Origin of the sequence: Paraburkholderia dinghuensis (assembly GCF_003837865.1) — a bacterium.
Taxonomy (GTDB): Bacteria; Pseudomonadota; Gammaproteobacteria; order Burkholderiales; family Burkholderiaceae; genus Paraburkholderia; species Paraburkholderia dinghuensis.
The window spans coordinates 1-56134 of record NZ_RQIS01000016.1 but is presented as its reverse complement, the minus strand read 5'-3'; the positions used below and the strand labels follow the sequence as shown (position 1 = coordinate 56134).

Genomic DNA, 56134 nt, shown 5'->3' with positions numbered 1-56134 from the left:
CTCGCGGAATTTCTGATTGGCGGCGTTGTCGCCGAAGATATTCCGGATACCGATCAAAGCAGGATCCTCAAGGAGTTCCGCCGCTACCTGGGCTACTCGAGTTTCGTGCTCGCCCCGCTGCCCAATACGGTCTTCACGCGCGACACGACCTGCTGGATTTACAAGGGCGTATCGCTCAATCCGATGTACTGGCCGGCACGCCGCCAGGAGACGCTGCTCACCACCGCCATCTACCGGTATCACCCGCAATTCGCGGGCCAAGACTTCGAGGTCTGGTACGGCGACCCGGACGAGGATCATGGCGCGGCGACACTCGAAGGCGGCGACGTCATGCCGATCGGCAATGGCGTCGTGCTCATCGGCATGGGTGAGCGCTCGAGCCGCCAGGCCATCGGGCGGCTGGCACAGAACATCTTCGCAAAAGGCGGCGCCAAGCGCATCGTCGTGGCGGGCCTGCCCAAGTCGCGCGCCGCCATGCACCTCGACACGGTGTTCAGCTTCTGCGACCGCGACCTCGTGACGATCTTCCCCGAAGTGGTCGGCGAGATCGTGCCGTTCTCGATTCGCCCCGACGACAAGAGCCCATCGAAGCTCGATCTGCGTCGCGAAGAAAAGCCCTTCGTGGAAGTCGTGGCCGAAGCGATGGGCCTCAAGGAACTGCGCATCGTCGAAACCGGCGGCAACGCGTTCGCGGCCGAGCGTGAGCAGTGGGACGACGGCAACAACGTGGTGTGCCTCGAGCCCGGTGTGGTGGTCGGCTACGACCGCAACACGTATACGAATACCCTGCTGCGCAAGGCGGGCGTGGAAGTCATCACGATCACGGCGAGCGAGCTGGGCCGCGGGCGCGGCGGCGGTCACTGCATGACATGCCCGATCTCGCGCGACGCCGTGGATTTGTGAACGTTGTGCCCCGGCCGAACGTGACGGCCTGATTACCCGCATTCCAACTGCATTCGCAATGGAGAACCGAAATGGCTTTCAACCTGCGCAACCGCAGCCTGCTCAGCCTGGTGCACCACAGCACCCGCGAGTTGAGATATCTGCTCGATCTCTCGCGCGATCTCAAGCGCGCAAAGTACACGGGAACCGAGCAGCAGCACCTCAAGGGGGTGAACGTTGCACTGATCTTCGAAAAGACGTCCACGCGCACGCGCTGCGCGTTCGAAGTCGCCGCCTATGACCAGGGCGCGAACGTCACCTATATCGACCCGAACTCCTCGCAGATCGGCCACAAGGAGAGCATGAAGGACACGGCGCGCGTGCTCGGGCGCATGTACGACGCAATCGAATATCGCGGCTTCAAGCAAGAGATCGTCGAGGAACTGGCGAAATTCGCCGGTGTGCCGGTGTTCAATGGCCTGACCGATGAATATCACCCGACGCAGATGCTCGCCGACGTACTCACCATGCGTGAGCATTCCGACAAACCGCTCACGTCGATCAGCTACGCGTACCTCGGCGACGCGCGCAACAACATGGGGAACTCGCTGCTGCTCATTGGCGCAAAGCTCGGCATGGACGTTCGCATCGCGGCACCGAAATCGCTCTGGCCACACGAGGAACTCGTGACGCAATGCAAGCAGTTCGCTGAAGAAAGCGGCGCGCGCATACTGCTGACCGAAGACCCCAAGGCTGCCGTCAAGGGCGTGGACTTCATCCATACCGATGTCTGGGTATCGATGGGCGAGCCGGTAGAAGCGTGGGGCGAGCGCATCAAGGTGCTTCTGCCGTACCAGGTGAACATGGCGCTAATGAAGGCGAGCGGCAATCCGCAAACGCGTTTCATGCACTGCCTGCCCGCCTTCCACAACAGCGAGACCGTGATCGGCAAGCAGATCGCCGACAAGTATCCGGAACTGGCGGGCGGTATCGAGGTCACGGAGGAGGTGTTCGAATCGCCGCTCAACCTCGCTTTCGAGCAGGCGGAAAACCGCATGCACACGATCAAGGCAATCCTCGTCTCGACGCTTGCCGACCTGTGAACCGCACGGCTTGACGAGGCGAGCGCCGGCCACCGGGTGCCTTATCCGGCAGGCCGGCTCGCCCGCCTCGCTCTTACGACATTCACAACCTGGGAGTGCAACATGCGAATCGTGATTGCGCTTGGCGGCAACGCGCTGCTGCGTCGCGGCGAGCCGATGACTGCGGAAAACCAGCGCGAAAACGTGCGCCTCGCGGCCACGCAGATCGCCCAGATCGCGGACGGCAACGAACTCGTGATCGCGCACGGTAACGGACCACAAGTCGGTCTCCTCGCACTGCAGGGCGAGGCCTACAAGGAAGTGCCGGGCTACCCGCTCGACGTGCTCGGCGCGCAGACCGAGGGCATGATCGGCTACATGATCGAGCAGGAACTCGGCAACCTGCTGCCTTATGAAGTGCCCTTCGCGACCATCCTCACGCAGGTCGAAGTCGATGGCAACGATCCGGCCTTTCAGCATCCGAGCAAGCCGATCGGCCCCGTCTATACGAAGGAACAAGCCGAGAAACTAGCCGCCGAACGCGGCTGGAGCATTGCCCCCGACGGCGACAAGTTCCGCCGCGTAGTGGCGAGTCCGCGGCCGAAGCACATCTTCGAAATCCGCCCGGTGAAGTGGCTGCTGGAACGTGGCACGATCGTGATCTGCGCGGGCGGCGGCGGCATTCCCACGCTATATGGCGAGGGCCACAAGCTGGCCGGCGTGGAGGCGGTGATCGACAAGGATCTGTGCTCGGCGCTGCTCGCGCAGGAACTCGACAGCGACCTGCTCATCATCGCAACCGACGTGAACGCAGCCTATGTCGACTGGGGCAAGCCGACGCAAAAGGCGATAGCAAGCGCGCATCCCGACGAACTGGAGAGGCTGGGATTTGCGGCCGGGTCGATGGGGCCGAAAGTGATGGCGGCTGCGGAGTTCGCGCGCAGCACGGGCAGAGATTCGGTGATCGGCGCGCTGGCCGATATCGTGGCGATTACCCAGGGCAAGGCGGGCACACGCGTGAGCACCGCGAAGCCCGGGCTGGTTTTCTATTGAGGCACGTTCTAGCGACCCGCAAATTGAGGGCGCGCACCGCGCGATACTTTCCGGAGCACGTCGGCATCGAGCTGCGGAATACAGGCGGCCAGGAAATCGGCTGTGGCGATCAAGGTTTCGCAGAGGCGCCGAGCCGCGCCTGTGCAACCGACGCATTCGCGCGCGCCTGCGCCGCCGTTTCCTCGCTGATCTGCGGCAATGCAGCGAGGCGCTGCCAGTAGTCGATCGCCGCCGTGTAGTCACGCCGGTCGAACGCGGCCGAGCCGGCCAGCGCCAGCGCCTTCGGATTGCCCGGATCGGCCGTGAGCGCCGCCTCGATGTGCGCGCGTGCCGCACCGTTCAGATCGCCGCCGGCGGCGGTCGCTTCGATATCGGCGAGATCGGCCAGCCATTGCGCCTGATCCGGCACCAGCGCCAGTGCGCGGCGATACGCGGCGATGGCATCGTCATAGCGCGCCAGCACCGCGTACGAACGTCCGAGCAGCACCCAGCCGTCCGCGTTGCCGGGCTCGCGCTCGAGACGCACGGCGAGCCGCGTGACCATGATTTCGGGCGTGCTTTCGAACATCGCGTGATCGTCCGCGAGACCGATTCCGTCGCCCGCGAGCAGCGGAATCGCGACCGGATTACCGAGCTGCAAATACAGACCCAGCGCAGCGGCAGGCAGGACGGCCAGCATAAGCGCGGCGATGCCCGCGCGCCAGAATGCGCCTCGCCCACCGCTCTCGGGGACGGCTGCAGCAGGTTGCAGCCGCGTATCGTCGACCAGTTGCCGTTCGAGTTCCAGCCTCGCGTCGGCGCGATGCTCCTTCGCGAGCAGGCCAGCAGATACATCCCGTTCGACTTCCGCGAGATTCGCGCGAAAAACCGCCACCGCCAACGTGCGTGCGGTGCCGGACGCGCGTGTCGTCGGCGTGCGGCGCAGCAGCGGCGCGAGCACGCAGAGCACGGCGGCGATCGTCATCGCAGCGGCGATGGTGAAGAACGCGATCATCGGGTGGGACCCTCGTCGGTGTCGGCGAGCAGCGCGTGCATCTGCGCGCGCTCCTGCGCATCGAGCGCGCACGCGCGGACGTGCCGACGACGCCGGATGCCCGCGAACAGCGCGAGCGCGGCAGCCACGAGCGCGATGAACGGACCAAACCACAACAGCCAGGTCACCGGTTTCAGCGGCGGCTGATACAGCACGAAATCGCCGTAGCGACGCACCATGTACGCGCGAATGTCGTCGTCGGTTGCACCGGCGCGAACCTGCTCGCGGATCCGTTCGCGCAGGTCGGCCGCAAGATCGGCGTTCGAATCCGCCAGGGTCTGGTTCTGGCAAACGAGGCAGCGCAAGGTGCTCGCGATTGCGCGGACGCGCGCGTCGTCGTTGGCGCCGCTCGCGAACTGCGCGTGCGCGACCGGACAGACCGCACAGGCGAGCAGCAGCATCAACACGGCGGCGAATCGCTTCGGCATCCTCATCATGACGGATCCTGTTGCAGCGTTTGAACGAGCGGCAGAATCGTGCTGTCGACCAGCGCATTCGTCAGTGGTCCGGCGTGCCGATAGCGGATCACGCCCGCTCGATCGACCACGAATGTCTCCGGCACACCGTACACGCCGAAGTCGATGCCGGTCTGTCCGTCGCGGTCGACAAGCGACGCAGTGTACGGATTACCCGCGTCGGCGAGCCATTGGCGCGCGTTGGCGGGATCGTCCTTGTAGTCGAGGCCGTAGACCGGCACGACGTGGCGTCCCGCGAGTTGCTCCAGCGTCCGATGTTCGTCGCGACACGATTCGCACCATGACGCCCATACGTTCAGTATCCACACCTGTCCGCGCAGCGCGTCTGCAGACAGCCGCTCGCCTGGCGCGCCAGGCTCGGCGAGGCGCGGCAGGTCGAAGTTCGGCGCGCGCTGCCCGATCAGCGCGGACGGCAGTTGTCGCGGATCGTGTCGCAACCCGGCCGCCAGCAACACGACCAGCACGCCGAAGCCAACGAGCACGAGCAGATAGCGCACGGGACCAGACTTCATTGGCTGGCCTCGCTCGCGGAAGTGGAGGGCGGCACGGCGAGGGTGTGCGGCGAAGCAGCGGAAGCGGCAGGGTCGACAGGGGCAACAGAAGCGCCAACCGCATTCGACGGATCGAGCGCACCTGCCGCCTCACGCCGCCAGCGCGACGGCACCAGCCGGTAGCGCCGGTCGCTCGCGGCCAGCACGCCGCCGAGCGCCATCAACACACAGCCGGCCCAGATCCATCGCACGAACGGCTTGATCTGGATGCGCAGGGTCCATCCTCCATCGGGCGTCGGCTGATCCAGCGCCACATAGAGATCGCGCAGCACGCCGTGATCGATTGCCGCTTCGGTCATCGGCGTGTCCTGCACGTTGAACAGACGCTTCTCCGGATGCAGCGTCGCCACCGGCGCGTCGTCTTTCGTCACAGTGAGGGTTGCGCGCGTGCCCTGCCAGTTCGGTCCGCTCACCTTGTCCGTGCCGTCGAAGCGAAAGCGGTACGCGCCGAGCGAGACGCTGTCGCCGCGATGCATGAGCAGATCGCGCTCCGCTTCGAATCCCTTCACGAGCGTGACGCCGACGATGAACACGCCCACGCCGACATGCGCGAGCCACATCCCATACGTGGCGCGCGGAATGCGAGCACAGCGCGCGCGCAGCGGGCCCGACTGTCCGCCAACGCGTTCGTACACACCGACCGCGACGGTCGCGACGCTCCAGGCGGCGAGCAGGATGCCGAGTCCGATCAATGGGCGCCAGTTGCCGAGCACGAGCGGCAACACCACCGCGGTCGCGCAACTGACCAGCGCGGCCCAGCGCAAGCGCACGGCCAGATCGGGAATGCGCGCGCTTTTCCAGCGCGCGAGCGGACCGATGCCCATCAGGAAAACGGCGGGCGCCATCAGCGGGACGAACACGCTGTCGAAGTAAGGCGGCCCGACCGAAACACGATCGAGGCCCAGCACTTCGAGCGCCATCGGATACAGCGTGCCGAGCAGCACCGAGCCGGCGGCCACGACGAGCAGCACGTTGTTCGATAGAAGCAGCGCCTCGCGGGACACGGGCTCGAACCCGGGCCCTGGCGGAATGTGCGGCGCGCGCCACGCGTACAGCAGCAGCACGCCGCCGACGAGCAGCGCAAGGAAGCCGAGAATGAACACGCCGCGCGCCGGATCGGCGGCGAACGCGTGAACGGACGTCACGACGCCCGAGCGCACGAGGAACGTGCCGAGCAGACAGAGCGCGAACGTGCAGATCGCGAGCAGCACGGTCCAGCGCCTGAAGCCGCCGCGCTTTTCCGTGACGGCGAGCGAATGGATCAGCGCCGTCCCGGCAAGCCACGGCATGAACGACGCGTTCTCGACCGGGTCCCAGAACCACCATCCGCCCCAGCCGAGTTCGTAGTACGCCCAGCCGCTGCCGAGCATGATGCCGAGCGTCAGAAACACCCAGGCCGCCACCGTCCACGGACGCGACCAGCGCGCCCACGCCGCGTCGAGCCGCCCCGACAGCAGCGCGGCAATTGCGAACGAAAACGCCACCGAGAAACCGACGTAGCCCATGTACAGAATCGGCGGATGCGAGACCATGCCGGGGTCCTGCAGCAGCGGATTGAGCCCGCGTCCGTCGAGCATCGGCGGCAGGAGCCGCACGAACGGGTTCGACGTGAACAGCATGAACAGCAGGAAGCCCGACGCGATCCAGCTCATCACCGCCAGCACGCGCGCGACGATCTCGACCGGGAGTTGCCGCCCGAAGCAGGTCACTGCGACCATCCACAGCGTGAGCCAGAGCATCCATAGCAACAGCGATCCTTCGTGACCGCCCCATACTGCCGTGAAGCGATAGATCGCGGGCAGCGTCGAACGCGAATTTTCGGCGACGTACAGCACCGAAAAATCGTTATGCACGAACGCCCACGCGAGGCAGCCGAACGCAAGCGCGACGAAGCCGAACTGCGCACGCGCGACGGGCCAGGCGAGCCGCGTCCACGCATCGATGCCGTAGTGCGCGCCGACGAGCGGCACGACGCTGCTGACGAGCGCGAGCAGCAACGCGAGTATCAGCGCGAAGTGGCCGATCTCGGGGATCACGATCCGCCCCCCGTGGCGGCGCGCGGCGCGGCGGCCAGGCCGTGCGAGTTCAGGTTGCGCAGATCGGGGGGCGTGTATTTCTCATCGTGTTTCGCGAGTACCTGGTCCGCGTGGAACTGGCCATCCGCGCCGAGCGTGCCTTGCGCGACCACACCGCTCCCCTCGCGGAACAGGTCCGGCAGCAGCCCGCGATAGACGACGCCGATCTGTCTCACGTTGTCCGTGACCACGAAATGGACGGTCAGGCCATCCGCGTCACGGCGCAACGAGCCGCGCTCGACCATGCCGCCGAGCCGGAACGCGCGCGTCGTATCGCTCATCCGCGCGTCGATCTGGCTGGGGCTCACGAAGAAGACGACGTTCGCGCGAAAGGCGTTCAACACGAACGCACACGCGAGCGCGATGGCCACGAGCCCGCCCCCGATCCAGCCCGCTCGGCGCCAGCGTGCGTTCATGAGCGTGGCTCGTCGGCGTGGGTGCGGGTGTCCGCGCGGGGGTTCGCGTGGTCATCGCGTCCGGCGGCCCACGCGTCGAGCGCCAGCACCACGAACGTGAACGCGAGCGCCGCGCTTAGATAAGGCGTATGCGCGAGCATCTGCACGACATCGGCGAGTCGGCTCATGCGGCCTGTTCCTCCAGTCTGGTCTGCCACGGCGCCGCGCGTTCGCGCGCGCGAATGATCGCGCGCACGCGCATGAGCGTCGACGCAATCGCGTACGCCCAGAAGCCGAACGTCGTCACGACGATGCCCGCGAGCATCGACGCGGTCATCGCGACGCCGCTGCCGAAACCGAGCGACGGCCCCTGATGCAGCGTGTACCACCACTGCACGGAGAAGTAGATGATCGGGATGTTGACCACGCCGACCAGCGCGAGCACGGCGCACGCGCGATCGGCACGGCGCGCATCGTCGATGGCCGCGTGCAGCGCGATGAAGCCGAGATACAGGAACAGCAGGATCAGCTCCGAGGTTAGTCGGGCGTCCCAGACCCACCACGCGCCCCACGCCGGCTTGCCCCACAGCGCGCCGGTGACGAGCGCGATCAGCGTGAACACGGCGCCGCACGGCGCGAGCGCCTGCGCCATCATCGCGGACAGGCGCGTGTTGAAGATGAGCCCGAGCGCGCAATAACCGGCCATCACGACGTAGAGAAACATCGACATCCACGCAGCCGGCACATGGACGAACATGATCCGGTAGACGTCGCCCTGCAGCGCATCGGTCGGCGCGATCGCGAGGCCGATCGCGAGCCCGCTGGCGATGAGGATCAGCGCGGCGACGCCGAACGCGGGCGCGAGCCGCGCGGCGAGCGGCGCGAACGTGTGCGGCGAGGCAAAACGGAACCAGTGGGGACGGGTCATCGCGTTCATTCCATCGCAATGCGCAGCGCGGCGGCGCTGGCCCATGGGCACAGCCACACGCCGAGGCACAGCGCGGCGGCGAGCAGCGAAAAGTTCGCGCTCGCCCACGCGGGATCGGCAGCGGCGTTGGCCGCGCCGGCGCCGAAGATCAGCACCGGCACGTCGAGCGGCAGCACGAGCAGTCCGAGCATCACGCCGCCGCCGCGCACGCCGAGCGTCAGCGCCGCGCCGATCGCACCGAGCAGACTCAGCAAAGGCGTGCCGAGCAGCAGCGAACCCATCAGCGGCAGCACGGCGGTGAAGTCGAGGTCGTATTGCAGCGCGACGACGGGCACGAGCAGCGTCAACGCGAAGCCACTCGTCAGCCAGTGCGCGAGCACCTTGCCGAGCACGATCAGCGCAAGCGGCTGCGGCGACAGCAGCATCTGCTCGAGCGCGCCGCTCGAATAATCGTGGCCGAATAGCTGGCCAGTCGACAGCATCGCGGCGAAAAGCGCCGTCACCCAGACGACGCCGGGCGCCACCGCGTGCAGCAGTTTCGGATCGGGGCCGAGCGCGAGCGCGAAGAGACTCGACGCGATCACGAAAAACATCAATCCGCCGATAGCGACGGCCCGCCGCCGCCAGCTCAGCATCAATTCCCGGCCGACGATCGCGAGTGTCAGTCGGATCATGCGCGGCCCTGATCGAGATCCAGATGGTGCGTGACGCCCGCCATATCGAGCGGCCGATGCGTGGTCGACACGACGATGCCACCATCGCGCAGATGCGAGGCGATACAGGTTTCGAGCCAGGCGGCGGCAGCAGCGTCGAGCGCATCGACGGGCTCGTCGAGCAGCCAGAGCCGCTTGGCGGAAGCGATGAGCCGCGCGAGCGCCACGCGCCTGCGCTGCCCCTGCGACAGCGTGCCGACGCGCCTCGCGCGCAACGCATAGAGGTCCGCGCGTTCGAGCACGTCGCGCTCGTTGTCCGCGTTGTGAGTGGCGTGCGAGCGGCACTCGTCGAGTCGCGCCGCGAAGCGGATGTTTTCGGCGACGGTCAGGTCATCGCTAACGCCGTTCGCGTGGCCAACGTAGGCGAGATCGCGCCGGAACGGCGCGGGATTCGCGTGCACGTCGAGACCGCGCCAACGCACGCGGCCCGCCACCGGCCGCCGCAGCCCGGCAAGCACACCGATCAGCGTGGTCTTGCCGCTGCCGTTCGCGCCGTGAATCTGCAGCGCGCCGCCCGGCTCCACCTGCATGTCGATACCCGACGCGAGCAGCTTGCCGCCACGCGCCAGAGCCAGTTGCTCGATCGAAAGCATGATCCGATGCCGCCCCCTTGTCGTCCCCGCTATGCGGTCATTGCTTCTGCTGCTTCTCCCACTCGTCCATGTCTTCCTGCGCCTGCTGCATATTCGGCAAATGATGCGCAATACCCTTGTGACAGTCGATGCAGGTCTTCTCGCCGGTCCCCAGAAATCTCTGGTGCGCAGCCTGCGCACGCGGACTCTGGCGCGTGAAATCCATATGTTCGAACGAGTGGCAGTTGCGGCATTCGAGCGAGTCGTTCGTCTTCATGCGCTTCCATTCGTTCTCGGCCAGTTCGAGCCGGCGATCCAGGAACTTCTCGCGCGTGTTGATGGTGCCGAATATCTTCCCCCAGACTTCCTTCGACGCCTGCATCTTGCGCGCGATCTTGCTGGTCCACGCGTGCGGCACGTGGCAATCAGAGCAGGCCGCGTGCACGCCGGTCCGGTTCGAATAGTGAATCGTCGTCTGCAGTTCTGCGTAGGTGTTGTCGCGCATCTCGTGGCAGCCGATGCAGAAGCGCTCGGTATTCGTGAGCTCCAACGCCGTGTTGAACGCACCCCAGAACACGACCCCGGCAATGAAGCCACCCAGCGTCAGAAACCCGAGGCTGAAATACACCGACGGTCGGGTGACGATCTGCCAGTAGCGCCGGATGAAATTGCGCATATCGGGCCTTCCTGATCAGGGGTGCTTCGCGCGCGCGCCGCTCGGCATCTTCACGTCGTTGAGTTCCATGAAGGTGTTGCCGACGAGAGGCTGCAAATCGGCCTGCGGTACGTGGCACGCGGTGCAGAAATAACGGCGCGGCGCCAGATGGCCGAGCGTTTCACCCGCGCGATCCGAGTAGTGCGAAATGCCGATCGGCGTCGCGCCGCTCTGCGCGGCGCGGCTGCGCGCGTGACACGTGAGACAGGCGTTCGCGTTGCGGTCGAGTTGATAACCGTCGATCTTGTGCGGAATCGTCGGCGGCTGCTGCGCAAAGGCGCGCCCACGGATCACGTCCTTGTTCTCGGTCGGCGCGATGAGCGGCGGCGTTGTCGCCTGGTCGAGCGCCGTCGGGCCGCGCATCGGATCGGCGAACCGAGTCGGCGGTACGGCGGGCGGCGCAGCGTGGGCCACCGGGATGAACAACACTGCAATGCTGACAATGACGCCCCAGATCCGCATGGTCGTCCCCTAGACTTTGGCGATCTTCACCGCACACTTCTTGAAATCGGTCTGCAGCGAGATCGGACAGGTCGCATCGAGCGTGACCTTGTTGATCAACTGGCTCGCATCGAACCACGGCACGTACACCAGTCCGCGCGGAGGTTTGACGCGTCCGCGCGTTTCCACGCGCGTCACGATGTAGCCGCGCCGGGACGTCACCGAGATCGCGTCGCCGCGTCTCAGCCCCTGGGCTTTCGCATCGTCGGGATGCATGAAGCACACCGCGTTCGGAAACGCACGATAGAGTTCGGGCACGCGCCGCGTCATCGATCCGGAATGCCAGTGTTCGAGCACGCGTCCAGTCGATAGCCAGTACGGATATTCCTTGTCCGGCGATTCAGCTGGAGGCTCGTAAGGCAGCCCGAAAATTACGGCACGGCCGTCCGGGTTGCCGTAGAACTGCCAACCGGTGCCCGCCTTCACGTACGGATCGGAGCCCTCCCGGTAGCGCCAGCGGGTTTCCTTGCCATCGACGACCGGCCAGCGCAGGCCGCGCGCCTTGTGGTAGGCGTCGAACGGCGCGAGGTCGTGGCCATGCCCGCGCCCGAAACCCGCGTACTCCTCGAACAGGCCCTTCTGCACGTAAAAGCCGAACGCCTTGGCTTCGTCGTTGCGATATTTCGGATCGGTCTGCGACAGCGGGAATTTGTCCACCTGCCCGTTGCGGTAGAGCACGTCGAACAGCGTCTTGCCCCGGTACTCAGGCATCTTCGCGATCAGATCCTCGGGCCAGACTTCCTCAATCTTGAAACGCTTCGAAAATTCGATCAGTTGCCACAGGTCCGAGCGCGCTTCGCCCGGTGCGGACACGAGCTGATGCCAGAACTGCGTGCGCCGTTCGGCATTGCCGTAGGCGCCTTCCTTCTCGACCCACATTGCCGTCGGCAGAATCAGGTCGGCAGCAACGCATGTGACAGTCGGATACACGTCGGACACCACGATGAAGTTGTCCGCGTTGCGATAGCCGGGCAGGCCTTCCTGCATCATGTTCGGCGCCGCCTGCATGTTGTTGTTCACCTGCACCCAGTACGCATTCAGCTTGCCGTCTTTCAGCATGCGGTTTTGCAGCACGGCGTGATAGCCCGGCTTATCGGGGATCGTTCCCGGGGGCAGCTTCCAGATGCGCTCGGCCTCCGCGCGATGCTTAGGATTCGCCACGACCATATCGGCCGGCAGGCGGTGGGAGAACGTGCCGACTTCGCGCGCGGTGCCGCACGCGGATGGCTGGCCGGTCAGCGAGAACGGGCTGTTTCCCGGCGTCGAGATCTTGCCGGTCAGCAGGTGCAGGTTGTAGACGAGGTTGTTGGCCCATGTGCCACGCGTATGCTGGTTGAAGCCCATGGTCCAGAGCGACATCACCTTGATATTCGGATCGGCGTAAAGCTGTGCGAGCTGGTCGAGCTTCTTCTTCGACACGCCGGACAGCTTCGTCACATATGCCGCGTCGTAGGTCGACACGAACTTCGCATATTCGTCGTACGTCATCGGCTTTGCGCCGCCGGCATCCGCCGCGTTCTTCGCGGCCTTCTGCAGCGGGTTCTCGGGACGCAGCCCGTAGCCGATGTCGGTGTTGCCGCGTTTGAAGACCGTGTGTTTGTCGACGAAATCGCGGTTAACCTTGCCGTTCTTGATGATGTAGTTCGCGATGTAGTTGAGGATCGCGAGGTCACTCTGCGGCGTGAAGACGATCGTTTCGTCGGCGAGGTCGAACGTGCGCTGCTCGAACGTGGAGAGCGACACCACCTTGACGTTCGGCGACGACAGGCGCCGGTCGGTCACACGCGTCCACAGCACCGGGTGCATCTCGGCCATGTTCGCGCCCCACAGCACGAAAGCGTCGGCCTGCTCGAAGTCGTCGTAGCAGCCCATCGGCTCGTCCATGCCAAAGGTCCGCATGAAGCCGGCCACCGCGGACGCCATGCAATGCCGCGCATTCGGGTCGATGTTGTTGGTGCGAAAGCCCGCCTTCATGAGCTTCAACGCCGCGTAGCCTTCGAAGATCGTCCACTGGCCCGAGCCGAACATGCCGACCGCCGACGGGCCTTTCGCCTTCAGCGCACGCTTGAACTGGTCGGCCATCACGTCGAACGCCTGGTCCCAGCTAACCGGCGCGAACTCGCCGTTCTTGTCGTACTTGCCGTCTTTCATGCGCAAGAGCGGTGTCGTCAGACGGTCCTCACCGTACATGATCTTCGACAGGAAGTAGCCCTTCACGCAGTTCAGGCCGCGGTTGACCTCGGCGTGCGGATCGCCGACGGTTGCGACGACCTTCCCGTCCTTGACGCCTACGCTGACACCGCAGCCGGTGCCGCAGAACCGGCACGGCGCTTTCGACCACGTGAGCGCGTTATCCGCGCTATCGGCGGCCAGCGCCAGAGGGGCGCTGAGCGTGACGCCCGCTGCAGATGCCGCAGTCGCTGCTGCGGTCTGCTTAATAAATGCCCGGCGGGTCAGCTTCATCGACAAGCTCCTCGTTCAACGACTCGGCGTCTTCGTGGTGCTGGTATACGAGCGCGGCTGAATAGACCCCGGGCAGCCCATGGATCGCCTGGAGCGTATTGGCAACCTCATCGCTTCCATTGCCTTCGATGGTGACGACGAGTTTGCCTAGTTCCGAGACGGCGTGAATTTCCGCTCCGGCCATGCGGGAGATTGTGCCAGCGACATTTTTGAGATGCGCTGGACTTGCATACACGACGAGGCCGGCGATATGGATCTCCCCGGAGCACGGGGCCTGCGCCTCGACCGGCGCTGAGTCTCCTGATACGGAGGCGCCGGCGCGTGTGCGTTCGCGCGTGCGTTCTTTACGGGACCGCATGATCTGCTCTCCTGTCCGCGCGGATGGCGCGGCGCGTGTCCACTACCGTGTTGCCCCAGGGAATTCAGTGGTGCGGAGGGCCGCCGATCAGCATCTGATAGAACCAGACGGCGAAGCCATAGCCGGCGATGATCACTACGGTCAGCACCGGGATCAGGACGACGGTCAGAAAGAGAAAACTGAGTAGTTCTTGTGATCGGGTCGGTACGTCGGTGGGTCGTACGTCTTTGGCCGGTACGTCACTCATGATGCGATCCTCGCAACATTCCAACGTGCGTAATGGCGGGCCCGCAGGAGACAGGCGGACGGCATCGTTTTTATTTCTTGTACTTATGCGTTGAATTGTTGGTAGATGCCGTGGCCCTTGTCAAGGTGAATGCCTGGCAATAGCCGTCGTCGGCATTCCCATTCGCCCCTGGTTTGCGAACGTGCTGGCCTGAGTTTGAGACTGGGGCTCGGGACTGGGCCTTAGGTCGGCCGCGAAGTCCGCATGGCGTTTTGAACGCCACAAATGAAAACGCCCAACCGCGAACGGTTGGGCGCTTAATTCTGGTGGCCTGGGACGGAATCGAACCATCGACACGCGGATTTTCAATCCGCTGCTCTACCAACTGAGCTACCGGGCCAACGAAGAAGCGAAAGTATAGCGGTTCTTGACATCCAGCGCAAGCCCCTCGCCAAACTGCCGGGCGGCGCGGGGGCTCGGACTCATTCCCCTTTGCTCTTGCCGAGATCCACACCCAGCTGCTTGAGCTTTCGGTACAGATGCGTGCGTTCGAGCCCGGTTTTTTCCGCGACGCGCGTCATGCTGCCGTTCTCGCGTGCGAGGTGATATTCGAAGTAGGCGCGCTCGAAGGCGTCGCGTGCGTCGCGCAGCGGGATGTCGAACGAAATCGACGCCATCTGCACCACCGGGGCCGCACCTTGCACGCCATCGCCGGCGAGCACCGGCAGTGCCGCCGCCGAAGCGACCGCGGCAGGACCGCCCGCCGCCGGTTTGCCCGAAGCCTGCGTTGCGACGGGCGCGGCGGTGCCGTGCGCGAGCCCCTGCTCGACAGCTTTCAGCAACTTTTGCAGCGCGATCGGCTTTTCGAGGAAATTCAGCGCACCGATCTTCGTCGCCTCGACAGCCGTGTCGATCGTGGCATGCCCCGACATCATGATGACGGGCATAGTCAGAAGCGACTGCGCCGCCCACTCCTTGAGCAGCGTGACGCCGTCGGTGTCCGGCATCCAGATATCGAGCAGCACCAGGTCCGGTACCTGACGCAGCCGGAATTCGCGCGCATCCTGCGCGTTCTCCGCCAGCTCCACGACGTGTCCTTCGTCGCTCAGGATCTCCGAGAGCAGTTCCCGGATCCCCATTTCATCGTCTACCACCAGGATGGTTGCCATTTACGCTGCCCTTGTCTGCACTGTTGCCGCTGTTGCTTTTATTCCCTGCTCCGTTGCAGCACGTCCTGCCCGCTCGCCAGACCCTGCCGTGTCGGCGTCGTCTGCCAACTGGAGAAAGAGAATCGAGATCTGTGCGCCTTCGATCACATCGCCCGCCTTCAGGCGATTGCGGATGTCGATGCGCGCGCCGTGCTCGTCGACGATCTTCTTGACCATCGCAAGCCCGAGTCCTGTTCCTTTGGCTTTCGTCGTCACATAGGGTTCGAACGCTCGCGTCAGAATGCGCGCCGGGAAGCCAGGCCCGTTATCCGACACCGTGAGTCGGACAGCCACGCGCGTGCGGCCTTCGGCGTCCGGGTCTCCGTATTCTACGGCCCGCGTTTCGAGCAGCACGCGTGGATTCGGTGTGTCGGCCACCGCGTCCTGCGCATTCTGCAGCAGGTTGTGGATCACCTGGCGCAGTTGCGTCGCATCGCCGCGTATCACCGGCAGCGCCGACAGTTCCACCTGGAGCGCGCTCTTGCCTTCCTCCGCGCCATACAGCGTGAGCACCTCGCTCACCAGATCGTTGAGTTGCAGGCTCGCAAGCACCGCCGGAGGCGTGCGCGCGTAGTCGCGGAAATCGTCGACCATCTGCTTCATCGCCGCGACCTGATTCACGATCGTCGTCGCGCCGCGTTTGAGCACATCGGCGTCCGCAGGCGCGAGTTTATCCGAGAGCTTCATCTGCAGGCGTTCCGCCGAAAGCTGGATCGGCGTGAGCGGATTCTTGATCTCGTGCGCGAGACGCCGCGCGACTTCGCCCCACGCAACCGAGCGCTGCGCCGAGATCACGTCGGAGATGTCGTCGAACACGACCACATAGCCCGACGTCTGCATGTCGCCCACGTCGCGGCCCGTGTCCGTGACGAGGCGCGCGCCGCGCACGAGCAGCGTGAGCGGATCGGCTTCGCCCGGAATCGGCACCGAGAACTGTTGCTGCCAGTGGCCGCGCGCGTTATCGCTGTCGCTGCTCGCGGCCTCCTGATCGGCAAACGCCTTGCGGACCATTGCGCCAAAATCCGCCAGCACCGCGATGTGATCGAGCGATATACCGAGTTGCGTCTCAAAGGGCTGACGGAAGATGCGTTCCGCGCCCGGGTTCGCCGTGGTCAGCCGGAACTGGCGGTCGAACACGAACACACCGGCCGTGAGGTTCGCGAGAATGCTTTCGAGGTACGCCTTCGAATGTTCGAGCGCGACGCGGTTCTTCTCGACCGCGGCGCGCGCTTCGGAAAGCTGGCGCGTCATCGCGTTGAACGACTGGGTGAGGAAGCCGAGTTCGTCGCGCGACTTGATTTCGCGCTTCGGCGTGTAGTCGCCCTCGGTCACTTCCTTCGTGCCCTGCGCGAGCAGGAACAGCGGCCGCGCGAGCTGGTTGCCGAGCGCGAGCGCGAGCATCATCGCGACGAAGGTTGCAAGGAAGAGCGCGAGCGTGAGCGTGCCGATGTACATCTTGCGCAGGCCCGTGCGGCCGAGCGCCTTCTCCTGATACTCGCGATACGCGCGCTGCACGGCGTCCGCGTTGCGCGCGAGCGTGGCGGACACCGGCTGCTCGAGTTGCAGGAAGCGTTCTGTGGGCTTCAGGTCGGTGGTGTTCGCATCGGGAATGCGTGTCACGACGCGCAACCGCAGTGGCCCCTTCGTGCCGAGTTCGTGCGGATCGCCGTCGACTTCGCCTTCGATCGCCGCGAAGTAACCATGCGAGCGCGCCTGCGCGATCATGAGCGGCGTGGGCAGGTCGGCGGACACGAGCAACGACAGGCTGCTCGACGCCTGGGCGACGACGTGCATCTCCGGCGTCGCACCCGACATGCTGCGCACCGGCGTGACGATGATCGCGTCCTGCACGCCGAACTGATCGCGTGCGCGCAGGAGCGTGAGCGTGGTGCCCGCGGAGTCGGCGCTCGCGATCTGCTCGGCCATGAGCCGCGCCTTGGTCTGCAGATCGGAGAGCGAAGCGTCCAGCATGCCGCGCCCGAGATTCAGGCCGGCCGTGAGTGCGGTTTCGATGTTCACGTCGAACCACGACTCGATCGAGCGCGAGACGAACTGATACGAAACGACGTAGATGATCCCGCCTGGCACGACGCCGACGAGTGCGAAGAAAAACGCGAGCTTCGCGAGGAGCCGTGTGCCGAATTTGCCGCGCCTCAGCCGCACGACGATCACGATCACGAGCGCCGTCACCACGGACAGGAAGATCAGCGCGACGACGATGTTGGCCGCATAGAGCCAGCCGTAGTAGCGATCGAAGAATTCGGTGTTCGCGCTCGCGGCGGCGAGCAGCACGAGCAGCAGCGTCGCGGTGAACGCGACGGTGGAGACGAGCAGCTTGACGACGATGCTGCTGACGCTGGTGGCGCGGCGCACTTTATTTAGCACGTTCGGTCACCGTGAAGTTGAAGCGCTTCCAGTCGGAAGAGAGATTCCAGTCGCGGTTGTTGACCGCGTCGATCTGGAATGGCTTGGGCATGAGCGCGACGTCGAGTTGCATGCGCACCGAAGCCGTGTAGGTTTCGCCCTGACGCACGTCTTTGGGCTCGATCACGTGCCACGAAGTGACGTGTTTGATGACGGCGAGCGCCTCGGCGAGCGTCGGAAAACCGAGTTGAAGGCCCCCGGTCGACACGCGATATTCGCGCGTGAGCGGCTGAAATGAGAGCCGGATGCTCTGCGAGACGCTCACGGGCTGCTCGTCGAACCAGTACCAGCGCGGGCGCGAGAGTTCGAAATCGGTGGTGAAGTAGAGCGGAATGCCTTTGTTGACCGCGTCTTCAAGGCTGCTGTTCAGTTCGAAGCTGAACTGGGCGTCGAGGCTCCAGCCCGTGCCGTCGGCTTGCAGCGACGCGCGCTGCACCGAGATCGAATCGGCGCGCGCCGGCGTCGCGGCGATGAGACCGGCGACCAGCGCAAGCCAGATCAGTGCCGCGAACCGCAGCGAGAAGAAGCGTTTAATGGTCACCGTTTCTGAAAGCGCGCGTAGAAGAATCCGTCGTGATCGGCGGTGCGGCTGGGATCGGCGGTGCTACCCGCATCGTCCGGTGCCGCGTCAGGCTGCGCCTTGCTGGCTGCGCCGTTGTCAGCCTCCCCGCCCGGCGCGCCCCCGGCCGTCGGCAACAGTTGCCCCGGCGCGTCCAATCGTACAGCATCCGGGCGGCTGCTTTCAAACCAGCGCGCCGCCTCTTCGCCCTCCTGCGGAAAGATCGAACAGGTCACATAGAGCAGCTCGCCGCCCGGTTTCAGGAGCGCCCACAGCGCATCGACGATACGGCGCTGCTCCTTCGCGAGCGATGCGATATCACTTTGACGGCGCAGCCAGCGGATATCGGGATGTCGCCGCACGATGCCCGACGCCGAGCACGGCACGTCGGCCAGGATGCGGTCGAACGGCTGGCCGTCGTACCAGGCGGCGGGGTCGCCCGCGTCGCCGGTCACGACCCGCGCGCTACGCATCGGATGCGCCGGATCGGGCTGGGCGAAGCCGAGCCGCTCGAAGTTTTCGTCGATACGTCTCGCGCGCGTCGCGTCGCTTTCGAGCGCGATCAGGTCGATGTCCGCGAGTTCGAGCAGATGGCCGCTCTTGCCGCCGGGCGCCGCGCAAGCGTCGAGGACTCGCATACCGTCCCGCACGTCGAGACATTCGGCGGCGATTTGCGCGCCAGCGTCCTGCACCGAGACATCGCCCGCCATGAAACCCGGAATGCGATCGACCGGCAATGGCGCCGCGAGGCGCACGGCGTGTTCGCCGATCTGCACTGCGTCGATGTTCGCCGCCTGAAGGCGCTTCAGGTATTCGACCGCCGTCGTGCGGCGTGCGTTCACGCGCAGCGTGAGCGGGCCGTGCGTGTTGCCGGCGGCGAGAATCGCCGGCCATTGGTCAGGCCACGCAGTGCGCGTCGCGTCGATCCACCATTGCGGGTAATTCCAGCGCGCGACCTCGTTGGCTTGCGCCGCGGCAAGCGCCGCCTCGCGCTCGCGCAGGAAACCGCGCAGCACGGCGTTCACGAGACCTTTCGCGAACGCCAGGTCGCGTCGCGCTCCTATCGCGCGGACGGCCTGATCGACGACCGTGAACGGGGCGTAGGCGGCGTCGGCTTCGTCGTCGACGAGCAACGCCAGCGAGCACGCGATCAGGTTCGCGACAGGAGGAGGCGGCGCCTTGCTCACGCGTTGCTTGATCAACCAGTCGACGAGGCCGAGCCGCCTCATCGTCCTATAGGCGATGTCCTGCACGGCGCCGCGCGCGAGCGGCACCAGGTCCGGCGGCAAAGCTGCAAAAACGCTCGTCAGCGCGGCAGGCAACGCCGCACCCGCGCGCACCGCGCCGACGGCCTGTGCGGCCTGGTCCAGCGCGAAGCCGAGCGAATCAGGTGACAGATGCACCGACTGACGGCCAGCCGCAGTGCCGGGCTTGCGGGCGCCCTGGCCTGGGCGCCGGTCGCGGGACGGGGCGGCAGGCCGCCGGGAAGAACTGGATGTCATGGAAAAACCGGAAGCGGGCCACGTGGAGCGTGGCGCAAACGATGCATTGTAGCGTGGCGTGAGCGCAACGCTTCTGACGCGACCGGACGCGCCTGAACCTCGCGCAAACGAACAGGGCAGGCGCATTGCCTGCCCTGTTCATCATCAAGGATCGCGAAAAACGCTGCTCAGTCGAAGCGCCCCGTGCGTGCCATTTCCATGAGGCGCGAAATACGCTCTTCGGTAGCGGGGTGCGTCGAGAACAGCTTCGCCATGCCACCGCCCGAGAGCGGATTCATGATCATCATTTGGGCGGTGGCCGGATGCTCTTCAGCGGTCCGGAACGGGATGCCCTCTGCGTAGCGATGAATCTTGTCGAGCGCAGACGCGAGCGCTTGCGGATCGCCCGAAATCTGCGCACCGCCGCGGTCGGCCTCGAACTCCCGCGCACGCGAAATCGCCATCTGGATCAGCGCGGCCGCGATCGGCGCCAGCAAAGCGACGGCGATTGTCGCAATCGGATTCGAACGGCCGTTCTGGTCGCGGCCGCCAAAGAACATCGCGAAGTTCGCGAGCGCGGCGATCGCACCGGCCATCGTGGCGGAAATCGTCGAAATGAGGATGTCGCGATGTTTCACGTGTGCGAGTTCATGCGCCATCACGCCGCGCATCTCGCGCTCGGAGAGCACGCGCAGGATGCCGGTAGTGGCAGCGACGGCCGCATTGTCCGGGTTGCGACCGGTGGCAAAAGCGTTGGGCGCATCCTCGTTGATGAGATAGACGCGCGGCATCGGCAGTTCGGCGCGTGTGGCAAGTTCGCGGACCATGCGATAGAACTGCGGCGCGGTGTTCTCGTCCACTTCCTGAGCGTTGTACATGCGCAGGACCATCTTGTCCGAGAACCAGTACGAGAAGAAGTTCATGCCGAGCGCCATCACGAGCGCGAACATCATGCCGCGCTGACCGCCGATCATGCCGCCGATCACGATAAAGAGGGCCGTAATCGCGGCCATCAACATCGCGGTTTTGACCCAGTTGAACATGCTGTGCTCCTTAACCCAAGAGGGGAATCAAATCAGTCGGCGCGCGTCGCACCGACGCGGCGGCCGCATTGTAAGCGATTTGTTAGATATGGGTGCACGCCAAAAATTCAACTCTCGCGGGTGGCGGTGGCAAGTTTCACGCCAAGGCCGACGAACGCGGTACCGACCGTGCGGTCGAGCCACTTCTTGACGCCCGGCTTGCCCGAGAAGCGCTTCGTGACACTACCGGCGATCCAGGCGACAAAACTGTTCCAGACAGTGCTCATCGCCACGAACACGACGCCGAGCGCCAGGAACGCGAGCGCCTTGTGCGGGCTGCCGGCAGACACGAACTGCGGGAAGAACGAGACGAAGAACAGCACCACCTTGGGGTTGAGGACGTTGGTCCAGAAACCCTGGAGGAACAGCTGGCGCAGCGGCCGGGGCGCCGTGGAGCGCGGCGCTGCTTCGGTCTTGACAGGTGCAGGGGCGGCCTTCACGAAGATCAGCCGGACGCCTAAGTACACGAGATAAAGGGCGCCGACGAACTTGACCACGGTGAACGCAGTAGCCGACGCCGCGAGCAGCGCAGTCAGGCCAAACGCGCACGCAAGCGAATGCACGCAGCATCCTGCCGAAATGCCGAGCGCGGACACAAGACCGGCGCCACGTCCTTGCGCGACGCTGCGGCCGACGATGTAAGCGGTATCAGGGCCCGGCGTCACGTTGAGCAAAAAGACCGCGACGACGAAAAAACCAAAGTGGGTGATGCCGAACATGACGACCTCAGGAAAAACAAATCAGGCTGAACCGATTCTAACGCGCCTGGAATCGTACGCGGCACCTGGCCGAATGGACGACTGGCGCCCGCTCGCGGCGTCGGTCAGACTGTGGGCGTATCGGGCAACTGGAAACGCTGCCCCGCTGCAAGCGGTAAGCCGGCCAGGAATTCGCGTGCCGGCAGACGTTTGCCGCCGGGCTTCTGCAGCTGCGTCACGCGCAGCGTGCCCTCGCCGCACACCACCACCACACCGGCGGGCGTCACGTCGAGGATCTGGCCTGGTGCGGCGCCAGCAGGAACGCCCGTCCCGTCAGCCGGTTCGGCCGCCCAGAGCTTGACCTGCGCGCCATCTAGCGTCGCGACGCCGCCGGGAAACGGATCGAACGCACGGATCTGGCGCGCGAGCACGTTGGCGGGACGGCGCCAGTCGAGCGCAGCTTCCTGCTTGCCGATCTTTTCGGCGTAGTTGGCGCCATGCGCCGGCTGCGGCGTCGAGGGCAGCGTGCCGTTGCGCTCCAGCTCGACGAGCGCCTTCACGATCAATTCCGCGCCCAGTTGCGCGAGGCGGTCGTGCAGCGTCGCGGTGGTATCGACAGGGGCGATCGGTGTGCGCACTTCGGAGATCATCGGCCCGGTGTCGAGGCCGGCGTCCATCTGCATCAGCGTGATGCCACTTTCGGTGTCCCCCGCTTCGATCGCGCGGTGGATCGGCGCGGCACCCCGCCAGCGCGGCAGAAGCGATGCGTGAATGTTGATGCAGCCGTGAGGAGGAATATCCAGCACTTCCTGCGGCAGGATCAGACCGTAGGCGGCCACGACCATCACGTCGTGTGGCGTCGCGTGCAGCAACTCCAGCGCGGCGGCGGCTTCCTCCGGGTACTTGCCCGCGCGCCGCAATGACGTCGGCTGCGCCACCGCGAGCCCGTTATCCTGCGCATAGCGCTTGACCGGGCTCGCCTGAAGCTTCATCCCGCGCCCGGCCGGGCGGTCGGGCTGAGTCAGCACGAGCGGCACCGCGAAGCCCGCTTCGTGGATCGCGGCAAGTGCCGCGGCGGCGAATTCCGGCGTGCCGGCAAAGATGACGCGAAGTGAGTGGCTCATGGGCGCTCGAAGTCAGGCTGGACGAAAGAAAAGAGGTACGAGGCGACGCGAACGCGTTACATCGCCCGCTCGAGCTTCTTCATCTTGCTCTTGATGCGCGTTTGCTTGAGCGGCGAGAGGTATTCGACGAACACGCGGCCCATCAAGTGATCCATTTCGTGCTGGATGCACACGGCCAGTAGCTCTTCGCAATCGACTTCGTAGGTCTCGCCCTTCTCGTTCTGCGCGCGCACGCGCACTTTCTCGGCGCGCTCGACATCGTCGTAGATGCCTGGTACCGAAAGACAGCCCTCTTCGTGGACCATGCGTTCGTCGCTAGACCAGATGATTTCCGGGTTGATGAACACGCGCAGTTCGTCGTGCGTCTCCGATACGTCGATCACCACGACGCGCTCATGCACGTCCACCTGCGTCGCAGCAAGACCGACGCCAGGTGCGGCGTACATGGTCTCGGCCATGTCTTTGACGAGCTTGCGGATGCGCTCATCAAAGACCTCGACCGGTTTGGCGACCTTGTGCAGGCGCTTGTCCGGGTAATGAAGAATATTTAGTAGAGCCATGATTTAGCGGATTTCTCGGGGCGCCGGGATCGTCCGGCATCGCGCAGACTGGCCGTTCGGCCAGCTTGCCGGCCCATCGGAGGATGCAGAGGATATAGGTACAAAACGGCCGGATTCAACGCGCCGCCGCCCGCGCAGCAGGCTACTCCACAGGTCTGCGCGACGTCTCACGGGAAGCGCCGCACTGTATTTCGGATGGTGAAAATTTTATCACGACGGGTTGTAACACGCCCGGCGCGGAGTTTTTTGTCATGCTCGCACCCTTGCCGCTCGGCGCCGACGAACGGTCAGCCTGGCTGCGCCTTTCCACCGCGCGCGGCCTGAAACCCGCCGCGCTGCGGACGCTGCTCGGCGCCTTCGGTTTGCCCCAGAACGTGCTGGCCCAGTCGCTTGCCACGCTCGCCGCCACGGCAGGCGGCGACGCAGCGCGGGCCGCACTCGCACCGCCTGCGTCCTCTTTTGCGAACCAGATCGACGCGCTGAACGTCTGGTGCGCGGTGCCGGGCAACGCGCTGGTGACGCTCGCCGATCCGGCTTACCCGCCACGGCTCCTAGCCATGCCCGATCCACCACCGATGCTCTACGTGCAAGGTCAGCTCGGCCTGCTGCACGGGCGCAGCATCGCCGTCGTGGGAAGCCGCAGCGCCACGCCTCAGGCGCTCGTAGACGCCGCAAGGTTCGCACGCGCGTTCGCGGCTGCGGGCGTCACGGTCGTTTCAGGGCTCGCGCTCGGCGTGGATGGCGCCGCGCATCGGGGAGCGCTCGACGAATGCGGCGGAACGGCCGCCGTCATCGGCACAGGTGCGGATCTCGTCTACCCGACTGCGCATCGGGCGCTCGCGGCACAGCTCGCCCAACGTGGCGCGATTGTCTCCGAATGGCCGCTCGGCACGCCCGCACGCTCCGAGAATTTTCCGCAGCGCAACCGCTTGATTGCGGCACTCGTCGAGGGTGTCGTTGTGGTGGAAGCCGCGATGCGTTCCGGCTCGCTGATCACCGCGCGGCTCGCCAATGAAATGGGGCGCGACGTCTTTGCACTCCCCGGTTCGATTCATGCGCCGCTCGCGCGCGGCTGCCATCGGTTGATCAAGCAGGGCGCGCAGCTCATCGAGTCGCCGGAGGAAGTGCTCGAATCGCTTGGTGTTCCGCAGCCCGCCGCGCGCGTGCCGGAAAGTAACGGCGAGAGCAGCCCGAGACGGACTCGCACCCCAGCGGCTTCTCAGGCCGGCACGCCCGGCGCACCGGCCGATGAAATCCGGGGAAGCGCTCGCGCCAGACCGCCAGCCAGCCTCAGCCCCGAAGCGTCGCGCCTGCTCGATGCGCTCGGCCACGCGCCAGCCACGCTTGAAATCCTCGCGGCGCGCACCGACATGCCCGAGGCGGTACTGCAAAGCACGCTGCTGCAGCTCGAACTGGCGGGTCAACTGAATTCGCTGCCCGGCGGATGGTTCGTGAGGGCGACTCCATGCTAGCGCCAGCGTGTTACATTCGCGCCAAATGTACCTCCTCCTATATATAAGAGAACGCAAGGAACGAGCATGCCCGCGCTTAACCTCGACACCGACGCCGACCGGATCGCCGACCGGATCGCCGACCGCGACACGCTCTTCGTCGCGTGCCTTTGCGCGGAGTGGTGTGGCACGTGCCGCGACTATCGGGCTACTTTCGACCGCATCGCCGACGCCCATCCGGACATCTGTTTCGCGTGGATCGACATCGAAACCCACGCGGACCGCTTCGACGACCTCGACGTGGAGAACTTTCCGACGATCCTGATCGAAGACGGCACCGCGACGCGCTTCTTTGGCACCGTACTGCCGCATGGCGCGGTGGTCGAGCGCATGCTCGCCGACCTCACGGCACTGCCGGGCGTAAGCGACGCACCGAAGCTGCGTCCCGCGCTCGCAGAGGCGTGAGCTACGCAACGTGTCTTTACTCCAGATCTGACCCCGGTCAGACCGCCGCTTGCGGGCCGGCTCGCCGCGCCATTATGATTGGGCGCCGCTTGTGACCGCGGCGGGCAACAAGAAGACGCAGAAATCGCCGCCGCCGCGCCTTGTGCTATAAAGCGGTCGAGAAACAGGACCGGCCGAGGACCGACCCAAGGGGGTGTCGGCCGCAGTCGCGCCAAACCGGATTCACCACTTACAAAACTCATGTCCAAAGCTCTGATCATCGCCGAGAAGCCGTCTGTCGCGAACGACATCGCGCGCGCTTTGGGCGGGTTTGCGAAGCATGACGAATACTACGAAAGCGACGACTTCGTCCTTTCGTCGGCAGTCGGCCATCTGCTGGAAATCGCCGCGCCGGACGCCTATGAAGTCAAGCGAGGCAAATGGAGCTTCGCGCATCTGCCCGTCATCCCGCCTCATTTCGACGTGAACCCGATCGCAAAAAGCGAATCGCGGCTCAAGGTGCTCATGAAGCTGATGAAGCGCAAGGACGTCGACCGCCTCATCAACGCATGCGACGCGGGGCGCGAGGGTGAGCTGATTTTCCGCCTCATCGCGCAACACGCGAAGGCGAAGCAACCGGTCCAGCGCCTGTGGCTGCAGTCCATGACGCCCGCCGCGATCCGTGATGGCTTCGCGCACCTGCGCAGCGACGCGGACATGCAACCGCTCGCCGACGCGGCGCGCTGCCGCTCGGAAGCCGACTGGCTCGTCGGCATCAACGGCACGCGTGCGATGACCGCGTTCAACAGCAAGGGCGGCGGCTTCTTCCTGACCACGGTCGGGCGCGTTCAGACGCCAACCTTGTCGATCGTCGTCGAACGTGAAGAGAAAATTCGCCGATTCGTGCCGCGCGACTATTGGGAAGTGCGCGCGGAGTTCGTTTGCGCAGCGGGCTTCTATGAGGGCCGCTGGTACGACCCGAAGTTCAAGCGCGACGAATTCGACCCCGAGAAGCGCGACTCGCGCCTCTGGAGCCGCCCGGCAGCCGAATCGATCGTCGCCGCCTGCCACGGCCGCGAAGGCACCGTCACCGAGGAATCGAAGCCGTCCACGCAGCTCTCGCCCGCGCTCTTCGACCTGACGAGTCTCCAGCGTGAGGCGAATGGCCGCTTCGGCTTTTCGGCCAAGAACACGCTCGGTCTCGCGCAGGCGCTGTACGAGAAGCACAAGGTGCTGACCTACCCGCGTACCGATGCGCGCGCGCTGCCTGAGGACTACATCGAGACGGTCAAAGAGACGCTCGGGATGCTCAAGGAGAGCAACAACTACCTGCCGCATGCGAAGCAGGTGCTCGACCGTGGCTGGGTGAAGCCGAACAAGCGCATCTTCGACAACTCGAAGATCAGCGACCACTTCGCCATCATCCCGACACTGCAGGCGCCGAAATCGCTTTCCGAGCCCGAGCAGAAGCTGTACGACCTCGTCGTGAAGCGCTTCCTCGCTGTGTTCTTCCCGGCCGCCGAATTCCGTGTCACGACGCGCATCACCGAAGTCGCCGGACATCACTTCAAGACCGAAGGCAAGGTGCTGGTCGAGCCGGGCTGGCTGCAGGTTTATGGCCGCGATGCGGGTGGCGAGGACGCCAACCTCGTCCCGGTGCAAAAGGACGAGAAGGTCAAGACCGACGAGATCGCCGCGCACCAGCTCGTGACGAAGCCGCCGGCACGCTACAACGAAGCGACGCTGCTCTCTGCCATGGAGGGTGCGGGCAAGCTCGTCGACGACGAGGAACTGCGCGAAGCCATGGCCGCGAAGGGTCTCGGCACGCCGGCCACGCGCGCGGCGATCATCGAAGGCTTGCTCGGCGAGAAGTATCTCGTGCGCGAAGGGCGCGAACTGATCCCGACCGCGAAGGCCTTCCAGCTCATGACGCTCCTGCGCGGCCTCGACGTGAAAGAACTCACTGCGCCGGAACTCACGGGCGAGTGGGAATACAAGCTATCGCAGATGGAGCGGGGCAAGCTGCCGCGCGACGCGTTCATGCAGGAAATCGCCCGCATGACGCAGACCATCGTCAAGCGCGCGAAGGAATACGACTCGGACACGATCCCGGGCGACTATGCGACGCTCGAAACGCCGTGCCCGAACTGCGACGGTCAGGTGAAGGAGAACTATCGGCGCTTTGCTTGCACGAAGTGCGAGTTCTCGATTTCGAAGATCCCTGGCGGCCGACAGTTCGAGATCCCCGAAGTCGAGGAACTGCTGCAGAACAAGACGATCGGGCCGCTGTCGGGCTTCCGTAGCAAGATGGGGCGCCCGTTCTCGGCCATCCTCAAGCTCTCGTTCGACGACGAAACGAAGAACTACAAGCTCGAGTTCGACTTCGGTCAGGATCAGGGCGGCGAGGATGGCGAAGCGCCCGACTTCTCGGAACAGGAGGCAGTCGGTGCGTGTCCGAAGTGCGCAGGACGCGTGTTCGAGCATGGCATGAGCTACGTGTGCGAGCATTCGGTCGCCAATCCCAAGACCTGCGACTTCCGCTCGGGCAAGGTGATCCTCCAGCAGGAAATCACGCGCGACCAGATGGCGAAGCTGCTTGCCGAGGGCCGTACGGACCTGCTGACGAACTTCAAGTCGTCGCGTACGGGCCGTAATTTCAAGGCTTTCCTCGTGAAGCAGAGCGACGGCAAGATCGGCTTCGAGTTCGAGAAGAAGGAACCCAGCGCGAAGACGGCGGCGAAGAGCGCAGCGAAAAAATCGACGGGCGCCGCAGAAGCCGCCAGCGAAGAGTCGCCGGAAAACGCGAAGCCTGCACGCAAGACCGCCGCGGCGAAAACCACGACGACAGCCCGCAAAACCACTGCCCGCAAAACCGCGGCACGTAAAACGGGCTCCTGAACGCGCAACGCCCGGCGGTAAAGTCCGGGCGTTCCTCATCGTCGGCTCCAAAGCAAAAGGCGCAGCCTCTTACGAGACTGCGCCTTTTTTCATCGCCAGATGCGCGGTGATTCCCGCCTTATAGCGGCGAAACCGCCGAAGTCTGCGTGCGCGTGGCCGTTGAGCGTGCCACCTTCGGCGCCCGCTCGCCGTCGCGGAGGTTTCGCTCGTTATCGAGCAGATTTGAAAGCGGCTCCGAACCGGCAAACGCCTCGGGCGCGACGGGATGCTGCGCGCCACGACGTGCCAAAGCCGGACCTGCCGCTGGATGCGCAAGGCCGTCCTTCACCCACTGCTCGCCGAGTTGGCCGTTCGGTGTCTGGGTGAAATGCTCGACGAGGTGATCGATAAACGTTCGCACCTTCGCCGGCAGATGGCGGCGGCTCGGATAAGCGACGTTGATTTCGATCTGCGGCAGACGATATTCGCTGAGCAGCCGCACGAGTCGGCCGCGGGCCATGTCACGGCCAATCAGATAGCTCGGCAGGAGCGCGATACCCATGCCGAGCAGAGCGAACTGACGCAGCATCTCCGTGTTGTTTGCGACGATCACGTCCGTCGGACGCACGCGGGTTTCACCATCCGGCCCCGTGAACACGCGCTCGCCGCCCCAGTATTCCGACGACAGCGACAGCGACGGATGCTCTGTCAGTTGCTCCGGACGGGTCGGCGTGCCGTGCTTGTCGAGGTACGCCGGCGTGGCGCAGACAGTCATGCAGCCGGTCGTCAGGCGACGCGTGACGATGCTCGCACTCCGCATCTGCCGCGCCGCGACGATACCGAGGTCGAAACCCTCCTCGACAAGATCGACCTGGCGATCGACGAGGGTGACATCGGGAACGACCTGTGGATAGCGCTGCGTGTAGGTCTGAAGTACCGCTGCGAGATTGTGCAGCCCGAACACGACCGGCGCGACGATGCGCAAGGTCCCGACGGGCTCATGGTTGCGGGCGACCACCATCTGCTCGACGTCTTCGAGTTCGTCGAGAATCTGGCGCGCGCGTTCGAGATAAACCTGACCCGATTCGGTCAGTGAGAGGCTGCGGGTCGTGCGGTTAAGCAAACGCGTACCCAGTCGGCCTTCGAGGTCGGCGACGTGACGCGTGGCAACCGCATTCGAGATATCCATTGCCGTGGCAGCCCGAGCGAAACTGCCGAGGTCGGCCACTTTGACGAATACTCGCATCGACTGCAAATGATCCATTAGACAACTCCCGCTTTGTAAGCGCCCGCTTAAAATCAGCAAAGCAAGCTGCGAATTCTCCTACGACTGGCGGATTCCTGCAGAAGTTGCCTGCAAAGACCGTTTTTTCTCGAAACTCTCTTCGCTGACAGCGAGAATTGTGCAGACAGATAGCTTATTGTTTCTAATGACACAACAATTGCCGCATCGCAGCGAAACAAGGCAGCGAATGTCGAACAGACGGCGTGCACACCCAGATTGATCGTGCCCCGCTCCGATGTGCCACCAATGAAAAGGCCGCCCGAAGGCGGCCCCAGAGTCAGTAAGCGCTCACACCTCAACCGTCGAGGCGCGCCTCCAGTGCCTTGCGCGTTTGCTGCAGCGCTTCAGGCAAGCCGTGCGCGAGCGTCTTGAACAGATCCGAGTGCAGGGTCAGCTCGGCGCGCCAGGCGTCGGCATCGACCGAAATGACCTGCTCGAACTGGGCCGGCGTGAAGTCGAGGCCGCGCCAGTCGATGTCGTCATAGCGCGGCGAGACGCCGAACGCGTTCGTGTTGCCGCCCGCCGCGCCCTCGATGCGGCGCACCATCCACTCCAGCACGCGCATGTTGTCGCCGAAACCCGGCCACACGAACTTGCCATCCGCACCCTTGCGGAACCAGTTCACGCAGTAGATGCGCGGAAGCGTCGCACCCGCTTGCGCGAGCTTTGCGCCCAACTTGAGCCAGTGATCGAAGTACCCGGCCATGTTGTAGCCGCAGAACGGCAGCATCGCAAACGGATCGCGGCGCACCACGCCTTGCTGACCCGCGGCGGCAGCCGTCGTCTCCGAGCCCATGGTCGCCGCCATATAGACGCCCTCGGTCCAGTCGCGCGCCTCTGTCACGAGCGGCACCGTGGTCGAGCGCCGTCCGCCGAACACGAACGCATCGATCGCCACGCCCTTCGGGTTCTCCCATTCGGCGTCGATCGACGGACACTGCGAAGCCGGCGCCGTGAAGCGCGCGTTCGGATGCGCAGCCTTGCGGCCAGTCGCCTTCGCGATTTCGGGCGTCCAGTCCTGGCCTTGCCAGTCGATGACGTGCGCGGGCGGCGTGTCGGTCATGCCTTCCCACCAGACGTCGCCGTCATCGGTCAGCGCGACGTTCGTGAAAATCACGTTCTCCTTGAGCGTCGCCATGGCGTTGTAGTTGGTCTTCTCGCTCGTGCCCGGCGCCACGCCGAAGTAGCCCGCCTCCGGATTGATCGCGTAGAGGCGGCCATCCGCGCCCGGCTTGATCCAGGCGATATCGTCGCCGATCGTCGTGATTTCCCATCCGTCCATGGTGCGCGGCGGAATCAGCATCGCGAAGTTGGTCTTGCCGCACGCCGACGGGAACGCGGCCGCGACGTGGTACTTGCGCCCCTCGGGCGAACGCACGCCGAGAATCAGCATGTGCTCGGCGAGCCAGCCTTCGTCGCGCCCCATCGTCGATGCGATACGCAACGCAAAGCACTTCTTGCCGAGCAGCGCATTGCCGCCGTAGCCAGAGCCGTAGCTCCAGATTTCACGCGTTGCGGGGAAATGGACGATGTACTTCGTGTCGTTGCACGGCCACGCCACGTCTTTCTGACCCGCCGCGAGTGGCGCGCCCACCGTGTGCACGCACGGCACGAACTCGCCGTCTTCGCCCAGCACGTCATACACCGCGCGGCCCATGCGCGTCATGATCCGCATGTTCACCGCGACGTAGGGGCTGTCCGACAATTCCACGCCGATATGCGCGATAGGTGAGCCAAGAGGCCCCATCGAAAACGGCACCACGTACATCGTACGGCCGCGCATCGATCCCTCGAACAGGCCGTCGAGCGTCGTGCGCATTTCGGCCGGGGCGATCCAGTTGTTGGTCGGGCCGGCGTCTTCCTTGCGCTCCGTGCAGATGAACGTGCGATCCTCGACACGCGCGACGTCGGACGGAGCCGAGCACGCGAGATACGAATTCGGACGCTTTGCGGGATTGAGCTTGCGCATCGTGCCCGCATCGACCATTTGCTGGCACAGGCGGTCGTACTCCTCCTGCGAGCCGTCGCACCAGACGATGCGTTCCGGCTGCGTCAGCGCCGCGACCTGCTGCACCCACTCCACCAGTTTCCGATGGCGCACCCAGGCAGGCACTTGCGCTGCAACCTGGGCGTTGATATCTGGGTGATTCATTGAGCTTTCTCCGTTTTAGGGCAGTAAAAGGCGATTCGGCCCTTTCGACGCTGCATGCGAGAGGCGCAACCGCTACGAGCCGGGCAGTGCAGGCAAACCTTGCACTGTCGATTCGGGTGGTTGGGCAGGTCGTCAAGGCCTTTGTAGCCTGGGGTTCGAAACCGTCTGTAAAGCGGCTTGCATCGCAACCCAACAAGCTGTTAAAAATTCAAAAATTCGCGGCAAGTCCTGTACCGGACGCTTTGGCATGGGCTAGCAATTGCGGTGCCCAAAGCGAGAAGTGTAGCAACCCGGTAGTGTGCGTTGCGTATCCCGATATACCGCGAGATCTTTCCCTATTCATACCAGCCTGCCGCGCGCTGCATAGTGGGATAACCACCAGATGAACACCGAGCCGCACCGCGACCGGCGCGGCAAACAAGAACCCAGTGCCATGAAAATTGCCATCCTTGACGACTACCAGGACGCCGTCCGCAAGCTCGACTGCTTTCAACTGCTCGCCGACCACGAGGTCAAGGTCTTCAACAATACCGTACGGGGACTCGGCCAGTTGGCCAGCCGCCTCTCAGAAGTTGACGCACTCGTGCTGATCCGCGAGCGCACGCGCATCACCTCGCAACTGCTCGACAAGCTCCCCCACCTGCGCATGATCAGCCAGACCGGGCGCGTCGGCTCGCATATCGACCTCGCCGCGTGCAGCGAACGCGGCATCGCCGTGCTCGAAGGCACCGGATCGCCGATCGCGCCCGCTGAACTCACGTGGGCGCTCATCATGTCCGCGCAACGCCGGATTCCGCAGTACGTCTCGAACCTCAAGCAAGGCGCATGGCAACAGTCGGGTCTGAAAACATCGGCGATGCCGCCGAACTTCGGGCTCGGCCAGGTGCTGCGCGGGCAGACGCTCGGCATCTGGGGCTACGGGAAGATCGGCCGGCTCGTGGCGGGCTACGGCAAGGCGTTCGGGATGCGCGTGCTCATCTGGGGCCGCGAGCACTCGCTCGAAGCGGCGCGCGCCGACGGCTACGAAGCCGCCGCGAGCCGTGAAGCGCTATTCGAAGAAAGCGACGTACTGTCGCTGCATCTGCGCCTGCACGACGACACGCGCGCGATCGTGAAGCAGGAAGATCTGTTGCGCATGAAACCGACGGCGCTGCTCGTCAACACGAGCCGCGCGGAACTGCTCGAAGAAAACGCGCTGCTCGGCGCGCTCTCGCACAACCGGCCGGGGATGGTGGCCATCGACGTCTACGAGAGCGAACCGATCCTGCAGGGCTACAGCCTGCTGCGCATGGAGAACGTGATCTGCACGCCGCATGTCGGTTATGTGGAACGCGAGAGCTATGAGCTTTACTTCAGCGCGGCGTTTCGCAACATCCTCGCGTTCGATTCGGGCGATTTGTCGAGCGTCGCCAATCCGCAGGCGCTGCAAGGCGGACGGCGCAGGTAAGCTCGCAGCCCCTTGCTGCCCCTGCCGCTGCAGGGGCAGAAGCGCGGCTATACCGCCTGGACGTGCGCCGCGGCTTCAAGCACCGCGGGCAGTCGCGTGAGAAAACGCTCGCCGTCTACGCGGCCGAGGTTATAGGCGTGCTGCATCTGATGCGGGCTCGTGTAGTCCCAGCTCGAGATCGGCACCCTGGCCGACGGCTGCACATAAATGCGCTGCTGCTCGCCATGCGGCACGACGAACATCTGCGGACGCGGATACAGGCGCGTCACCATCACGAGCACGCGGCCGGGCCCATCGTCGAGTGCATCGACCGGCACGTTGTCGACCATCCCGCCATCGAGCACGGGTCGTCCGTTGCGTCGCAGAACTGGCGTGAACGGCGGCGTGCATGACGACTGCAGGATCAGGTCCGCGAGATCCTCGACGCTTTCGCATGCTTGCGCCGTCACGAATTCCGGGCGAAAGCCGAGTTTGCGGCCGAGCGTCGGATGCAGCGTCTTGCGGACGTATTTCTCGATGTTGTAGGCGATCAGCCCCGCCGCCACCGCGCTGCGTGCGCCAAGCCAGCCCGGTACATGCGACACGCCGATGCGGATCTCGGGTGCATCGCTGAGGTTGCCGAAATGCTCGCCGTAAATGTCGAGCAGCGCCTGGCGGTAGATGCGGTAATGCGGAAACACCGATTCGCCGCGCAGCAGGTTGCCCCAATAGGCGTTGCGCTTGTTATGGCGCAGTGCCTCTTCGTAGTAGCGCATGACCCAGTCGGCGTCGCGCGTGTAAAGCATGCACGCCGTGGCGGCGCCCGCCGAGATGCCTGTGATCACGCGCGGACGAATCTGCAGCTCGGGCCGGACGATGTCCCAGAAGCCGGCCTGCCACCAGCAGCGGTTACCGCCGCCCGCGAAAACTACCTGATCGAACATATGCTTTGCTTCCTTCTGGCGATCGGGGCGCGCTTTTAGTCGAGCAGCGCGTAGGTCGAGGTTGCGTGGACGGCCATCCGGCCATCTTCATCGTAGAGCTCCACTTCACCGAAGACCAGATTGCGGCCCATGCGCAGTACGCGCGCCGTAACGAGCACATCGCCCTTGCGGACGGGACGCATGAAATTGGTGTTCAGCGCGACGGTTGTCATCGGCTTGAAGCCGCCCAGTGCCGCCGAAATGGCGACGATCATCGCGGTATCAGCTGCGGCCATGAAGACCTGGCCGCAAATCACGCCGCCCGTGTGTCGCAGTTCGCCGGAAAACGGAAGGCGTAGGGTAACAGCGTCGTCGGTCACTTCGACCGGCACCAGTCCAAGGGAGCGCACCCACGGCGCCAGCACGCGCTCGAGGAGCGCGTTGATTGCGTTGTCGTCCATCGTAGGCCTTTCAGAATGCGGGACCGGGCGGGGCTCCGGTGTGGTGGAGCGCATCCGGCGTATGAGCTTCGTGTCGCAACATCATACCGGCGAGGTGGGGTTGTGGCAGGAAATGGGCAATAGGGGGCGTCGGGCGGTTGGTACCGGGTGGTACCCGATGGCGCGGATCCGAGCCTGGAGCCGGCCGCAGGCTTTTTTCAGGGCTCTCGCAAAAATGTCTTGGCAAGTCGCAAAAAGTGCTGCATAATTCCGCTTCTGTTGGGGCGTTAGCTCAGTTGGTAGAGCAGCGGACTCTTAATCCGTAGGTCGAGTGTTCGAGTCACTCACGCCCCACCAAAGAATTCAAGCAAAAAGCCCGGTCTCTGCGACCGGGCTTTTTGCTTTCTGGCATCCGTGTAGACATTTTCGGGTGCACCGCAAAGGCTTGTGCCTCATCGGCGCCTCACCGAATTCTCGATTGCGGCATGACAACCCGATTGAGCGCGTCGCGTCAACACGTCCCACTGCTCGCCCGAGCGGGTGCGTCAGGACGCTTCCCGTGCCAATAACATTTTGACGTTCGCATCACCAATTGCAGTTCAGCACTTCTCTGGACCTCGCGCCATTCATGTCTTGGGAGGGGTTTCCAAAATTTTGGCGCGCTGAATTTGCCCACACATTGGAAACGTTGGAAACCTTGCCGGCTAGGGACATGTCGAGAGAGTCCAATTGACCGAGGAAATTTGGTATCTTTCCGTACTGGCGGCGGTGATGGATTTGCTAGACGGCAAATTACCTAAAAGCTGTTGTTTCAGATTCGTCTAAGAGTTGTCGATAATTCTACAAAAATCCGATATACGAAATGACCGTACCTCAATTTTCCTTTTCCGACACACTCGGCATCGCCGGAATCGCGGTAAGTGCGCTTTTCGGCCTATGGGCTATTTATCTGACACTGCGACGTGTTAAATATCCGGCCAGCCTTACCTTCGTTCGCGAGCAATCAGTAGCGCTACTTGACGATTTTGCAACGAGGATCCCCAATTTAGCGATCCTCTACAGGGATACGCCAATCGACAGAAGCGTCGTGCTCTTAAGCGGTTACCTCGTGAATGATGGTAGCGTTGACCTGACGCCAGAGATGACGGAAAAACCCCTTACCTGCACACTTCCAGGAGGGTGTGCATGGTTAGAATTTAAACTCACTGGCGTAGCCGAAGATCTACAAACGAAAGGAGAGATCATTTCGCCAAGTGTTCTGGAGATAAGTTTTGGCCTTTTTCGGCGGGACGAGGCCTTTTCCTTTCAGGCGCTTGCATTACTTGATAATTTGCACTCCAAGCTAAAACCAGAAGCGCTCGTCGAAAAGCTGCACTGGTCACACAGGATTGCTAGTCTGGGAGAGGTCAAATCCGCAACTCTGCCTCAGCCCGAAACAAAATCGAAAATACGGCGACTAATCTCAAAATACGTATATTTGGCCGTGGTGGCTTTGTATGTTTTTGCAGGGATATCAACGGTCGGAATCGGCCCGTTAGGGCGCAAGCCGTCCATCGATTACATCTATGAACATGATGGAAAAAAGACAAATATACAGTTATCGCCAAATATGGACGGAACGACCACCGTTACCGGTCTGGATAAAGACCGAGAACAGCGAGTGCATCTAGAAGATATGGCAAAGACAGGAAGATTCACGCCTGTTTACGAGAGTCACCGTGAACCTAACACCATTTCGATTCTTGCTGGGCTTTTGATGATACTGATGGCTTTTCCTTTCACGTATCAAGCCTTTGCTAACGACTACAAACGCTACCGATTTAGACGGATGGTCGGTGCGACGACGAGGACACGTTTGTCCTCACATTCTGCGCGCGATTCTACGGCGGCACTCGATGTAAATACCATGGAGGACGATACCAAGTCGGCTTGTGATTGAGCCGACGCCGCAACTTGAGCGTATCGAAGTCGACCAGGTTTGGCGCGATCTTCGTTTTACGTCACCTTCCTCGGTTCGCGCGCGGCGGCCCCGAACGCCTTCGCAGAACGTCTTGCGCCCGTCGACCGTCAAGCTCCCCACAACCACCCGCCGATTTTCGCCGCGAAAACCCGCCTAATCCGTAATGGCGATATGGACGTTATCGTTTGCATCGACGCGAAACTCATTGACCCGGCCCGCGCGGACGTCGAGCAGCAGCCGGTCGAGCGCTTCGACCTTCGCGGGGTCTTTGCCGACCGGCTGAATCAACTGCACGCTTTTACCCTTAGCCGCCGTGTGCGCCTCGACGAGGAGGTGAATGGCTTCCTCTCGCGTCATGAAAATGCGGTTCATCATTTGCCCCCGATTTGATGTTGCGACAAATTTAGCATGGCGGCGGCGGCGAATCGACTATCGCCCCTCAGGATCGACAGGCGCGCCGGAAAGCCCGCCGCCGACAGCGCCGCTTACAGGAACGGCTTGCCGTCAACCTGCTCATAAACGACCTTGCCGTCTTCGTCCTCGAGCACTTCGAGGTAGTTACGCGCCCCGCAAAGCGGGCAGCGGAACAGGGGACCCTGGCCTTCGTTCTTGATGACCACTTCGCTCTGTTCCCAGGGCGTGCCGCACGACTGGTTGCGGCAGACGAATGTTTCGGACATGCGTGTTCTCCTTCCTGACTTGCTGACTATCACGGTATTGCGGCCGCCAAGACTACAGCATGCACGGCCGGAAAGCCGAAAATACTTTCCTCGACTGTTCAATATTGAAGCACTGCCGAAGCGAACTGTTGCACGCCGGAGCAATCGGCGTCGAGTGTCGCCCCCCCGATGCAGTGACCCTCATACCCCCGCGCATACCGCCCCGCGTGCGCCTCCCGCAGCATATCCCCCGCTGGCACGGTTCTGGCATAAGCGCCTGCCGGTAGAGCGGCGCGCCGCTCCCGTCCATATCGGTACCGAGAACATAGAGGAGCACGACCATGAATCACGCAGACATGCAGTTCCTGACCACCGAATTCCCGTACAAGCGACAATACGGCAACTTCATCGGCGGCGAATGGGTCGCGCCACTGGGCGGCGAGTACTTCGACGACATTTCGCCGATCACCGGCCATCCGTTCACGTCGATTCCCCGCTCGCGCGAAGCCGACGTCGAACTCGCGCTCGACGCCGCGCACAAGGCAAAAGCCGCCTGGGGCAAGTCATCGCCGACCGATCGCGCGAACATCCTGAACCGCATCGCCGATCGCATCGAGCAGAACCTTCACAAGCTCGCCGTCGCCGAAACGATCGACAACGGCAAGCCGCTGCGCGAAACGCTCGCCGCCGATATCCCGCTCGCCGCCGATCACTTCCGCTATTTCGCGGGCTGCGTGCGTGCACAAGAGGGTGGCATCTCCGAGATCGATCACGATACTGTCGCCTATCACTTCCACGAGCCGCTCGGCGTGGTCGGCCAGATCATTCCGTGGAATTTCCCGATCCTGATGGCCGCGTGGAAGCTCGCGCCCGCGCTCGCGGCCGGCAACTGCGTCGTACTCAAGCCCGCCGAGCAGACGCCCGCGTCGATGCTCGTGCTCGTCGAACTGATCCAGGATCTGCTGCCGCCGGGTGTGCTGAACGTCGTGAACGGTTTCGGCCTCGAAGCGGGCAAGCCGCTCGCGTCGAATCGCCGCATTTCGAAGATCGCCTTCACCGGCGAGACCACGACGGGCCGCCTGATCATGCAGTACGCGAGCCAGAACATCATCCCCGTCACGCTCGAACTGGGCGGCAAGAGCCCGAACATTTTCTTCGCCGATGTCCTCGACCACGACGACGGTTACTTCGACAAAGCGCTCGAGGGTTTCGCGATGTTCGCGCTCAATCAGGGCGAAGTGTGCACCTGTCCGTCGCGTGTGTTGATCGACGAAAAGATCTACGACCGTTTCATGGAGCGCGCGCTCAAGCGCGTGGCCGCGGTCCAGCAAGGCCATCCGCTCGACGCGAAGACGATGATCGGCGCGCAGGCCTCGCAGGAGCAGCTCGAAAAGATCCTGTCGTATATCGACCTCGGCAAGCAGGAGGGCGCGGAGTGCCTGATCGGCGGCGAGCGCAATGTGCTGTCGGGTGAACTCAGCGACGGTTACTACGTGAAGCCGACCGTGTTCCGCGGTCACAACAAGATGCGCATCTTCCAGGAAGAGATCTTCGGGCCGGTGGTTTCCGTGACGACGTTCAAGACGGAGGAGGAAGCACTCGAAATCGCCAACGACACGCTCTACGGTCTCGGCGCTGGCGTCTGGACGCGCGACGGGGGGCGCGCTTACCGCTTCGGCCGCGCGATCGAGGCCGGGCGCGTGTGGACCAATTGCTATCACGCCTATCCCGCGCACGCGGCGTTCGGCGGATACAAGCAGTCGGGCATCGGTCGCGAGAATCACAAGATGATGCTCGACCACTATCAGCAGACGAAGAACCTGCTCGTCAGCTATAGCAACAAGCCGCTCGGTTTCTTCTGAGCGTTTTGTCGACGTTTTGTCGATGTGCGTACGGCGCGCGAGATGCATACGCGTTTCGCGCGCCGCACGTTCCCTTCTATGCACGATCCGTGCGAGGAGCGACATGGACACGGTGCTTCGCGTCACGGCCACACCCGCAGCGCTCGCGCTGATCGAGCGGCTCGCAGGTGAACACGGTCCGCTCCTCTTTCACCAGTCCGGCGGCTGTTGCGATGGCAGCGCACCAATGTGCTTTCCGGTAGGCGAGTTCATGGTCGGCACATCGGACGTGCGACTCGGCGAAATCGGCGGTATGCCGTTCTACATGACCGCTGCGCAGTTCGAATACTGGCAGCACACGCAGCTCGTTATCGACGCGGTGCCCGGCAATGGCGGCATGTTCTCGCTGGAACGGCCCACCGGGCTGCGCTTTCTCACGCGCTCGCGGCTCTTTGACGACGCCGAGAACGCATGGCTCAACACGCATCCTGTCGCGCGAGCGGACGCGTGAAGCGCTTCAGGTGCCCGCGCCGCGCGGTGCGGATAACGGTGCGATTGGAGCGGCGAGCGCGTCGTCGCTATCGTCTTTCAAACCCACGCCGGTGAAACCGAGCGCGCGTGAGCGCGTTAGCAGATAGTGCAGCTTCGCCGCGGCCGCGCTGTAGCCGAGACCATCGGGGCGAACGTTCGAGATGCAGTTGCGTTCGGCGTCGGTGCGGCCTACGCGCGGCGCCGCGGTCAGATAGAGGCCGAGGCTGTCCGGCGAACTGAGTCCGGGCCGCTCGCCGATCAGCATCACGACGAAGCGCGCGCGCAGACATTCACCGATCTCGTCGCCGAGCGCCACGCGCGACTGCCGTGCGACCACGATCGGCCCGACTCGCCAGTCGTCGAGCAACGGCCTCAACGCATCGAGCAGCGGGAGCGCGTGTGTCGCGGCAGCGCGTGAAGAAAGACCGTCCGCGATGACGAAGACGACGTCGGTGCTCGCACCTGCTGCGTCGCGCAACACGCGAACGCTCGCTTCGTCGAGCCGCCGTCCAAGATCGGGCCGGCGCAGGTAGTGATCGCGATCGGGCGCCGCGCTGTGTACGTCGATTGAAGTCAGCGCGCGTTCGCGCAGTGCCGTGTGCAACACGTGGGCGTCAAGCGGCTGCTGCACTGCGTCGCGTGCCTGTGCATGCGCAAGTTCGAAGGCAAGCAAGGGTGCCGTCGGCAACCCGCTGCCCGCGCGACCCAGCGCAATGCGCGCGCGCGTGAAGCGGCGCAATGCGTCCCAGGGATTCGCTTCCACCGGTCCGCTCATGCGCCCTCCACCCAGTTCGCTGCCGTTGAGAGCAACGGTTGCTCCCGGGACGCGCTCAGCAACGTGCCGCGCGCGTCGGCGATCTGCATCCGCGCGAGCCACGTCTCGAACTCCGGCGCGCGACGCAGGCCGAGCACGTCGCGAAGATAAAGCGCATCGTGAAACGACGTGCTCTGGTAGTTGAGCATCACGTCGTCGGCGCCGGGCACGCCCATGATGAAGTTCACGCCCGCCACGCCGAGCAGCGTGAGCAGCGTGTCCATGTCGTTCTGGTCGGCCTGCGCGTGGTTCGTGTAGCAGATGTCACAACCCATCGGCACGCCAAGCAGCTTGCCGCAGAAGTGATCCTCTAGCCCCGCACGGATGATCTGCTTGCCGTCGTAGAGATACTCCGGCCCGATGAAGCCTACGACCGTATTCACGAGCAGCGGCCGGTACCGCCGCGCGACGGCATAGGCGCGCGCTTCGCACGTCTGCTGATCGATGCCGTGATTCGCGTTTGCGGAAAGCGCGCTGCCCTGGCCGGTCTCGAAGTACATGACGTTGTCGCCGAGCGTTCCGCGGTTGAGCGACAGCGCCGCCTCGTGCGCCTCGTCGAGCAGCGCGAGCGAGATGCCGAAACTCGCGTTCGCCGCCTGCGTCCCCGCGATCGACTGGAACACGAGATCGACCGGCGCGCCTTTTTCGATCGCGGCAAGCGTGTTCGTCACATGCGTGAGCACGCACGACTGAGTCGGCACCGCGAAGCGCTCGCGAAAGCCGTCGATCATGTCGAGCAGCCGGATGATCGCGGCGAGGTTGTCGGAGGCGGGGTTCACGCCGATCACCGCGTCGCCGCAGCCGTACATCAGGCCATCGAGCATCGAGGCGGCGATGCCTTTGACATCGTCGGTTGGATGATTGGGTTGTAGACGCACCGAAAGATGCCCCGGCAAACCGATCGTGTTGCGAAAGCGCGTAACCAGCGGGCGCTTCTTCGCCACCGCGATGAGATCCTGATTGCGCATCAGCTTCGACACGGCGGCGACCATCTCCGGCGTGAGACCTTCGGAGACGGCGGCGAGTGCAGCGGCGTCGGTCGAGTCGGCCAGCAGCCACTCGCGGAATTCACCGACGGTCAGCGACGCGATGGGCGCGAAGGCCTGCGCCGAATGGCTATCGACGATCAGCCGCGTCACCTCGTCCGTTTCGTAGGGAATCAGCGTCTCGTCGAGAAACGCGCGCAGCGGGAGGTCGGCGAGCGCGAGCTTTGCCGCGACATGCTCTTCTTCGGTAACGGCTGCGAGACCCGCGAGCTGGTCGCCGGAGCGTGGCGGGCTCGCCTTTGCGAGCAGCGTGCGTAGTCCTTCGAAGCGATAGACACGGCTGCCTATCGTCTGGACATGCGTGGTCGCATGGCTCATCGGGGACGCTCCGGTGCCGGCGGTGGCTCCGCCGTCTGTCGCCACGATAGCGCCAAAAAAAGGCATCGTCACGTGCGCCGACGCACCGTGCGCGTCGGTGCTATCGTGAATCGTTCGATCCCGGCGATTCGACCCGCCGACTGCCACGGAGACACGATCATGAAACGGAGCGACGTCAAGCTGGTCAACCTCGAGCCGATGAACCTGCTTGCAGTGGGGCACGTCGGTCCCTACACGAAGATCGGCGATGCGTTCGACACGCTCGCCCAGTGGCTCGGGGCACGCCGCGTGCAGACGTCGGGGGCAAAGCTGGTCGGCATCTTTTACGACGATCCCAATCAGGTCGAGGCATCGAAGCTGCGCGCGAGCGCCGCGATTCATCTGCCGGAGGCGCCGGACGTGACGGCCACGTCGCCGGTCGAGCGGATCCAGCTGCGCGGCGGCGCGCACGCGATGCTTCTGCACGAGGGACCTTATGACGATCTGAACGCGGCATGGACCTGGTTTTACGCCGACTGGCTGCCCAATTCGGGCCGCCAGGCCGATTTCGCGGCACCCTCTTTCGAGCTGTACCTGAATACGCCCGAAGAGGTGGCGCCCGATGCGCTGCGCACTGAGCTTTATCTGCCGCTTGTCTGAGCGGCACCGGGAAGCCTGGTGGAGCCAGATGCGTGGCCTGGAACCATCGCAGTGCGGCTGCCGGGGCGTGGTCTTTAAGGTTTTCTTGTTTACTCGTATGTAAACGTAGTAATAGTTAACAAGCCTGCTCGTTTCCTGTGGGTAACCGGGAAAAACTACTAGCCAATCAAAAACTTACCCGATTGATAACCGCGCGCGGCGTGCGTGAACAACGTCGCTGTACGTCTGGCAACTTTTTCGGATTCGCGACACGGTCGAACTTATCCCCATTTCGTGCACAGCCGTTCCGTGAACTTATCCGCACGTTATCCTCATGCGCCTGTGAATAGCGTGGCCAGAATGCAAGCAGCCCGGCATTTGACTGCCGGGCTGCGATGGGTGAAGGGCCTCAGTTACCGGAAGCCGTGACTACGGTTCCGAATGGGCTACTGGTAGCTCATGGTAAAGGTGGCGCTGCCGTTTGCCGTTCCCGGCGTCACTGTCCCGGTCCGGATATAGCGCGCACTGAGCGGAATATTGTGCGATCCGTTCTGCATGCTACCGACGAACCACTGGCTCGGATTGCCGGCGACACTTGAATCCGGGCCGAAGTTGATCGGCGTTGTTCCGTTTAGCACCTGGATACCGAGCCCCCTCGCAGTGGACGACGCGTTCAGCGTCAGCGTGTTAGTGAGATTGGACGGGTCGGTTACATCCGTGAGCGTCGTGTAGACGTTGGTGTATGAACTGCCCACACCACCGGCACAATTCAGCGAGATGTTGAATGGCTGGCTGTCCGAAACCGAACCCACGCTGGCAAAACTGTTCGCGGGAACGCTTCCCATGGGAACGCTAATGTTCGGCGTCGTCACCGTGCAGGTGGGAACGGCGACGTTGAACGTAATCGTATTCGACCAATAGGTGTTGGCCCAGAGGGCATTGGCCGCGTTGGTGGTCCATTGCGAAAAGAGCCCAGTTACCGTTCCACCCGCTGTTACCGGACCGGTCTTGACGAATTCAACCGTGAGGGCGAACGCCGAGACTGTTGAGGGACTCCAGTTCGCTGTGCAGTAGACCGGAAACCAGTTGGTCGTGTTGGCGGTGCCGTTGGCGCACGTCCAGTTATAAAACCTGATGCGAACCCCTATCCCCGATATTCCGGTGGGGTACGTATTGTAAGTGCTTTCCCGAACCCCTACCCCGGCATAGGTGATCGTATAGCTTCCGCCGATACAGTCACTGGTGCTAGCGCCCACATTCACGGCGCCCGTCCAGAGCACCGTGCCGTTTGCAGCGGTGGGATCGACGTTGACTAGTGACGGCCCGGTGGCGTACAGCGAGGCTGGCGTGCACGCGGCGTTGGCTGTCGTAGGGATCGCGCCCAGTGCAATGAATGCACCGATAACGGCGAGAATGCGCAACAAATTTTTCATGACCCTGCTCTCCGATTCTGCGGGCAAGTGACGAGGCATAGCGAAGCTCACTCCTGCGAGGCAGGAGCCGCCACTTTCCCGTTCATGCCGCTTTTTGACCCAACGTGTGCCTGTATGCCAGGTTCTTCACAAGTTGATTCGATGTGCTAACTGCTATCAGACGGGTGCCCCTTTTCGCGTACCGGCGACGCAGAAGCGAAGCGGCACATAGCAGAGGAGTCTTTGCCTCCTATTCCGTCAGATATCCACGAACTCAATTCTGACAGTTCGTTGCGCACGCAGACATAGGACAATCTCGAAAATAAGGCAATGGCTGGTGGGACACGTCCTAACCGAATGCATAGCCCGAGCGGAGCCTGGATTGCGCGAACACGCAACGGTGCAGTTTCGACCTGCAGTCGCTTTACCGAGGGACAGGTCTACGCAATGCTGGGGCCGGGCGTCGGCCGTTCGCCGCGTACGTCAAATTTGGCCGGTAAGCTGAAGGAGACGAGACCGGATCAATGGCGCCGTGGGGTCGGAGCAGATCAGGCGCCTCGCGATCGAGTTATGTTCCGCATTGGCTGGAAGATTTGAAATGGTGTCGTGCTTCAACGCCCATCTCGTACACCGACGTTCCGCGAACTTATCCGCACGAGATGTGAATAGGGTGGCCAGAATGCAAGCAGCCCGGCACTTGACTGCCGGGCTGCGATGGGTGAAGGGCTTCTTATACCGGAAGCCGTCACTACGGTTCGAATGGGCTATTGGTAGCTCATGGTAAAGGTGGCGCTGCCGTTTGCCGTTCCCGGCACCATGGTCCCGGTCCGGACATAACGCGCAGTGAGCGGGATATTGAACGCCCCGTTCGCTGCCGAACCGGCAAACCATTGGTTCGGATTCCCGGCGACACTCGAATCAGGGCCGAAGTGGATCGTCTGAGTTCCATTCAGCACCTGGATACCGACGCCGCTCGCAGTGGACGACGGGGTCAATGGCAGCGTGTCCGTGATATTGGCCGGGTTGATCGCGTCCGTGAGCGTTATATAGACGTTGGTGTACGAGTTGGTCACACCACCCGAACAATTCAGCGCGATGTTGAACGGCTGACTGGCCGAAACCGAGCCCACGCTGGCAAGACTGTTCGCCCCAACACTTCCCATGGGAACGGAAATGTTCGGCGTCGTCACCGTGCACGTCGGGACTGAGACATTAAAGAACACCGGGCTCGCCCATTGGTACTGACCCCAGACGCCGTTGAAGGTGGGGCTCTGGGAGGCGTTCCACGTCGCAAAAATCCCCGATGTCGATCCGGAGACCGTAATGGGGCCCGTCTTGATGAATTCAACGAACACCGTGTGTTGCGCGACGGTCCCCACGCTCCAGTTTACCAAGGGAGTGGAACATGGAAACCAGACATTCGCGCAGTATGTAAAAGCGGTGTACTTTATCCGTACACCGACCCCCGCCACCCCGGTCGGGAACGTATAGTAGGTGTTCTCCTGCGCCCCTACGCCTGTATAGGTAAGTACCGCCTGGCCGCCAATACAGGCGTTGGCAGTGGCCGCACCAACGGTTACGCTAGAGCTCCACAGTGACGTACCGACCGGAAGCGTCGGATCAATGTTGATAACAGCCGGCCCGGTGACCTGCGCCGTGAACGGATCACACGCAGCTTTGGCGATCGACGGAATCGCGCCCAGCATGATGAACGAACCAATAACGGCGAGAACGCGCAAGAAATTTTTCATAATCCTGTTCTTCGATTTCGTCGACAACCAACGCGGCATGCCGAAGCTCACTGCTGCGCCGCGGGAGCCGCCACCTTCGCATTCGCGGCACCCGCTGCCCCAGCGTGCGCCTGCACACCGGGCGCTTCGCAAGTCGATTCGATCTGCTGATACATTTCAGCGTGGCGCCCCTTCTCGCGCACCGGCAACGTATAAGCGATGCGGCACACAGCCGACGCGTCTTCGCCCCACTTGACCGTCAACGCGCCGCTTTCCTGCAGCCCGCGCGCCACGATCCTGCTTGCCTGACCCACCACACCCAATTCCTTGCCGGTTTCGTCGAGCACCGACGCGCCGAACGGCAACGGCTCGCCGTTCGCGCGGCGCGCCTGGATCACCGCCGTACGGCCCGACACGGTCTCGAACTTCAGCATCGTCACCGAACCTGCACGCGGCGCGATCTGCTGACTTGTCGTCTGCAGTTCGACATCGGTCGACAAGCCCTTCGGATCGATGTCCACCGAGTTCATGCTGTACGGCGTCATGAACGGCACGACCGCGTAACCACGCCCGTCGACCCTGACACCGGCTGCGTTGAGCACCCGCGCGCCTTCCGCATCCTTTGCCTCGATGACCGAGATCGTCTCCGACACCGGCTGCGACAGCGTCACCCCGCCCGGATGCGCCACGACCGCACCGCGAACGCCGACCGAGCCCTGCGCGAAGCCCGGGCCTCCGCTGACGCTCGACGAGAACGTCGCGAACGGGCTGCGGTATGCAACGTTCGCGCCGCCGGTCGTCGACGAGCCGGAGTTGCCACCCGCCGAATGGGCGGCATTGATGCCGTAGGACAGGGCGTTGTCCACACCCAGCGAGCCCGACAGCGACGACTGCACCTGCGTGTTGCCCTGCGACGAGTGCGAGAAGTTGGTCGAGACCGACATCGGGTTCTTCCCGCCGAACGGAATCGAGAAGTTCGCGAAGTACAGCGTGCTCATCTGGCCCGTCGAGCTGCGCTGACGCGATGCCGACAGGTTGAAGGCAACCTTGCCGATGTTGTTGTTGTAGCCGACGGAGTAGTTGATATCGGAACCTTGGTGGTTCCAGTAGTTCACCACCGAACCGGTCGCATACAACTGACCACCGCGCTCGCCGAGACTCTGGTTCAGCGTGATCTGCGCCTGATTCTTTGTACGGTAGACCGATGCACGCGGATTTTCGCGCAGGGCCATCGCGTCGACCAGATTGAAGTAGCCGCCCGTCGAATAACGGTACGCCGCCAGCGTGAAGTTCGTGCCGGTGTCGCTGAAAAGCTTGCTGTAGGTGCCGCGCAAGCTGGTGCCGCTGTACTTGGTGCCGTCGCGCATGCTGGTCATGGCTTGCGTGACGTCCACGCCAAACGCGCCGAACTTCGTGTTGAGCACGCCGCCCACCATCCCCGCGGCATAGCCGGGGGCACCGGTCGCGCCAGCGTAGCCGGTGATCATGTTCGTGAAGCCGCGCTGCCACGTGCCCTGCACGAACAGCGGGTGACCGTCGACGCGGTTATCGCGCACCTGTCCCGCCACCGCGCTGTAGCGGTTCACGCCCGGACGCAGCGACAGCGGCACGGCCGCATATGGTACGGAGAACGTCTGCGTGCGCCCGTCGGCCTCTAGCACCGTGACCTGCAGGTCGCCGCCATAGCCGGTCGGAAACAGGTCGTCGATGACGAACGGCCCCGGCGCAACGGTCGTTTCGTAGATGATGTTGCCGTTCTGGCGGATCGTGACGTTCGCGTTGGTGTTGGCCACCCCGCGCACCGTCGGCGCGTAACCGCGCAGCGATTCGGGCAGCATCCGGTCGTCCGTCTGGATGCGTGCGCCGCGAAAACCGACCGAGTCGAACAACTCGCCCGTGGTGAACGCGTCACCCAACGTGAGCTGGCTCTGCAGCTTGGTCAGGTCGTGCTGCGCGAAGGTCGCGATGTTCTGGTACTGGCTGCCGCTCGTCGAGTTGTATTGATAGGCGCCCTGATGGCGAAAACGCCAGCCGCCGACGTTGAATCCCGCGTTCAGGCCCACGTAGGCCTGCGTTTGCGACGTCGTGCCGTTGCCGCCGAAGTGGTACACGTTGGCGTCGTAGCCCAGGATGCCCGCGGTAACACCGCTGTCCCAGCTCTCGGGGCTCACCCAGCCGCGTGCGTTGCGGCTCATCACAGCCTGCGGCACGCTCAGTTGCAGGCGTTGATCGCCGAAGTCGAAGCTGAAGCTGCCGTCGCCCGCCACCTCTTCGATACGCAGCGACTTGCCTGCGGTCAGCTCGCCTTGCACTTCCGGGGACAACTTCAAGACAGCGACGCCGACCTGCTCGAGCATGGCCTTGTCGAACACCGGCACCGCATTGCCCGCTTTGGACCCGTTTGGCGCTTCGAAGCGTATCGACTTGCGTCCGACCCATGTCTGGTTCAGGAATACGTCGACATCGTGGACGCCGGGCTCGACCGGGTTGCCCTGTTCGAAACGCGAGATATCTACGGTCTTGCTGCTGCCTTGCGCGAGGAAGTCGGTTGCGAATTCGACATTGGCGACATCGAACCTTTCAGTGTGAGGAGCTTCCTGCGCCATCACCGGAGCAAATGCCGACAGAGCGCTTAGCACTGCTGCACAAGCTGGTCTCAGTCCCGGCATCGTGCCGGATTGACATTTGATTTCCGTTGACGTGACTACCACCCATCCTCCGATACAGCCAAAGTTATTTTCGATAACGGTCCTGCTGTTCGCGCTCATCGCACCAACGGCAGGACTGTTCCGGTCAATTTGCAGGCGCGCCTGTTGCCGGTGCCTCGCCGCTCACAGAGGCGCCAAAGTCGTTAAGGAAGCTGTACCGAACTTGTGCCCCTGCCTTCGGCGCGCCCTTCAGACCGGTCACCGGGAATTCCGCCGACTCGCCCGGCGCGATGTAACCGCCGCCGGCGTCCAGCGTTTGGCCACCTGAGACGAGATTGATGCCCCCGTAATTCACGAAATACGGAGTCGGATTGGTTCCCTTGAGGTGGTAGCCGTCGGACTTGTGCACGACTTGCCACTTCACCTGGCCTGGTGCCTGTTCGGGCTGACCCGGCAAGCCAACAGGGCGGAAAAACACTTTGATGCGCGTACGAAATGCGAGCTGGAGCTGGCTGGCGTCCGCCTCACCGGGCTTCGCCTTCGGCGGGATCTCCAGCACGTTGAGCCAGTACATCGTTTCTTTGTCTGTCGGGAGCGGCGCCTGCGAATAGATCAGGCGCATCGTCTGCCCTTTGGTCGGGTCCAGCCGGAACATGGCTGGCGTGAGCGTGAACGGCACATCGATCTTGTCGGGCGAAACACCGGCCTCGCCGGTATCGAGCCACGCCTGCACGAGCGACGGCGTCTTGCCTACGTTGTTGACTCTGATGGTGACTTCCCGCTCGTTAGCGGGGTAGATGACTCGCGTGCCGGTTACCACGACGCTGGCTTGTGCATGGCCGACCCATGCAAACATTGCCGTGGCGGCTACGGTCAGCAGGTTGCGCAGAACTCTCTTCATGACATCGACTCGTTATATGTGTTTGGAAGTTGGACTGGCCGGACAAGCCGGCCGCGGACGGAACTCCCCCTGCTTGCCGGGGGAGGCACTGCCGATTACTGGTACGTGACCGTGTAGAAGATGCTCGAGCTTGCGTCGCCCGGAGTCGCAGCGCCGCCGACCGCGACATACTCCACGTAGTAATTCATCGTGGCGTTGCCGCTAGCGTCGAGGGCGAAGGGAGCCGAGTTCTGCGAACCCGCTGCCGCGCCGGCCAGGATCTTGCTGTAGTCGCCCGCGTTCAGCAGACGGAGTTCAACGTTCGAACCGGCGCGCGCGGTGAACAACTGGTTGGTGGCCGGATTAACCGTGCTGCCCGGCTCGAAGAACGTCGCGACGGTGTGGCCTGCGTCCGTCGGCGTGCAGTCCGTGAGCGCGATCGAGAACGGCGTACGACCGGCGGTGTTGCCTTCGGCAGCCAGCGACGTGGTCGAAACGTACGGCATCTGCACGGTGAAGTCGGGCGTGCCGTTGTTGATCGTGCAGGTCAGCGCGGTAACCATGCCGTTGAACGTGATTTCACCGTCGTAAGCTTGAGCGGCCGGAGCAATTGCGAAGAGACCAACGACAGCAGCAGCGGTCGAGAGGCGAGAGATTTTTTTCATGGTAGGTAGCCACCTAGGTGTTGAGAGAACAATTCCAAAATCAATCCGACTTCTGAGATATCTCCAGTTTCGAACTGACTCCTGGGTCGAACTCAACTCAAGTTCGATGGGCTAAATTTCTCATCTCGTTGAATGCACATCCATAGGACAATCTTGAAATTGGTTTGCAGTTCGGTAGGACGTGTCCGAATGGAATTGATAAGACACGTCCAGTCAATAGGGATCGAATACATAGCCCTATGGGACTCGCCTGTCCGTGCTGGGTCTGAGCGCGAGCTCCGGCTGAATCGCGCTCTCGATGGTTGGCGCGGATCGGGCGCCGTTGAGATTGGATATTGATTGCGTGTGTTATCAAACGTATAGATATGTAGTGCTAATCAATTTATTAAAAATGTTTGATTTCGGAAATCCGGATGTCTGCTGACTTATTCATGTACGTGCCGATTGTCAGAATTCGTCAAATAGACACGACCGGATTTATTGAAATTCTGGAATGTCGTCGGCACGACAATCTGCCCACTGTGACTGGCTGATTGAAGAGGTCCGGGAATCGCGATACGGAAGCCGAAAATTTCGGTTCAATCGCCGAAACTCACTCGATCCTTGGGCGAGCAATCGAACGGGTGGCTGTGATATTCCGCAGCGCCGAAGCGAGCCGAAATCAGCAGCGTGAAGCACGCCGCATCGGGCAGCGGTCGGTGCGTGAACGTAAGCAGGACACGGCAAGACGCGCCTGGATTCCGGGCCGTTTTGTACGACGATTCCACTCTCCGCCCGCACTTCGCCGCGCTGTGATTACATGGGATGTAATTGGCGCAAGAAGCGCCCGCGCCTACTCTTCGGCTGTCGCGCCTCCGTTCCGGTAGCGCACACCGCCCAGGAGATTCATCATGTCCAGCTTTCCCACCTACACGATCGATTCCGCTCCCGCGCAATCAAAGCCCGTGCTTGAGCAATTGCATCAGACGTTCGGCCTGATCCCGAACATCGCGGCCACGATGGCCGGATCGCCGGTACTAATCAACGGTTTCATCGGTCTGTTCCAGCGCGTGCATTCGAGCAGTCTGACCGAGCCGCAGATTCAGACTTTGTTGCTGACCAACGCGGTCGTGAACGCCAGCGAATGGCCAGTCGCATTTCACACGGCACTCGCGTTGAAGGAGGGTGTGTCCCCCGCCGACGTCGATGCGATCCGGCACGGCGTCTTGCCCGACGACACCGGACTGGCCGCGCTATCGGCATTGGCGCGCGCACTGATCGAAAAACGGGGCCGCCTGACCGCTTCGGACCAGAAGCGCTTCCTGGATGCAGGGTTCAGCGCTGAGCAGATCCTCGAGGTCATTGCGGTGGTTGCTGCATCGACGATTACGAACTACACCGCCAGCGTGACTCAGCCGCCACTCGAAGCGCAATTCGAGGAGTTCGCCTGGCACGCGAGCGCACACTGAGTCATCTGCACTCGTCCACCTCGATCAGGGGTATCCGATGAACACCACCCGTCCCGATCCGAAAGCGCCATCGAGCGAACTCGGTGACCTGCTGCGCTATTGGCGCGACGTGCGTGGCGTTAGTCAGCTCGATCTGTCGCTCGAGGCCGGCATCTCGCAGCGGCAGATCAGCTTCATCGAAAGCGGGCGCAGCGTGCCGGGCCGGGACACGCTGCTGATACTCGCGCAGACGCTCGATGTGCCATTGCGCGAGCGCAATGGCCTGCTGCTCGCCGCCGGCTACGCGCCCGTCTATTCAGAGGCGCCATGGAACGCACAGGAAATGCATAGCGTGATCCGCGCGCTCGAGCGGGTCACACGACAACATGAACCGTTTCCGGCGATCGTGCTCGATCGCTACTGGAACGTTTTAATGACCAACGACGCTGCGCCGCGCTTCTTCGGCTGTTTCATCGACATGGCCTCGCGCGAAGGTCCGCGCAACATGCTGCATCTGATCTTCGATCCGCAAGGGATGCGTCCATTCGTTGCCGACTGGAACGCGGTCTCGCGAAGCTTGCTGCAACGCGTGTATCGAGAATCGGTTGGACACGCGGTCGACGCCGGCACCCGGCGTTTGCTCGACGAACTACGTGCTTATCCAGACGTGCCGCGCGACTGGAAGATGCATCATGGTCCGTCCGCCGACCCCACGATGCCCGTCATTCCGATGGGTTTCGTCCACGAAGGGATCGTGCTTCGATATTTTTCGTTGGTCACGACCGTGGGTGCACCGCAGAACGTTGTGGCGCAGGAACTGCGGCTGGAATGCATGTTCCCCGCCGATGACGAAACCGAAGCGCGCCATCGGCAGTTGCTCGCCGGGCATTCCAGACATCACTGAACCGATGCCCTCAGTTAGCCGGTCTGTGTCGATAGAACCGGACCGTCCGCCAATCGCGTTTCATTGATGACACGATGTCACTTTTCTCGTGCCATCCATGTCATTTTGTTTCGACAGGGGTTTGTCCAGAATGCACATCGTCGGCTCAACACCTTACTTATCGACGCAAGGAGCACGAACGATGTATGCAATCACAGGAATCACTGGCAAGGTTGGCGGTGCGGCGGCGCGCGAGCTTCTAGCGGCAGGTCATCCGGTGCGTGCCGTCACACGCGACGCCACGCGGGCAAACGCATGGGCGGCGCGCGGCTGCGAGCTGGCGACGGCCCGCATGGAAGACGCGGCCTCCCTCGCTGCCGCGTTCGACGGCGCTACTGGCGTGTTTATTCTGCCGCCGTCGGAGTTCGACCCCGAACCAGATTTTCCTGAAGCGCGCGTGGTCATCGACGCCGTTTCTGCGGCAATCAGGATGGCGAAGCCACAAAGAGTGGTCTGCCTTTCGACGATCGGTGCGCAGGCTTCCGAGAGCAACTTGCTCACGCAGCGCACGTTGCTGGAGCAGTCACTCGGCGACCTGCCGATGCCCGTGACGTTCCTGCGTCCCGCGTGGTTCATGGAAAACGCCGAATGGGATGTCGCCTCCGCGCGCGACGACGGTGTCATCGCCAGTTACCTGCAGCCGCTCGACAGGCCAGTGCCGATGGTCGCCACCGCCGACGTCGGTCGCGTCGCGGCCGAACTGCTCCAGCAAACGTGGGAAGGCGTGCGTATCGTCGAACTCGAGGGCCCGCACCGCGTGAGCCCCAACGACCTCGCACTGGCGTTTTCCCGCGTACTCGACCGCCCCGCGCGTTCCGAGGTGGTCGACAGGCAGGACTGGGAAGCATTGTTCCGGGCGCAAGGGATGAAGCATCCGCTGCCTCGCATGCGGATGCTCGATGGGTTCAACGAAGGCTGGATCGACTTCGAGGGTCGCGCGGATGCAATCCTCCGCGGTCAGATCGATCTCGAAACCGTTCTGCGCGAGCTTGTATCACGCGCTGTCTGAGTACTGCGGTGCAGGCGGTTGCGCATCGTCACGCTCCTGCACCGCAAAGCGACTCAGCGCCCGGCTTGCTGCTGCGTGAGGTACTTGTCGAGCGCGTCCATGGTTGCGCCCCAGCCTTGAGACATGCTCGCGTGCGACGCGTCGAAGATGGCTTCTTCGGCGACGCTTGCGTCCAGCGCACGCCACTCGAGGCGCAGTAACGTGCCGCCGTCGATCTCGCTGAGCGTGGTTGTCGATAGCGTATAGAGCGGCCATTGCGCGGCCATCGGATGTCGCGTCACGCCGCCATCGGCATCGCTGAACTGCACGACGACGACAATACGCTCGGGCGGCGTCAATTCGCGGAACGTCCACTTGCCCCACATTGCCGGAGCGTCGGGCACGCCGCGCGGCTTCATCGCGTAGTGAAAGACGCCGCCGACACGCGCATCCACCGCGCAGTGCGACAGTTCCATTCCGGGTGGGCTCATCCACTTACTCAGATGCTCAGCTTCAGTCATCGCGGCGTACACGAGTTCGCGCGGCGCAGCGAAGCGGCGCTCGATGACGAAGGGAGCGGAAAGTTTGTCAGTCATGGTGACGAGTTTTCCTGGTTCGGGGTGGGGATACTTTGGACGTGGTCTTCGGCGCTGCCTTTCCTCGAGCGTCCTTGACCGGCTTCTGTTGCAGTTGCTGCAGGTAGCTGTCGAGCTGATCGAGGCGCTGCTCCCACAGGGCGCGGTACTGCAGTGCCCAGTCGGCGGCCTGCTTGAGCGGCGCAGGGGCAATGCGACAAGGGCGATACTGGCGATCGCGCCCTTGCGTGATGAGGCCAGCCCGTGCGAGAACGCGCAGGTGCTTGCTGATGGCTGGCGCGCTCATTTCGAAAGGCACGGCCAGATCGCCAACCGTGGCTTCGCCCTGCGCCAGCCTGGCGAGGATGGCGCGACGCGTCGGGTCGGCGAGCGCGGCAAACGTGACGCTGAGGTGGTCCGGGTCCAAGTAATTTTCCAATCGGTTAATTAGCTGATGGGTTAAATACTGGGTGAGGCAGATCAGTTTGTCAAGGAAGCTGCGTAGATGAGCGTCGACGGGGGGCTTCGTGAAAAAGCAACGCTCCGGTCAACTTGACCGGGGCGTTGGCGAACATCTCCGGATGAATCAAGACGAAAACTCATCAAAGGCCGCGAGGGCGTGAGTGGCGTACATCAACGAAGGTCCACCGCCCATATATATGGCTGTGCCCAGCACGTCCTCCAGTTCGGCTCGCGTGATGCCGAGTTTGACAAGGGTCTGTACGTGAAAGCCAATGCAGTCGTCGCAACGGCCTGCGATCGCGATACCTAACGCCACCAGTTCGCGGGTCTTGTGGGGCAGCGCACCGTCCCTGGTGCCGGCTGTAGCGAGTTGGCTAAACGCCGTCATCAAGTCCGGCTGGGTCTCGCGTAGCCGTCGCGTCTGCGCCGAGACATCTTTGACTGTTTGTTTGAAGGATGGGATGCTGCTCATGAAATTCTCCTCGGTCCACAAATCGCACACGGTGCGTGTTAAGTTGGCCAGCCTGAATCGCCACGGCGCCGAACCACGAGCCGGCCGGTCAATATCAATCCCTCATATGGGGGATCATCAATAGCAGTGCGAACAACCCGGCCGGGTAATCGGGCCATGTTGATCGCATGGAAATAGCAGCGACATAAACCGCGATGCAGCGTTGGTCGTGCGCTTTTTACGCTTGCTGCCTGGTTGACTTCGCGCGCTCCAGCAGTTCGAAAAAACCCATGCCTGCCAGCATTGCCGCGACAAACGCGACGGACGTGGGCTGTCCTGTCCCGAGTGCGACCAGCGCGGGCCCAGGGCACAAGCCTGCCACGCCCCAACCGATGCCGAACAGAAGGCTGCCGATAACCAGGCGACGGTCGATATGCCTCGTGGTGGGCAACTTCATATCGAGGCCGAGCAAGCTCACGTTACGTCGACGCGCCAAGGTGAAGGCGACCAATCCCACGGCGATGGCGCCAACCATCACCAGAGCCAGTGATGGGTCCCACTGGCCCGCGATGTCCAGAAAGCCAAGCACCTTGGCGGGTGAGGCCATGCCGGAGATGAGCAAGCCGAGTCCGAAGACGAGACCGCTCAGGAACGAAATGAAGATACCCATGTGGTTCTCCTTAGGCGCCAAGCACGTGCCGGACTACGAAGACGGTCGCGATGCCCGCGCCCATGAACAACAGTGTTGCCGCCAGAGACCGCGGCGACAGCCGCGACAAGCCACAGACACCGTGTCCCGATGTGCAGCCCGCGGCATAGCGCGTGCCGGCACCCACCAGTAAGCCGGCCACAACCAACGCATCAAGCCCGGCGTCGATTCGGCCAGTCAGGCCGCGGAACAGCGTGAAGAGCGCTGGGGCGACGACAAGGCCTCCCAGGAAGGCGACCCGCCAGGCGACATCGCCCTTTACGGGGCGAAGCAATCCACCGAGCACGCCACTGATACCGGCAATGCGGCCGTTGAATATGACCAACATCGCTGCAGCGATGCCGATAAGCACGCCGCCAGCCAGTGAGAGCAAGGGCGTGAAGGCGTTCCAGTCAATGCTCATGGTTTCACTTTTGAGGGCAATAAATGCTGTACAGCGCCGCGAGCAATTGCAGGAGTTGCTGGTCCGCGATGCTGTAAATAATGCGCTTGCCATCCCGGCGAGTTTTCACCATCCCGTCAATGCGCAGGACGCCCAGCTGCTGCGACAACGTCGGTTGACGAATTTCCAGACGCTCCTCTAGTTCACTCACGGAAAGCTCGCCCTGGGACAGTTGGCACAGCAGCAACAGCCGCTCACTGTTTCCCAGCACCTTGAGGTGATCAACGGCGCGGGCGGTGGCTTCGCGCATCCGTTGAGGGTCCAGGGCGGCAGCAGGCATGAAGATGTTCCGGGGCTCGTGTTCTGAACACTATACAAACACATATAATATTAGTCAATATAATGTTAGGGCGAAGGTTGCCACTCGCCACTCAGTATCGACGCGCGTTCTGCTTTCCTTGTGCGTCAGTCTCCAGCCGGGCAACTCCCGCCCGCTGATGACGACAGCGTAAGACACCTGGAGAGTCCGCTGAACGTGCTGGGGACGCCGAGACGCGATGGAACGCAAAGGGCACTGTGTGATCGCGCGCGGCGTCGATGTGTACGTCACACCGTGGGACTCTTCGCGGGTGTTTTCGCACTGCTTCTGATCTTAGGATTGCTTATGGAAAACAGAAAACCTGAACATTGACCCAGTTCTTCACGTTCGCGGAAAGCTTCGAAGAGCACAGGTGCCCGTCGACGAATCCTCGATAAATCCAGACTGCCAATAGAAAAGACCCATAAGTCTCTCAACTTATGGGTCCGTTTTTCTCAGCTTATGCAGCTATTGGAGCAGCCCCCTGAAACACCGGACACAGTGACCCACTTAAAATAACGGGTAGGCATAAGACTGTGTTTTTGACTAACACCAGGCAG

The 56134-nt window shown here is 63.2% G+C and carries 55 protein-coding genes, 2 tRNA genes and 1 pseudogene (1 of these 58 cut by a window edge); 16 read left to right on the top strand and 42 right to left on the bottom strand.

Annotated elements, in window-relative coordinates:
- The 3 genes from arcA to arcC form a co-directional block, all read left to right on the top strand.
- Positions 1 to 903, top strand: partial view of an arginine deiminase gene (gene arcA, locus D1Y85_RS20400; RefSeq protein WP_124152892.1) — the 3' portion only. The gene continues 354 nt to the left of window position 1, outside the view; 903 of the gene's 1257 nt are visible here — the last part of the coding sequence; its start codon lies beyond the left edge, outside the window; its stop codon occupies positions 901 to 903.
- A gap of 71 nt (positions 904 to 974) precedes the next feature.
- Positions 975 to 1985 carry an ornithine carbamoyltransferase gene (locus D1Y85_RS20395; protein ID WP_124152891.1) on the top strand — a complete coding sequence of 337 codons (1011 nt, stop codon included), beginning with the start codon at positions 975 to 977 and terminating at the stop codon, positions 1983 to 1985.
- 102 nt (positions 1986 to 2087) lie between these two features.
- Positions 2088 to 3017, top strand: a complete 930-nt coding sequence (gene arcC / locus D1Y85_RS20390) for a carbamate kinase (RefSeq protein WP_124152890.1) — start codon at positions 2088 to 2090, stop codon at positions 3015 to 3017.
- Between the two features lie 109 nt (positions 3018 to 3126).
- On the opposite strand, the gene ccmI is transcribed toward arcC, so the two are convergent.
- From ccmI to def, 23 genes are all read right to left on the bottom strand, one after another.
- Positions 3127 to 4011, bottom strand: a complete 885-nt coding sequence (ccmI, locus tag D1Y85_RS20385; RefSeq protein ID WP_124152889.1) for a c-type cytochrome biogenesis protein CcmI — start codon at positions 4009 to 4011, stop codon at positions 3127 to 3129.
- Complete coding sequence (locus D1Y85_RS20380; RefSeq protein ID WP_425466958.1) at positions 4008 to 4487, bottom strand: cytochrome c-type biogenesis protein; 480 nt, start codon at positions 4485 to 4487, stop codon at positions 4008 to 4010. Before D1Y85_RS20380 ends, ccmI begins: the two co-directional genes overlap by 4 nt.
- Positions 4484 to 5038, bottom strand: a complete 555-nt coding sequence (locus tag D1Y85_RS20375) for a DsbE family thiol:disulfide interchange protein (RefSeq protein WP_124152888.1) — start codon at positions 5036 to 5038, stop codon at positions 4484 to 4486. The genes D1Y85_RS20380 and D1Y85_RS20375 overlap by 4 nt, the downstream gene beginning before the upstream one ends.
- Entirely contained in the window at positions 5035 to 7113 is a 2079-nt protein-coding gene (locus D1Y85_RS20370) for a heme lyase CcmF/NrfE family subunit (RefSeq protein WP_124152887.1), read from the bottom strand. The genes D1Y85_RS20375 and D1Y85_RS20370 overlap by 4 nt, the downstream gene beginning before the upstream one ends.
- The gene (ccmE, locus tag D1Y85_RS20365) at positions 7110 to 7568 is read right to left on the bottom strand and encodes a cytochrome c maturation protein CcmE (RefSeq protein ID WP_124152886.1); all 459 of its coding nucleotides are present in this window, start codon (positions 7566 to 7568) and stop codon (positions 7110 to 7112) included. Before ccmE ends, D1Y85_RS20370 begins: the two co-directional genes overlap by 4 nt.
- A complete protein-coding gene (locus D1Y85_RS27150; RefSeq protein ID WP_185219057.1) occupies positions 7565 to 7735 on the bottom strand; it encodes a hypothetical protein in 171 nt (56 codons plus the stop codon). The genes ccmE and D1Y85_RS27150 overlap by 4 nt, the downstream gene beginning before the upstream one ends.
- Positions 7732 to 8475: a heme ABC transporter permease CcmC gene (gene ccmC, locus D1Y85_RS20360; protein WP_124152885.1), complete on the bottom strand. Its 744-nt coding sequence runs from the start codon at positions 8473 to 8475 to the stop codon at positions 7732 to 7734. The genes D1Y85_RS27150 and ccmC overlap by 4 nt, the downstream gene beginning before the upstream one ends.
- A 5-nt stretch (positions 8476 to 8480) precedes the next feature.
- On the bottom strand, positions 8481 to 9149 hold the full coding sequence (gene ccmB / locus D1Y85_RS20355; protein ID WP_124152884.1) for a heme exporter protein CcmB: 669 nt from the start codon (positions 9147 to 9149) through the stop codon (positions 8481 to 8483).
- The gene (gene ccmA, locus D1Y85_RS20350; RefSeq protein ID WP_124152883.1) at positions 9146 to 9781 is read right to left on the bottom strand and encodes a cytochrome c biogenesis heme-transporting ATPase CcmA; all 636 of its coding nucleotides are present in this window, start codon (positions 9779 to 9781) and stop codon (positions 9146 to 9148) included. The genes ccmB and ccmA overlap by 4 nt, the downstream gene beginning before the upstream one ends.
- Positions 9782 to 9818: 37 nt before the next feature.
- Positions 9819 to 10436, bottom strand: a complete 618-nt coding sequence (locus tag D1Y85_RS20345; protein ID WP_124152882.1) for a NapC/NirT family cytochrome c — start codon at positions 10434 to 10436, stop codon at positions 9819 to 9821.
- A gap of 15 nt (positions 10437 to 10451) precedes the next feature.
- Complete coding sequence (locus D1Y85_RS20340; protein WP_124152881.1) at positions 10452 to 10937, bottom strand: nitrate reductase cytochrome c-type subunit; 486 nt, start codon at positions 10935 to 10937, stop codon at positions 10452 to 10454.
- A gap of 9 nt (positions 10938 to 10946) precedes the next feature.
- Positions 10947 to 13439 (bottom strand): periplasmic nitrate reductase subunit alpha, encoded by a 2493-nt coding sequence (gene napA / locus D1Y85_RS20335; RefSeq protein ID WP_124152880.1) that lies wholly within the window; start codon positions 13437 to 13439, stop codon positions 10947 to 10949.
- Positions 13411 to 13797 carry a chaperone NapD gene (locus D1Y85_RS20330; protein ID WP_124152879.1) on the bottom strand — a complete coding sequence of 129 codons (387 nt, stop codon included), beginning with the start codon at positions 13795 to 13797 and terminating at the stop codon, positions 13411 to 13413. The genes napA and D1Y85_RS20330 overlap by 29 nt, the downstream gene beginning before the upstream one ends.
- A 64-nt stretch (positions 13798 to 13861) precedes the next feature.
- Positions 13862 to 14044 (bottom strand): periplasmic nitrate reductase, NapE protein, encoded by a 183-nt coding sequence (gene napE / locus D1Y85_RS20325; protein WP_124152878.1) that lies wholly within the window; start codon positions 14042 to 14044, stop codon positions 13862 to 13864.
- A gap of 303 nt (positions 14045 to 14347) precedes the next feature.
- A tRNA-Phe gene (locus tag D1Y85_RS20320) sits at positions 14348 to 14423 on the bottom strand.
- 82 nt (positions 14424 to 14505) lie between these two features.
- Positions 14506 to 15192 carry a response regulator transcription factor EsaR gene (gene esaR, locus D1Y85_RS20315; RefSeq protein ID WP_124152877.1) on the bottom strand — a complete coding sequence of 229 codons (687 nt, stop codon included), beginning with the start codon at positions 15190 to 15192 and terminating at the stop codon, positions 14506 to 14508.
- Positions 15193 to 17616 carry a sensor histidine kinase gene (locus D1Y85_RS20310; RefSeq protein WP_124152876.1) on the bottom strand — a complete coding sequence of 808 codons (2424 nt, stop codon included), beginning with the start codon at positions 17614 to 17616 and terminating at the stop codon, positions 15193 to 15195.
- Complete coding sequence (locus tag D1Y85_RS20305) at positions 17606 to 18196, bottom strand: DUF4390 domain-containing protein (protein WP_124152875.1); 591 nt, start codon at positions 18194 to 18196, stop codon at positions 17606 to 17608. The genes D1Y85_RS20310 and D1Y85_RS20305 overlap by 11 nt, the downstream gene beginning before the upstream one ends.
- Complete coding sequence (gene rsmB / locus D1Y85_RS20300; RefSeq protein ID WP_124152874.1) at positions 18193 to 19716, bottom strand: 16S rRNA (cytosine(967)-C(5))-methyltransferase RsmB; 1524 nt, start codon at positions 19714 to 19716, stop codon at positions 18193 to 18195. Before rsmB ends, D1Y85_RS20305 begins: the two co-directional genes overlap by 4 nt.
- A 167-nt stretch (positions 19717 to 19883) precedes the next feature.
- On the bottom strand, positions 19884 to 20738 hold the full coding sequence (htpX, locus tag D1Y85_RS20295; protein WP_124152873.1) for a zinc metalloprotease HtpX: 855 nt from the start codon (positions 20736 to 20738) through the stop codon (positions 19884 to 19886).
- A 107-nt stretch (positions 20739 to 20845) separates the two neighbouring features.
- Complete coding sequence (locus D1Y85_RS20290) at positions 20846 to 21496, bottom strand: LysE family translocator (RefSeq protein WP_124152872.1); 651 nt, start codon at positions 21494 to 21496, stop codon at positions 20846 to 20848.
- 104 nt (positions 21497 to 21600) lie between these two features.
- Entirely contained in the window at positions 21601 to 22599 is a 999-nt protein-coding gene (gene fmt, locus D1Y85_RS20285) for a methionyl-tRNA formyltransferase (protein ID WP_124152871.1), read from the bottom strand.
- Positions 22600 to 22655: 56 nt separating this feature from the next.
- Positions 22656 to 23159 (bottom strand): peptide deformylase, encoded by a 504-nt coding sequence (def, locus tag D1Y85_RS20280; RefSeq protein ID WP_124152870.1) that lies wholly within the window; start codon positions 23157 to 23159, stop codon positions 22656 to 22658.
- 251 nt (positions 23160 to 23410) lie between these two features.
- Between def and dprA the strand changes: the two genes are divergently transcribed.
- The 3 genes from dprA to D1Y85_RS20265 all read left to right on the top strand — a co-directional run bounded on the left by dprA (position 23411) and on the right by D1Y85_RS20265 (position 27952).
- A complete protein-coding gene (gene dprA, locus D1Y85_RS20275) occupies positions 23411 to 24631 on the top strand; it encodes a DNA-processing protein DprA (protein ID WP_124152869.1) in 1221 nt (406 codons plus the stop codon).
- A 66-nt stretch (positions 24632 to 24697) separates the two neighbouring features.
- On the top strand, positions 24698 to 25075 hold the full coding sequence (locus D1Y85_RS20270; RefSeq protein WP_124152868.1) for a thioredoxin family protein: 378 nt from the start codon (positions 24698 to 24700) through the stop codon (positions 25073 to 25075).
- 240 nt (positions 25076 to 25315) lie between these two features.
- The gene (locus D1Y85_RS20265; protein ID WP_124152867.1) at positions 25316 to 27952 is read left to right on the top strand and encodes a DNA topoisomerase III; all 2637 of its coding nucleotides are present in this window, start codon (positions 25316 to 25318) and stop codon (positions 27950 to 27952) included.
- A gap of 118 nt (positions 27953 to 28070) precedes the next feature.
- Here the strand turns inward: D1Y85_RS20265 and D1Y85_RS20260 are convergent, their stop codons facing one another.
- On the bottom strand, positions 28071 to 29195 hold the full coding sequence (locus tag D1Y85_RS20260) for a LysR family transcriptional regulator (protein WP_124152866.1): 1125 nt from the start codon (positions 29193 to 29195) through the stop codon (positions 28071 to 28073).
- A gap of 316 nt (positions 29196 to 29511) precedes the next feature.
- Complete coding sequence (locus D1Y85_RS20255; RefSeq protein ID WP_124152865.1) at positions 29512 to 31368, bottom strand: phosphoenolpyruvate carboxykinase (GTP); 1857 nt, start codon at positions 31366 to 31368, stop codon at positions 29512 to 29514.
- 433 nt (positions 31369 to 31801) lie between these two features.
- Between D1Y85_RS20255 and D1Y85_RS20250 the strand changes: the two genes are divergently transcribed.
- Entirely contained in the window at positions 31802 to 32815 is a 1014-nt protein-coding gene (locus tag D1Y85_RS20250) for a D-2-hydroxyacid dehydrogenase family protein (RefSeq protein WP_124152864.1), read from the top strand.
- Between the two features lie 47 nt (positions 32816 to 32862).
- Here D1Y85_RS20250 and D1Y85_RS20245 read toward each other — a convergent pair whose 3' ends face one another.
- On the bottom strand, positions 32863 to 33738 hold the full coding sequence (locus D1Y85_RS20245) for a patatin-like phospholipase family protein (RefSeq protein WP_124152863.1): 876 nt from the start codon (positions 33736 to 33738) through the stop codon (positions 32863 to 32865).
- 35 nt (positions 33739 to 33773) lie between these two features.
- Positions 33774 to 34178, bottom strand: coding sequence for a PaaI family thioesterase (locus D1Y85_RS20240; protein WP_124152862.1), 405 nt, complete (start codon positions 34176 to 34178; stop codon positions 33774 to 33776).
- A gap of 260 nt (positions 34179 to 34438) precedes the next feature.
- On the opposite strand from D1Y85_RS20240, the gene D1Y85_RS20235 reads away from it, so the two are divergent.
- Positions 34439 to 34514 (top strand) — tRNA-Lys (locus D1Y85_RS20235).
- 505 nt (positions 34515 to 35019) lie between these two features.
- Positions 35020 to 36096 carry a hypothetical protein gene (locus D1Y85_RS20230; protein ID WP_124152861.1) on the top strand — a complete coding sequence of 359 codons (1077 nt, stop codon included), beginning with the start codon at positions 35020 to 35022 and terminating at the stop codon, positions 36094 to 36096.
- A gap of 174 nt (positions 36097 to 36270) precedes the next feature.
- Here D1Y85_RS20230 and D1Y85_RS27330 read toward each other — a convergent pair whose 3' ends face one another.
- Both D1Y85_RS27330 and D1Y85_RS20220 read right to left on the bottom strand, forming a co-directional pair.
- On the bottom strand, positions 36271 to 36492 hold the full coding sequence (locus tag D1Y85_RS27330) for a hypothetical protein (RefSeq protein ID WP_221410327.1): 222 nt from the start codon (positions 36490 to 36492) through the stop codon (positions 36271 to 36273).
- Between the two features lie 110 nt (positions 36493 to 36602).
- A complete protein-coding gene (locus tag D1Y85_RS20220) occupies positions 36603 to 36797 on the bottom strand; it encodes a hypothetical protein (protein WP_124152859.1) in 195 nt (64 codons plus the stop codon).
- Positions 36798 to 37117: 320 nt separating this feature from the next.
- On the opposite strand from D1Y85_RS20220, the gene adh reads away from it, so the two are divergent.
- Both adh and D1Y85_RS20210 read left to right on the top strand, forming a co-directional pair.
- Complete coding sequence (gene adh / locus D1Y85_RS20215; protein ID WP_124152858.1) at positions 37118 to 38638, top strand: aldehyde dehydrogenase; 1521 nt, start codon at positions 37118 to 37120, stop codon at positions 38636 to 38638.
- 103 nt (positions 38639 to 38741) lie between these two features.
- Positions 38742 to 39128 carry a DUF779 domain-containing protein gene (locus tag D1Y85_RS20210; protein ID WP_124152857.1) on the top strand — a complete coding sequence of 129 codons (387 nt, stop codon included), beginning with the start codon at positions 38742 to 38744 and terminating at the stop codon, positions 39126 to 39128.
- Positions 39129 to 39134: 6 nt separating this feature from the next.
- On the opposite strand, the gene eutC is transcribed toward D1Y85_RS20210, so the two are convergent.
- The gene (gene eutC, locus D1Y85_RS20205; RefSeq protein ID WP_124152856.1) at positions 39135 to 39923 is read right to left on the bottom strand and encodes an ethanolamine ammonia-lyase subunit EutC; all 789 of its coding nucleotides are present in this window, start codon (positions 39921 to 39923) and stop codon (positions 39135 to 39137) included.
- Positions 39920 to 41326 carry an ethanolamine ammonia-lyase subunit EutB gene (locus D1Y85_RS20200; RefSeq protein ID WP_124152855.1) on the bottom strand — a complete coding sequence of 469 codons (1407 nt, stop codon included), beginning with the start codon at positions 41324 to 41326 and terminating at the stop codon, positions 39920 to 39922. The genes eutC and D1Y85_RS20200 overlap by 4 nt, the downstream gene beginning before the upstream one ends.
- A 159-nt stretch (positions 41327 to 41485) precedes the next feature.
- Between D1Y85_RS20200 and D1Y85_RS20195 the strand changes: the two genes are divergently transcribed.
- Positions 41486 to 41965, top strand: coding sequence for an AraC family transcriptional regulator (locus D1Y85_RS20195; RefSeq protein WP_185219055.1), 480 nt, complete (start codon positions 41486 to 41488; stop codon positions 41963 to 41965).
- Between the two features lie 425 nt (positions 41966 to 42390).
- Here the strand turns inward: D1Y85_RS20195 and D1Y85_RS20190 are convergent, their stop codons facing one another.
- The 5 genes from D1Y85_RS20190 to D1Y85_RS20170 form a co-directional block, all read right to left on the bottom strand.
- Complete coding sequence (locus D1Y85_RS20190) at positions 42391 to 43377, bottom strand: fimbrial protein (RefSeq protein ID WP_185219054.1); 987 nt, start codon at positions 43375 to 43377, stop codon at positions 42391 to 42393.
- Positions 43378 to 44120: 743 nt separating this feature from the next.
- Positions 44121 to 45158, bottom strand: coding sequence for a fimbrial protein (locus D1Y85_RS20185; protein ID WP_124152852.1), 1038 nt, complete (start codon positions 45156 to 45158; stop codon positions 44121 to 44123).
- Positions 45155 to 47725 carry a fimbria/pilus outer membrane usher protein gene (locus D1Y85_RS20180; protein WP_246024997.1) on the bottom strand — a complete coding sequence of 857 codons (2571 nt, stop codon included), beginning with the start codon at positions 47723 to 47725 and terminating at the stop codon, positions 45155 to 45157. The genes D1Y85_RS20185 and D1Y85_RS20180 overlap by 4 nt, the downstream gene beginning before the upstream one ends.
- Positions 47726 to 47879: 154 nt before the next feature.
- The gene (locus tag D1Y85_RS20175) at positions 47880 to 48635 is read right to left on the bottom strand and encodes a fimbrial biogenesis chaperone (protein ID WP_124152851.1); all 756 of its coding nucleotides are present in this window, start codon (positions 48633 to 48635) and stop codon (positions 47880 to 47882) included.
- 95 nt (positions 48636 to 48730) lie between these two features.
- Positions 48731 to 49279: a fimbrial protein gene (locus D1Y85_RS20170; RefSeq protein ID WP_124152850.1), complete on the bottom strand. Its 549-nt coding sequence runs from the start codon at positions 49277 to 49279 to the stop codon at positions 48731 to 48733.
- Positions 49280 to 50169: 890 nt separating this feature from the next.
- On the opposite strand from D1Y85_RS20170, the gene D1Y85_RS20165 reads away from it, so the two are divergent.
- The 4 genes and pseudogenes from D1Y85_RS20165 to D1Y85_RS20155 all read left to right on the top strand — a co-directional run bounded on the left by D1Y85_RS20165 (position 50170) and on the right by D1Y85_RS20155 (position 52658).
- Positions 50170 to 50727, top strand: a complete 558-nt coding sequence (locus tag D1Y85_RS20165) for a carboxymuconolactone decarboxylase family protein (RefSeq protein WP_124152849.1) — start codon at positions 50170 to 50172, stop codon at positions 50725 to 50727.
- Between the two features lie 37 nt (positions 50728 to 50764).
- Positions 50765 to 50974, top strand: a pseudogene (locus D1Y85_RS28125) (helix-turn-helix domain-containing protein); the annotation flags it as partial.
- A 75-nt stretch (positions 50975 to 51049) separates the two neighbouring features.
- Complete coding sequence (locus D1Y85_RS20160) at positions 51050 to 51610, top strand: MmyB family transcriptional regulator (protein WP_425466960.1); 561 nt, start codon at positions 51050 to 51052, stop codon at positions 51608 to 51610.
- 181 nt (positions 51611 to 51791) lie between these two features.
- A complete protein-coding gene (locus D1Y85_RS20155) occupies positions 51792 to 52658 on the top strand; it encodes an NmrA family NAD(P)-binding protein (RefSeq protein ID WP_124152847.1) in 867 nt (288 codons plus the stop codon).
- 53 nt (positions 52659 to 52711) lie between these two features.
- Here D1Y85_RS20155 and D1Y85_RS20150 read toward each other — a convergent pair whose 3' ends face one another.
- The 6 genes from D1Y85_RS20150 to D1Y85_RS20125 all read right to left on the bottom strand — a co-directional run bounded on the left by D1Y85_RS20150 (position 52712) and on the right by D1Y85_RS20125 (position 55556).
- A complete protein-coding gene (locus D1Y85_RS20150; protein WP_124152846.1) occupies positions 52712 to 53233 on the bottom strand; it encodes an SRPBCC family protein in 522 nt (173 codons plus the stop codon).
- Positions 53226 to 53639 carry an ArsR/SmtB family transcription factor gene (locus tag D1Y85_RS20145; protein ID WP_124152845.1) on the bottom strand — a complete coding sequence of 138 codons (414 nt, stop codon included), beginning with the start codon at positions 53637 to 53639 and terminating at the stop codon, positions 53226 to 53228. The genes D1Y85_RS20150 and D1Y85_RS20145 overlap by 8 nt, the downstream gene beginning before the upstream one ends.
- A gap of 159 nt (positions 53640 to 53798) precedes the next feature.
- Positions 53799 to 54146 carry a carboxymuconolactone decarboxylase family protein gene (locus D1Y85_RS20140; protein WP_124152844.1) on the bottom strand — a complete coding sequence of 116 codons (348 nt, stop codon included), beginning with the start codon at positions 54144 to 54146 and terminating at the stop codon, positions 53799 to 53801.
- Positions 54147 to 54363: 217 nt separating this feature from the next.
- Positions 54364 to 54795: a YeeE/YedE family protein gene (locus D1Y85_RS20135; RefSeq protein WP_124152843.1), complete on the bottom strand. Its 432-nt coding sequence runs from the start codon at positions 54793 to 54795 to the stop codon at positions 54364 to 54366.
- Positions 54796 to 54805: 10 nt separating this feature from the next.
- Positions 54806 to 55237: a YeeE/YedE family protein gene (locus D1Y85_RS20130; RefSeq protein ID WP_124152842.1), complete on the bottom strand. Its 432-nt coding sequence runs from the start codon at positions 55235 to 55237 to the stop codon at positions 54806 to 54808.
- A 4-nt stretch (positions 55238 to 55241) separates the two neighbouring features.
- Entirely contained in the window at positions 55242 to 55556 is a 315-nt protein-coding gene (locus D1Y85_RS20125; protein WP_221410326.1) for an ArsR/SmtB family transcription factor, read from the bottom strand.
- Between the last annotated feature and the right edge of the window lie 578 nt (positions 55557 to 56134).

Bases quoted from the DNA above. Each gene is read 5' to 3' on its own strand.
- D1Y85_RS20130 (WP_124152842.1), bottom strand. From the start codon at position 55,237: ATGAGCATTGACTGGAACGCCTTCACGCCCTTGCTCTCACTGGCTGGC.
- ccmI (WP_124152889.1), bottom strand. From the start codon at position 4,011: ATGATCGCGTTCTTCACCATCGCCGCTGCGATGACGATCGCCGCCGTG.
- D1Y85_RS20290 (WP_124152872.1), bottom strand. From the start codon at position 21,496: ATGTTCGGCATCACCCACTTTGGTTTTTTCGTCGTCGCGGTCTTTTTG.
- D1Y85_RS27150 (WP_185219057.1), bottom strand. From the start codon at position 7,735: ATGAGCCGACTCGCCGATGTCGTGCAGATGCTCGCGCATACGCCTTAT.
- D1Y85_RS20330 (WP_124152879.1), bottom strand. From the start codon at position 13,797: ATGCGGTCCCGTAAAGAACGCACGCGCGAACGCACACGCGCCGGCGCC.
- D1Y85_RS20135 (WP_124152843.1), bottom strand. From the start codon at position 54,795: ATGGGTATCTTCATTTCGTTCCTGAGCGGTCTCGTCTTCGGACTCGGC.
- esaR (WP_124152877.1), bottom strand. From the start codon at position 15,192: ATGGCAACCATCCTGGTGGTAGACGATGAAATGGGGATCCGGGAACTG.
- fmt (WP_124152871.1), bottom strand. From the start codon at position 22,599: ATGAGCCACTCACTTCGCGTCATCTTTGCCGGCACGCCGGAATTCGCC.
- D1Y85_RS20165 (WP_124152849.1), top strand. From the start codon at position 50,170: ATGTCCAGCTTTCCCACCTACACGATCGATTCCGCTCCCGCGCAATCA.
- D1Y85_RS20380 (WP_425466958.1), bottom strand. From the start codon at position 4,487: ATGATGAGGATGCCGAAGCGATTCGCCGCCGTGTTGATGCTGCTGCTC.
- ccmB (WP_124152884.1), bottom strand. From the start codon at position 9,149: ATGATCCGACTGACACTCGCGATCGTCGGCCGGGAATTGATGCTGAGC.
- D1Y85_RS20265 (WP_124152867.1), top strand. From the start codon at position 25,316: ATGTCCAAAGCTCTGATCATCGCCGAGAAGCCGTCTGTCGCGAACGAC.
- D1Y85_RS20230 (WP_124152861.1), top strand. From the start codon at position 35,020: ATGACCGTACCTCAATTTTCCTTTTCCGACACACTCGGCATCGCCGGA.
- ccmC (WP_124152885.1), bottom strand. From the start codon at position 8,475: ATGACCCGTCCCCACTGGTTCCGTTTTGCCTCGCCGCACACGTTCGCG.
- D1Y85_RS20345 (WP_124152882.1), bottom strand. From the start codon at position 10,436: ATGCGCAATTTCATCCGGCGCTACTGGCAGATCGTCACCCGACCGTCG.
- D1Y85_RS20245 (WP_124152863.1), bottom strand. From the start codon at position 33,738: ATGTTCGATCAGGTAGTTTTCGCGGGCGGCGGTAACCGCTGCTGGTGG.
- D1Y85_RS20375 (WP_124152888.1), bottom strand. From the start codon at position 5,038: ATGAAGTCTGGTCCCGTGCGCTATCTGCTCGTGCTCGTTGGCTTCGGC.
- D1Y85_RS20220 (WP_124152859.1), bottom strand. From the start codon at position 36,797: ATGTCCGAAACATTCGTCTGCCGCAACCAGTCGTGCGGCACGCCCTGG.
- D1Y85_RS20250 (WP_124152864.1), top strand. From the start codon at position 31,802: ATGAAAATTGCCATCCTTGACGACTACCAGGACGCCGTCCGCAAGCTC.
- D1Y85_RS20140 (WP_124152844.1), bottom strand. From the start codon at position 54,146: ATGAGCAGCATCCCATCCTTCAAACAAACAGTCAAAGATGTCTCGGCG.
- htpX (WP_124152873.1), bottom strand. From the start codon at position 20,738: ATGTTCAACTGGGTCAAAACCGCGATGTTGATGGCCGCGATTACGGCC.
- eutC (WP_124152856.1), bottom strand. From the start codon at position 39,923: ATGAGCGGACCGGTGGAAGCGAATCCCTGGGACGCATTGCGCCGCTTC.
- D1Y85_RS20395 (WP_124152891.1), top strand. From the start codon at position 975: ATGGCTTTCAACCTGCGCAACCGCAGCCTGCTCAGCCTGGTGCACCAC.
- D1Y85_RS20175 (WP_124152851.1), bottom strand. From the start codon at position 48,635: ATGAAGAGAGTTCTGCGCAACCTGCTGACCGTAGCCGCCACGGCAATG.
- D1Y85_RS20260 (WP_124152866.1), bottom strand. From the start codon at position 29,195: ATGGATCATTTGCAGTCGATGCGAGTATTCGTCAAAGTGGCCGACCTC.
- ccmA (WP_124152883.1), bottom strand. From the start codon at position 9,781: ATGCTTTCGATCGAGCAACTGGCTCTGGCGCGTGGCGGCAAGCTGCTC.
- D1Y85_RS20240 (WP_124152862.1), bottom strand. From the start codon at position 34,178: ATGGACGACAACGCAATCAACGCGCTCCTCGAGCGCGTGCTGGCGCCG.
- D1Y85_RS20200 (WP_124152855.1), bottom strand. From the start codon at position 41,326: ATGAGCCATGCGACCACGCATGTCCAGACGATAGGCAGCCGTGTCTAT.
- D1Y85_RS20210 (WP_124152857.1), top strand. From the start codon at position 38,742: ATGGACACGGTGCTTCGCGTCACGGCCACACCCGCAGCGCTCGCGCTG.
- rsmB (WP_124152874.1), bottom strand. From the start codon at position 19,716: ATGACATCCAGTTCTTCCCGGCGGCCTGCCGCCCCGTCCCGCGACCGG.
- D1Y85_RS27330 (WP_221410327.1), bottom strand. From the start codon at position 36,492: ATGATGAACCGCATTTTCATGACGCGAGAGGAAGCCATTCACCTCCTC.
- D1Y85_RS20155 (WP_124152847.1), top strand. From the start codon at position 51,792: ATGTATGCAATCACAGGAATCACTGGCAAGGTTGGCGGTGCGGCGGCG.
- dprA (WP_124152869.1), top strand. From the start codon at position 23,411: ATGCTCGCACCCTTGCCGCTCGGCGCCGACGAACGGTCAGCCTGGCTG.
- D1Y85_RS20340 (WP_124152881.1), bottom strand. From the start codon at position 10,937: ATGCGGATCTGGGGCGTCATTGTCAGCATTGCAGTGTTGTTCATCCCG.
- D1Y85_RS20150 (WP_124152846.1), bottom strand. From the start codon at position 53,233: ATGACTGACAAACTTTCCGCTCCCTTCGTCATCGAGCGCCGCTTCGCT.
- ccmE (WP_124152886.1), bottom strand. From the start codon at position 7,568: ATGAACGCACGCTGGCGCCGAGCGGGCTGGATCGGGGGCGGGCTCGTG.
- napE (WP_124152878.1), bottom strand. From the start codon at position 14,044: ATGAGTGACGTACCGGCCAAAGACGTACGACCCACCGACGTACCGACC.
- D1Y85_RS20255 (WP_124152865.1), bottom strand. From the start codon at position 31,368: ATGAATCACCCAGATATCAACGCCCAGGTTGCAGCGCAAGTGCCTGCC.
- D1Y85_RS20125 (WP_221410326.1), bottom strand. From the start codon at position 55,556: ATGCCTGCTGCCGCCCTGGACCCTCAACGGATGCGCGAAGCCACCGCC.
- D1Y85_RS20195 (WP_185219055.1), top strand. From the start codon at position 41,486: ATGAAACGGAGCGACGTCAAGCTGGTCAACCTCGAGCCGATGAACCTG.
- D1Y85_RS20160 (WP_425466960.1), top strand. From the start codon at position 51,050: ATGCATAGCGTGATCCGCGCGCTCGAGCGGGTCACACGACAACATGAA.
- arcC (WP_124152890.1), top strand. From the start codon at position 2,088: ATGCGAATCGTGATTGCGCTTGGCGGCAACGCGCTGCTGCGTCGCGGC.
- napA (WP_124152880.1), bottom strand. From the start codon at position 13,439: ATGAAGCTGACCCGCCGGGCATTTATTAAGCAGACCGCAGCAGCGACT.
- def (WP_124152870.1), bottom strand. From the start codon at position 23,159: ATGGCTCTACTAAATATTCTTCATTACCCGGACAAGCGCCTGCACAAG.
- adh (WP_124152858.1), top strand. From the start codon at position 37,118: ATGAATCACGCAGACATGCAGTTCCTGACCACCGAATTCCCGTACAAG.
- D1Y85_RS20190 (WP_185219054.1), bottom strand. From the start codon at position 43,377: ATGAAAAATTTGTTGCGCATTCTCGCCGTTATCGGTGCATTCATTGCA.
- D1Y85_RS20270 (WP_124152868.1), top strand. From the start codon at position 24,698: ATGCCCGCGCTTAACCTCGACACCGACGCCGACCGGATCGCCGACCGG.
- D1Y85_RS20170 (WP_124152850.1), bottom strand. From the start codon at position 49,279: ATGAAAAAAATCTCTCGCCTCTCGACCGCTGCTGCTGTCGTTGGTCTC.